Source organism: Treponema sp. UBA3813 (genome assembly GCA_002368605.1).
Classification (GTDB): Bacteria; Spirochaetota; Spirochaetia; order Treponematales; family Treponemataceae; genus Treponema_D.
This window is the reverse complement of the sequence record DFEB01000032.1, coordinates 1-57,671: the sequence shown is the minus strand read 5'-3', so window position 1 is coordinate 57,671 and position 57,671 is coordinate 1. Positions and strand designations below refer to the sequence as shown.

Here is a 57,671-nt window from a genome sequence, read left to right as displayed (position 1 = left end):
ATTCAATTGATATGATTTCTGAAAAGCCGCATCGGATAAGATTTTCAATCATTTTTGAGCGATAGGTTGACCAGCCTTTATTGATGAGTATTGCTGACACATTCATCTTGATGTTAGGAACTACTTCCTTTCCACCGAGAACCGTCATACTGATTTGTCGCTCATTAAAAATTGAAGGTATAGGATTCATCACAGATTCCACAACTAGCAGAATAATTTTTTTCAATATGATTTTCAAGCATGGTCTGAATTTTTAACCAAGCAGGCTCAATCCCCTCAGAAAGAACATTACCCGCCCCTGCCTGAGCAAGAAGCTGGAAACAAGGAGGAATTGTACCGTCAGAAAGAATGGTCATATCCCGGCGCAAGTGCCAGCAAGGAAAGCGGTTTACGGGAGAAAGGTCAGCAGATTTTAAGTCAGGCAAAGCACCGCAAACCGAATTGTATTTCTGAATAATCAGCTGGCCCTGAGACGGAGAATCTTTTTCTTTCCAAAAGCGGTAAAAGCCTTCAAGCTGCTCTTCGTTGGTCTTCATGCGCATGAATTGCGGATAGACCTGACAGGGAAAATCTTTTTCAAGGAGAGGAATCGCGGAAAGAGCCTTTTCAAAGTCAGACTGGTCACAGCCGTGGATTTTTGCATACATGGCCGATTCAATCGCGTCAATATAGACAATCCAGTTGACCAGGGCATTTTTTGAGGCAGCCAGACAAGCGATTTTTGAAGAAAGCTCCTCGGTGACAAGCAAGCCGTCTGTCTCGATTAAAAGAGAGATTTTGTGATTATCATCGTTTTGATTTATAACCTCGCTTGCAATCTCAAGGAAATCCGGGTGCAAAAGAGGCTCGCCGAAAGCCGAGAGGGAAATAACGGCATCCTCAGAAAATTCTTTGATTTGTGAGAGGATTTTCTGGAAATCAGAGAGAGCCATAAAATCTTTAGGCTCAGGATTCTTATTTATAGAAGAAAGTGAATAGCAAGTTTTATGATTGAATTTTGAAGAAATCTGAATGTTGTAAAAAGCTGGCACAGTCTGCATGACAGAGGGGCTTTTTGAGGCTAGATTTGAAAGAGCGTAGGCATCTGAAAGGCTGATATTTTGCTTTTTTGCCTCTTCGTAGAGATTTTTACAGGCAAGGAAGTTGATTTTTGAGCTTGCCTCAAAGCTGAAGCGGAGAAGACGGTAATCCTCATCGGAAATAAGAGTTTCAATCTCGAAGGAATTGATATCCCCCCTCATCACAGAAAAAATTGCCTCGCGGTCAAGGCTCTTTTCACCCTCAGATTTTAAAGTAGTTTTCGCAAGTTCGGAAAGAATTGAAGCCGTTCCCGCCTCGATAAGCTCCGGAGTAAGACCGTAAGGAAAACCGTCGGCAAAAGAATATTCCGCCGCGTATTTTTCATGCATTTCAAGCAAGTCGCGGGTGAGTTTTTCGTTTAAGAAAGGAGTGTCGGCATAAGAGACAAGGGCGCACTCAGCAGAATTTTCTTTAAGAGAAGAAGCAATCTGTGCGATAAAATCAGCCTTTGACCAGGAATCTTTTGAAATCAAGGCGACTTTTGGATAAGAGGCAAGGACAGAGGAAATTTGCGATAAAAGAGGAGAATTATTTTTTGCAAGGAGAATTATTTTTTCGCCAAAAAGGACGGACCAATCAAGGACAGACTCAAAAGCTGACTTTCCGCCGAAAACTTTATCAAAAGCATGGTGAGTCAAATCCCCACCATACAGAATCACCAGTGTCTTCATTATCTATACATAATAGCAGAAAAAATTCACTGTGGCAACTTTTTTAATTTTCCGCTATGATTTTGGCCATGAACAGCGAGCATTACTTTGATTGGGCGGCCACTGCCCCTTGTGACAAAGATATTTTACGGGAATCTTTAGAGATTGCCCTTCAATATGACGGAAACCCTTCCTCAACCCACAAAACAGGAAGCGAGGCGCGAAAGATTTTTGAAAGAGCGCGGGAATCTTGCGCACAAAGCCTCGGCGTAAAGGCCAGCCAGATTTTTTTCACTTCTGGGGGAACTGAAAGCGATCATATTCCCCTGCTCTCTGTCCTCACTTCTCCGGCAAAAAAAGGGCGGATTATCCTCTCTTCCATAGAGCATCCTGCCTTGCGGGAAGAATGTGCCCAGCTCAAAAAACTCGGATTCGATGTGGTGAGCGTAAATCCCGACAAAAACGGCTTTGTCTCAGCCCAGTCAATCCTTGAAAAGCTCACGAGCGACACTCTTTTTGTCACTGTCATGGCGGTAAACAACGAGACTGGCTGCATCCAGCCTGTTTACGAGATTGCAGACGCCCTCACCCAAGCCACAAAGGGAAAACGCCGTCCCCACTTTCATGTTGACTGCGTTCAGGCGGCGGGGAAAATTCCCTTGGATTTCAGCCATGAAGGAATCGATTCGGCGGCTTTTAGCGCCCACAAGATTTCAGGCCCTCGTGGAATCGGCATTCTCTATCTTTCTCGCCCGATAAACTCATTCTTAGTGGGCGGCGGTCAGGAGCAGAATATAAGGAGCGGAACGGAAAATCTCTTTGGAGCGGTGGCTTTCTCAAAATGCCTTGAAAAATATTACATAAACAAAAAAAATCAGGCAGCTCAAAAGCGTTTTAACGAGCAGAAAGAATGGACCCGTGACTTTTTGGAAAAACTGTCTCAGATTGAGCGATGCAGGCTTGTTCCTGAAATGAGGGCGGATTTTGAAAAGAGTGAAGAAAAGTTCAGTCCCTGGGTCGTGCAGGCGGCCTTTGTTGGGATTCCCGGTAATGTGATGGTGCGGGCTTTGGACGCGAAAGGATTTTGTATTTCCACAGGAAGCGCCTGCTCCGCCAAAAAGCAGAGCCGCCCTATTCTGGCCGCCATGGGCGCGAGCCGGGAAATACAAGACAGCGCGGTGCGTTTCAGCTTCGGCAGCTTCACCACAAAAAAAGCGATGGATGAACTCGCCGAAGCGATAAAAGAAATTGTAAAAGAGTTCTAGGCAGCGCACTTCAGGCACAGCCTTCTCCGAGACTCGCTCAAAAGTCGTCTCACGACTTTTGCCGGCTATGCCGTCGCTCCCTATTTTTTTGATTTGATGTGAATCACTTTGCCTGTGCGCTTGATTCCGTCGTCTTTCTTTTCTTCGCCTTTCTTGCGGTAGATTTTCTTTTCTGAAGCTCCGCCCAAAGCGTATTTTGCTTCCTTAGCGGCCTTTTTTTCGGCGCGGAGTTTTGCCCGCTCTTTGCGGTCTTTTTCGATGAATTTGAGGGAGTCGTCGAGGCCTGCGAGGACTTTCTGCATGTCTTCAGCGAAGATTGAAATCTGGTGGCGGTCAAAATCTGCACCGTCGCCTTTTTTGCTCTCTACAATCTGTAAAAATACATCACCAGCCCGATTTTCCTTGACATTGAAAAAATAAGAGCGGTTATCCAACAAAACCTGAGTAGTAAAAAGTTCTCCACGGATGCTCATTTTGACCCTTCCTTAAAAATGTGAATTGAATTATACGCAATTTATAACATATCTTGCGTTTTTACGCAATAGTTTAAAATTTGAATGTCTTTCGCTGAATCGGGCTCATGCCAATCTCCCGGCAGACGGCTATATGGGCGGCGGTGGGATAGCCCTTGTGCTTGGCGTAGCCGTACTGGGGATAGAGTTTGTCGAATTCAAGCATCATTTTGTCCCTCTCCACTTTGGCGATAATGCTTGCCGCCATGACCTGGGGGTATTTTCCGTCGGCCTTTGGCTCACAGCGGCAGGCGCAGGAAATTTCCGGGCAGCTTGTTCCGTCAGTGATGGCAGAAATATGGCTTTCCAGGCTGGAATTTTCAAGGATTTCGATATTCCGGGAAGAAAGCCAGCCAGGAAGCTTTGCCATCATCATTTCATAGGCAATTTTCATGGCATACATGCTGGCACGGAGAATGTTCATTTGGTCGATTGTCTCGTGGTCAACCACACCAAGCCCCCAGCAGGCTTTTTCCATAATCACGGCTTCGGCGGCAATGCGCTTTTTTTCTGAGAGTTTTTTTGAGTCGTTTAGGATTTCTACGGGAAAATCCTCAGGCAAAATAACGCAACCGGCAGTGACAGGGCCTGCAAGAGGTCCCCTTCCCGCCTCGTCCAAACCGCAAATTAAGTCAATCATATTAAAATCCTTCAATTTTATTATTTTTATCTTCAAGAATGAGAGATTTTTCGTCTTTCCAGACAGGCTTGATTTTTTTTCCGTCACTATCAAAATCCCCGCTAAAGGAATTTCCCGTCATTCGCAAATTAACGCCTGTCGCTTCAACAATCCTTCCCAAGTGAGAAATGACCTCACATTCACTGTTCCTGAGGTCAAGGCTTCCACCTTTTAAACTAAAATTAACTGCTGTATCAGAAATTGAGGCAAAACGGCTTTTTTCAATTTGAATTCTGGAATTTACCGCAGAATGATTACAGGCATAGTTTGAGGCTTGCACGCTTAATCCTGAATTCTTAAGGACAATGCTGGAGGCTTCTGATGAAAACACGGTTCCCGAAGAATCAAATGAGCCAGAAATCTCACAATCTTCAAAAGAAGCTGCCGAACGCTCAAAAACAAAAAGCCTTGAATCAGAGGGGTGGGATTTATCCAAATCTTTTTGAACCACGCAATTCTGCATCTCAAGGCTCGCATCCCTCACAAGTATATAACCCGACGGCGGAAGAACAAAACGGGCATCCCGCATACCTGTGAAAGAACAATTTGAAGAAATAAGCGAAAGTTCCTCCGAAAGAAGAATATCTCCGTTTACAAAAAAATGAACGAATTTTCCCTCGTTTATGACGCTCAAGGCCTGCTCAAAGGAATTGAATGGATGTAAACGGCTTCCGTCTGAAGCAAAATCAGGGGCATTTCCGTCCAAAAAATAATTGTACTCATCGATAATGACTTTATAGCTTGAAAGCGCACTTAAATTTCCGCTTTTGTCTTGGGAATAGGCAAAAGCCTTGTAGCAGACAGTCATTTCTGTGCCAGCCCGAAGCTCAATGGGCTGAGATTTATACAAAACATAGTCGCTGGAATTTGGCTTTATATAATCAAATTCTGAATTATTATCAAGATAAGAATTTGCACTGACCGTTAATGGGCCGTAAACAGCAAGATAAACGCTGGTCCCATCCTCAGATTCAACTCTGAGACTGACATCACGGCGGGCATACTCTCCCTCTTCGCTGGCGATAAACTTTGGAGGAAGAGGCGGCTGGCGGTCAATTTCATAAGATGAAGTAAGTTCTCCCTGATATACGCCGTCACAATAAAGGGCAAAAACAGCCGTCTGGCTAATATAATCTCCCTCAAAAGTGTCGAATGTTATAGTTGTATACAAGCCATCGTTTAAAAGCACTTCGCCCGCCGCCCCGCTAGAGACAAGGGAAAGCTTGTAGCGCAAATCTCCGTTGATATTAAAAACGACAGACTTGTTATAAGACTCTTGCAAAAGAGAAGGTTTTGGTGGAAGAACGAAAGACTGAATGGGATTTCCAGATTTATAGGCGACATCCTGCCAATAAACTATATGACTTTTTGATCGGTCAAGGATTACATCGTCAGTGGAAGCCGACCAATAGCCTTCATCTATAGCCCAGATAAGATTTTTCCCAGTAAAACGAAATGTTGACCAATTCTCGATTTCAAAAGGAACTTCTTTTTTTGAGAGAGGAAGCACTTCGCCCGGCGCAAGAAAAATAATAAAACGCCAGTTTTGCTCCCCGCTTGAGACGATGCAGGGAATATAGCGGGAAAGACGGTTATCGGCGGAAACTGAGAGGATTCCCCCCTTCATGGCGGGTTTTTCGCCGTCACCAATGCGGAGAGAAAGAGAGCGTGGAACGGAAATCACATTTTCGCCAGAACAGAGCAAAATATTTTCGCTAACAATGCGGTCGATGAAAAGTTTTTCCGCGGTGCCAACTGCAAAGGGATTACCGCCATCCGTCACGGTGTAGTCAATTTTGTACTCTTCACTTTCTTCCCCGTTTATAACGGCCACACGGAGAGAAATTTTTCCGCTCATGTCGATGAGGACGGGTCCGTCGTAGGCAAAACCTGAAGTGAGAGGGTCTGTGTTGGTGTATGAATAAAAAGCCTCGGCTCCTTTGGGTAAATCCAGGATAAGGGTTTGCTGATTTGCGAAAGTTCCGGGAACGGGAGAGATAACCCTCTGTGAAAAGGCCGGCAGCAGTGAGAAAAACAGGAAAATAGGAAGAAAAAGCCGCACCGCTATGGAGCAGTGGCAAAGCCAATTGCGAAGCGATTGAGCGTGAGCGAGCTGGGGAACAAAGCGAGCACGAGAAAGAAAGTGCCCGGCGGCTGCCAGTAAATTTCTGCGCATAAAAACTTATAAAAACTCTCCCAAAACGGGGCGTAATTCCTCGTCCTGCTTGTAATAATTTTCTTCAAGCTCGTCTTTGGAAAGGCCCACCAGCTCGTGGCTGCAATAGTGAATCCAGCGATCTTCCTCCGGCTTAGTGATGTCGAACTTGCGGCAGTAGTAGTCGGGTTTGATGGGAAGAGTTTCCTTGAAAGTGAAGTTTTTAAAATCGTGGACGACCACCTTGATGTCTGAGCGGGGAACGCCCTTTTCCAAAAGCACCTGAACCAGATAATTGAGGGTTCGGCCTGAGTCGTAAATGTCATCAACCAGAAGAATTTTGTCGCCCTGACGAAGATAATCGGGGGAATATGTCCATCCGTCGATTCTGACCGCGTCGTGAGAGTGGACATCGGTGTAAGAGCGGGCGACCACGGCGGCATAGAGGACAGGCTTTTTTCCTTTGAGAGCCAGCTTGAAATATTCGCTTATGACATTGGCCATGTAGGCTCCGCCCCGAAGGGATGTATAAATGATGTCAGGAACGAAGCCATCGTGATAGATTTTTGAAGCGAGTTTGAGCGCGTCGTTTCGTACAGTTTCGTAAGGGAGAAATTCTTTCATATTATAATACTACAGCAGGATTGGGGAATTTTCAATTATTATATTTATATGCCGGAATAGCAAAATAATTTTATTTCCTTGCCATTTCATTATATTCTCATTAAATTTATCTCATGAATATCGTAAAAATCACCGCTGACAGCCTGACTCTTTCTTCGGGCTTGTCTCAGGATTCATTCGCAAAGACCCACTTAATCGACTTGCTGGCAAAAAAAAGCAGGCTCGTTCACATAGAAAACAAGTCCATAACAGACGAAGATTATGTTTTTTCGGGAACTAAGGCTGGCCAAGACGGAATCACTCTTTTTGAGGGGCCGGCTCTTCAAGGAAAAATTCTTTCCGACATTCTTTCCCTTCCGCAAAATGAGCGGACTGAGGAAGATTTATTCGCCCTCTCAGTTTTCTCACAGGCGACTGATTATCTTTTTCGTCAGGAAGAAGAGCTTGAGGCCGTGGGTGCTGGGGGAATCGTCATAAAGGCGGAGGAAAAAGCAAGCTCAGCGGATATTCTTTTTATAAATCCTGAGCTTTTTGAAATCTGCGCCCAGAATCACAAGGAATCTTACGGTCAATTGCAGGGAAAATATCTCTATAAAGGCTTGGATGCCCCCTCTTCCCTTTTATTTACAAGAGCCGTGGCAGCCTATCGCGCCATTACCGGCCACTTTCCTTTTGAAAACGAAGACACCACGAAACGACAGGAAGACATTTTTGACGGAAATTTTATTCCCCTCTCACTTTGGAAGGATTCAATTGAAGAGAATCTTGCGGAAAGCATTCATTCAGCCCTTTCTCTCAAGGTAAAAAACGAAGTTCTGGCAGGGAAAAGAAGCCTTACCGACGCGGGAGCTGAGCAAAAAAGAGAAAAAACGCTTAAAAAGGCGCAAAACTTTAATTCAGAAGACTTTTTTAAGGAAATTACAAAGTTCACGGAATCAGAAAAGCAAAAATCAGAAGAAGAAAATAAAACTCTCGCTGAGAAAAGGGCGGCTTTTCTTTCAAAAACAAAGAAAAAACTTGCCGTAAAACGATTCTTGAGGCGGAACAAAAACAGGATTTTCGCATCTCTGGCGGCAATTTTCGTAATCAGCTGGTTTGTGTCTGGAATTTTGAGGGAAAACGCCAAACTTATCACCACAAAGGGCCTCACTTCCAGAGAGACAACCCATGCCCTTTACACGATGATTCATAGGACGGATGTCCCTAATTTACAGGAAATCGTCAAGGGCAAGGAGACTAAAGACATTATCGTAAAGGTGAGCGGCTATTTTGTCAGCGCGAAGCAGCGTCTTGAAGTCAGCCCGGATAACGGCATTTTAAGCCCTGCAAAATGGTTCTTCTACAAAAAAGAATCAAAAAGCTGGATGTTCGGTATCACGAATCTTAAGATTGACGGCCAGGACTTTAATATCGAAAGCTCCTACCCTGCCAGAAAAGAAAAGCCCCTTCCCCTTCAGGAAGAAAACGGGAAAAATCTGATCAAAGGAGAAGAAGTCAGCCACGAAGTAAGTTACAATCTCGTCCATCAAGCCGAGGCAAAATTCTATGTGGAGAGAATGACTGACAAGGTAACCCTGCGCTGGACAGGGAAGCAGTGGCGGGTCATAAAAATCGATGGAAAATCAAAAATCGACACGGTAAAAGCAAAGGATTTTATAGAAGAATATTACTCGCTGGCAGAAAATGGCGTAAGAGAAGCAACAGATACATTGCGGGAAAAATACGACTGGCTTCCTGGCGATGCAGATTTAACTGATGCGGCAGAATTTCTGGCAAAAGAGTACGGCAGCGTCGAGGCAGAAAAATATTTAAAATGACAAAATTTCATTTTTTGTCATATTGACATTTTCACGGCAGACAGATACACTTTTCCCACATTCAGATTGGTTTTTATAGGAGAAAATCATGGCTTTTGAATACAATCTTGAAAAGCAGCATGCAAAAGGAAAACTTCATGCAATCGAGCGAATCAATGCGCTCGTAGACAAAGGCTCTTTCATGGAAATTTACGCCGATGCCCGCCATCAGTGCACAGCATTCGGCATGGATAAAAAAGAAATCCCTTATGACGGTGTTATCACCGGCTTCGGAACAATCAACGGAAAAAAAGTCGCAATCTATTCTCAGGACTTCACTGTTCAGGGCGGCTCTCTGGGCAAAGTCCACGGTCAGAAAATCGCCGAAATCATCGCAAAAGCAATCGAATATAAATGCCCTGTTATCGGCGTAAACGATTCGGGCGGCGCTCGTATTCAGGAAGGCGTTGACGCTCTCTGCGGCTACGGCGAAATCTTCAAGCAGAATGTTCGCGCCTCTGGCGTAATTCCTCAGATTTCAGTAATCGTCGGTCCTTGTGCAGGCGGTGCCGTTTATTCTCCAGGACTCACAGACTTCATCTTCACAGTCGATAAAATCTCTGAGATGTACATCACTGGTCCAAAAGTCGTAAAGCAGGTAATGTTCATGGACATTTCTTCTGAGGACTTGGGCGGAGCTGCAATCCACGCTCAGAAATCTGGAGTTGCACACTACCGCGCCCAGAACGAAAAAGAATGCTTCGAAAAAGTAAAGGAATTGCTTGATTACATTCCCCACTACTACGGCGAGAAAATTCAGGCTGACGAGAAATTCAAGTTCTCTTCTAAAAAAACAAAGGAAATTCAGAGCGTTCTCCCAGAGTCAAGCACAAAAGGCTACGACATCAAGAATGTCATCGAAAATGTAATCGATGACGGAACATTCTATGAGATTATGGCTGAATTTGCGGCAAATGCTGTTGTCGGCTTCGGCAAAATCGAAGGAAAAACAGTTGGAATCGTGGGAAACAACCCGGGCTACTTCGGCGGAGTCCTTAACTGCGACGCCTCAGACAAAATCGCCCGCTTCGTGCGCTACTGCGACTGCTACGACATTCCCCTGCTCACCTTCGTTGATGTTCCGGGCTTTATCCCTGGCCCTCAGGAAGAGCAGAAAGGGATTATCCGCCACGGAGCAAAACTCCTCTACGCCTACAGCGAGGCAAGCGTTCCGAAAGTAACGGTTATCACGCGAAAGGCTTACGGCGGAGCTTACATTGCAATGTGCTCAAAGCATTTGGGAGCTGATTTCGTTTACGCCTGGCCAAAGGCAGAAATCGCCGTCATGGGAGCTGAGGGCGCAATCGGAATTCTTTATGCAAAGGAAGCTGACCCAAATGTAAAGGCTCAGAAAGGTCAGGAATACCGGGAAACATTCATGACACCGACAATCGCCGCCCAGCGCGACTATATTTCGGCTGTCATCAATCCGGAAGAAACCCGCGCACGAGTCGTTCAGAGCTTCAAATTCCTTGAAGGAAAGACTTCAAGCGACATCGTGGCAAAGAAACACGGAAACATTCCTCTGTAAACAATGCATAATCCATAATGAAAAATGCATAGTTTCTGCTGTTATGCAAAAAAATCCCTGTGACTGGAGGCTTTTGAATGGAAGTTCTCCGCACAGGGATTTTTTTTTCAGAATTGTGAATTATGGACTGTGAATTGATTAATCGTCTTCGTAGCCACGCATACTTCTCAGATATGCAAGGTAATAACCGCCACCGACTAAAAGAGAACCGCCTACTAAATTACCCAGTGTGACTGGAAGTAGATTCCAAAGGAAACCGAAAATCGTAATGTTATATCCTGTAAAACCATAGACATACTGTGCCAGCATTCCGCATGGAATAAAATACATATTTGCGACAGAGTGTTCAAATCCACAAACAATAAAGAGAAAAATCGGCAAGAACAAAGCAATAATTCTACCACTCAATTCTTCCGCCGCCTGACTAGCCCAAACGGCGATACAAACCAAAATATTACACAAAATACCTTTTACAAAGGCATCAATAAAAGGAATGTTTGCTTTGAGCGTGGCAGTTGCTACAACAGAACGAGCAAGATCATTGCTGTAAAGCGAAAGAATATGGCCGTAATTTGCAAGAACAGCAATAAAGATGCTACCGACAAGGTTTCCCACATACACAATAGCAAGATTCTTTACAAAATCCATAAGTGAAATCTGCTTGTCAAGAACAGGGATGAAAAGCAGACAGTTTCCAGTAAAAAGCTCCCCGCCGGCAATGACAACCATAGCCAATCCAATCGGGAAGATGATACCGCTTAAAGCCCTACCAAAGGCAACTGGAACAACGCCACAGGATATAATTTGGCTTCCAAGTGCACCAAGCGCAATAAATGCACCAGCAAAGATTGCAAGAATGAATGACTTGAAAACAGGCTGATAGACTTTCGTTGAGCCCATCAAGGAGTACATTTTAATAATTTCTGATGGCAGATGCATAGATTAGACCTCAAAATTTCAATGTTGTTTTATGATAACAAATCTACCACTTTGAAGATATTTTGTCCATTTAATTATTTATTTCTTAAACTCAAAAAGCCCATAATACTTGAAAAAATCAGAATTTTCTTGATTAAACTGACCGTCTTTATCGAAGCCGTAAAATTCAATGGAATTTGCAAGAGAGACTTTCATACAGATTCCCTGTAACTTGCGATAATATATCTCAACGAGAGCGAAATTATAATCTTTTGAAAAGTCTGATGTATTATTTGTGGACAAATATACTCCAGCATACTCTGCATTACTTTTTTCATTTTCATTGCATACAAACCAGTTCTCTAGGAGACGCTTGTGCTCTCCCAACATGTTCATACAAATTAATTTTACCCACATTTGAACATCATTCTTAAATTTAGGTGAATATCGGTTTTCAGCAAAGAGAATAAAATGCATCTCCCCTTCATGACCATTAAATGTGACTTTGTAAGACTTATCAGGGGAAACGATATCCATTTTTTCTTCGGAAACAGTAAACTCCTCAAAAAAATCCGGGATTTTGTAGTCAATGTTTATTTTATCGCCATTTTCTGCCGGACGGAAATTTAATGTTATTCCATAAGAAAAGGCAAAAAAAGAAACAATAAAAAGAAAGGCAAAAATAATTCGTTTTTTCATAAATCACTCCTATATTTTTATTTTAATTGGATTTAGAAATAGTATCAATTCGATTGATTGCTGTCACCGGGGCATAGACTTTTCCATCTTTTTCAATCCAACCAACTGACTGTCTGTTATTGCCAAGTCTTGCGGCAGAGTCATATAATGAAGTTGCATAAACCTCAACCATTTTCGCTCCATTGATATTCACGATTTCAGTACCGATTCCTGTAAAATGATACTGAAATGTCTGATATTCAATTTGTGCCATGACAAATGATCTGGTCGGAGAATTTTGAATTTTAGTAAGTGTTTGTTCAACTCTTATTTCTTGGATATTCTTCGAAGTCATATAAGAATCAGCAATTTTTTCATAGTCAGCGTACGGCGTCAGGGCAGAATTTTTGATTCCATTCTGTGAGGTATTTTTTTCTGCAACAGCATATTCATTAGGGGTTGAAAAGAAAACAGCATTGTATAATTCTTCAGCATCCCTTATCAGATTTGTTGGCACTTCTGCAGTGAAAAGCACTTCATGCTTAAGAGAAAACTCATTGAGAACTCCATTCCAATCAATATTTCCTCTTTCATCATAGCCAGTCTTTTCATTATAGTAAGTTCCAAAACAAGAGGAATTATTGTTTATGTAAGAATTATCAATACAAATTCCGGTGATTGAAGAAAAAGACATTGCTACACATGTAACTACACAACCTTCTTTATCCGCATATTCATTTGGAGAGTTTCCTAGCAGAGTATGTTCCATATCTTGCATGTATTGAATTTCGGGTTTTTCTCCATAAAGGCCGTTCCTGTCAAAATACTCCGCAGGATTTGAAGAGCAATATGAATACCAATTCAGGCCATCGTGAATCGGGTCGGAAGATGTGAATCTGAATTTTGAAGGCTCATAGTCCCTAAAACCAAAATCATACATATAAGACTGTAAGTCATATTGTTTTCCAATAAATGAGAATTTCGGACAGGAAGAGTCTGGCGTGCCAAAAATGTCATAAGAATAATCTTCTACAAGTCCCGATGAGTTTCGTTCTGCCATAACAGTTCCCTGAGAATTAGTAAATAAGAGGCAAGGCTCCTCAATGTAATAGTTCTGAGCCGAAAATGAGGAAAGAAGACAGCCCGCATCATCATACAATGGATAAACATTTTTACTTTCGGAATAAAGGCCTCTTTTTGTATTAGGAAGTCCGGTCTGCTCATTTCCGTCAGCGATAAAAAGATATCTTTCACTATGAGAGCCTGTATTGCCAGAAGTACGATTGCTTTCAGAAATATTAGACAAGGAATAATCTGAATCAAAAACCTTTGTAACAGAAAAAATAAAAAGTCCCTCACCAAGATAAGAATTTTTTTCGCCTCCACTCTCGCTTTTCCAAGTCTGAAGTCTACGAGACAGGGCATCGTATGAAAACTTTCTGGAAAAACTTTCATTCTCAAGGAAATTTTTCCCCTTTATACCCGTCATTCTATCCTCAAAATTAAAATCACAAGACATCTCAGAATAGGCGTCTTTTTTAAAAGTCATATTGCCATTTTTGTCATAAGAAGCACTGCATCCATTTCCCCAGGAGATAAGACGGTTTTCACTGTCATAAAAATATTTTATTGAGCCGTAAGGATTTGTTTTTTTAATTACATTTCCGTTTAAATCATAATCAAAGTCCTCAACAAGAGCACTCTGGTTCACAGGAATCTGCTTGCTTCCAAGTCCTACCAGTGAACAAAGTTTTTGCAGGGAATTGTAGTCAGATTCTGAAAAAGAAAGCTGGGGAAAAACAGGATTCTCTGAATGATAAAAAAGCCCTGCACTTCCTATCTCTTTTTTCATTTTCCTGTTCCGTCTTTCTGAATAAGGATAAGAAACAGACGAAACCCTTCCAAAGTCATCATAAGAATATTTAGTGACCGTAAAATCAGAATCAAGAGAATAAACAAGTTCTCCTTTTTTAGAATAAATCTTCCCATCAACAAAAAAAGGTTCGAGAAATTTTGAAAATGCAGCCTTCAAGATAACTCGCCCTCGCTTATCATAGACAGTTTTCATGCTTGCCCCGGAATCATATATTCTCAAAATTTCCCTTCCACAGGAATCATAAACAAAAGTCACAACAGATTTCTGAAACGAAGAGCCCAGCGTAAGAGTGTCCGTAATCTCAAGAACCTCACCGCTTTTGCCCCGAAGATAGGAAATTGTCCGTTCATTTGAAGAAACTTTTGAAAGATTTCCATTCAGATCATAGGCATAGGAAATTTCATTTAACTTCTTTCCTTCGTTCTGAGAAAGTATCCGACCTGAAGTATCGTAAGAGAATTGAATCAAAGAGTTTTTATTTTCAGCCAGAATCAACCGGCCAAGACTGTCATACTCATAAGAAAAAGTTTCTCCGTCAGGATTTGTTGCATAAAAATGAGAATCCGAGTAAGCAAAATGTTTTCTGTTTGAGTTAAAATCCCTTTGCTCATTTATGCTTCCATCCTCGTTATAAAAAAAACTGCTGGTATCAGAGAGAGAGTTTTCCCAAGAAACAAGGCGAGAGAATCCGTCATAAGTAAAGAAATTTTTATTTCCTTTCGCATCGATTCTTGTCACTTTCTTGCCGTCCTCAGAAAATTCATTTCTGAACAAAAAGACTTCGTTAGCCCTTATAGCAGAAAGATTGCCATAATCATCATAGTAATATTCACTCTCAAATCTAAAAGGCGCTTCACCGTATTTTTTTATGCGACCAGAAGAATCGTATACCGCTTTCCAGACAGTCTCACCATTTATTGACATTGACACGCAATTTGAAAATTCATCGTATTCATAAGTTGCAAAAGAAGCATCAGGATAATCAATACGAACAATCTGATTTCTCGCATTATAAGATATTTTTTTTACATATCCGTAAGGATTCTTAACAAACACAAGTCTTCCCAAAAGATCTCTCTCATAAAAAGTCTTGTTGCCATAAGCATCTATTTCAGCAATGATTTCAGAAAATGCGTTAGTTATATAAGTCCTTTTGTATTTTCCTCCTGAAAGGCAGAGGATTTTTCGACCGTCATAAGAAAAGGAAGTCTCGAATACAATGTTAGATTTCGTATCCCTCAGAATAAAGCTTGTCATTCTTCCCAACGCATCATAGTCAATTTCGCTGGCTTTGCCGTCAGAGAGGATTTTTATAAGTTTTTTGGTTGAATCGTAAAAATACTGGCTTTTTTTTCCATTTCTGTCATAAGAGACTTTTATCATGGTATCAGGATAGAATTCGGATTTTGAAAAAGAAGACAAAGTCCCTCCATTTTCTCTCATTCCCTCATAAATGCCAGTCTCCGAATTATATTTATACTCTATAAAGCCAGAGTTAAAATCCTTGGATCTGAGCATCCGCCCCGCCCGGCTGTATTCAAGGTCTGACAACTTCACCCCATTTTCTGAAACAGAGCATAATCTTCCGTCAAAATCTGATTGAGATGAAATGATTTTTCCGTCAAATTTTTGCACCATATTAACATAGCCAAACTGATTTTTCACATAAGAATAAACAGATTTTTTAGGCGCATTGAGAAAACCAGCCCTTCTATCGGACTTATCGGAAAATCCACTTTCAGACGAAAATAGTTTTCCGGCGGAGTCATAAGAAAAATTCGTCAAAAAGTCGTGACTTTCCCCATAAAATGGCTCAATTTCAAGCAAGCTGGCAAGTTTTCCAGCGTCAGTATATGAATAAGAAGTGACTTTTCTTTCTGATATCCTATGCCCCGCAGAATCAATTCCAGAAACAGAAAGACCTGTACACAGCTTTTCTTTGTTGTATGAATATGAGTAAACTCTTTCTTCTCCAGTGACTGTATCACGCATAATCCGACGCAAAAGCAATTTTCGCCCAGAGTATTCTTCCCTTACCTCCAATCCATTCGGACAAGAAAATGTCACGCTGTGGTCATCATAAGAAATTTTCGTCTTGCGATTTAGTCCGTCCGTATAGGCACTGATCCGCCCGAAATCATCATACTGCCAGCCTTCTGTTTTCTCTCTCTTTCCCTCCGCTGAATAGAAAATTCTTTCTGACAGATTTTTATTTTTGTCATATCTATATAAGACTTTATTCCCGCGGCAATCAACAGACTGAGACAAACAGCCTTCATCATCATAGTCCAAATGACCACACGACTGATTTCCAAGATACACATCTGTCAGCTTTGAATTTTCATTATAGAAATATGTACGAGTAATTCCATCCCTATCTGTAAAAGAAATCAGATTATTATTATCATCGAAGGCCCACTTATCCAAAGATGAGTCAGGATACAGTTTTTTAATAAGATTGTTTTTATCATCGTAAAAAAATCGTGTTAGAAATCCATTTAAATTTACAGAAGATACTAAGCCATTTTCACCATAAGTAATATTTTTTTCACTTCCGTCAGCATATTTTTCACGGACAGTTCTGCCAAGTTCATCATAAACGAAAAAACTCTTAACTCCGTCATGATCCGTATATACGACGCTTCTGTTTTTAAAATCATAAGAAAAATGCTCACTTTTACCCTCTTCGTTTGTCGTCTTTACAGCGCGGAATTTTCCATCAATCATCTCATAGTCAAATGAAACAACACTTCCATCTGAACGAACTTGTTCCGCAAGAATGCCACCTCTGTTATAAACAAACCTTTTTTTGTCATTCGAAGAATCTGACACGCAGGCAAGATTATTCGACTCAAACTCGTAAAAAAAAGATTTCGGTGATTTCTCATCTCGCAATTCATAAAGTCTTCCGTCTTTCCAAGAAAAGACGGCGGCATTGTTTTCATCAATGACAATCTTAATAATGCGACTGTTTTCATCATAAATGAATTCAATTTTACCGCCGTCTGAGAATGAGAAAAGGAGCGGTAAGCCGTATTCAGAATAAATTCGTTTTTCTCCTGTTTTAGGGAATTCTATGAAAAACTTTCCATCTTCCTCACGCAACATAATTGAAGGAAAAGCAAAAGGACTGGCATTTTCATAAAGTCCTTCGCCAATTTTTTTAAATGGAATAAAACCGCCGTTGTCCTGAACGAAAAAGACCGTATCATTTCCGACTTTTCTAGCGAATTCAGAGGCTACTCCATAATCCACAAAGCGATTTTTCTCTCGGTTAAATTCACTGATGCGAGCCGCTTCCGTAAAAGCGGCGATATTCATCTGAGCATTCATAATTATCGCCTGAATTTCATTATGCATTCCCGCACATTCACTGTCCTCTGCCGCATAACCAGCAATTTCTGACTCATAAGAATAAAGCTCTTCAAGATAACTCTCCCAAGCGGGAATTTCTTTCTCATAGTCAGCAGACCAACCACGAATGATTCGAGTCTCAATATTTGATGTCCAGCCTTTTCCGAAAATTCCACTGTTAATCTCATTCTGAGCCATCAGAGAAGAGTAATGCCTTGTCAAACAAAAAGATGATTTTTTACCGCGTAATGAAAAAATCAACATCGTCAATTATAAAATCTCCCGTAGCAAGAATAACAGGATCTCCTGCGTGTGTTACAGTCTTTCCACCAGCGTCATAGATTGCACCAAATGTTGAGTCTGCGTTAATCGAATAGGTGTAGCCATGCTCACTACAATAGTTTTCCAAATCTTCCTTACATTGCTCAAGCTTATCCTCAAGTTCATGTATTGTATTCAAATCCAAACCGGCAGCGATGGCGGCGTCAAGAGCCCTTTGGGCATCCATGACTCTGGAAAGATAAGAGCTTCCTCTCGAAATTCCACCTCCGAAAAAATCGTTAATATAATCGTCCATTTCGGCTTTATCTCCTGAGCCTGTATAATCATAAATATAATTTCCATCGTCATCATAAACATCATCATAGGTAATAGTCTCGCTTCCGTCAGCGGTGTCCACTTCAAGAGAAGGCTCACTGCTTATAGTGACTCCTTCCCCCTCATCATCATCGTCAGCATAAAGCGGGGAAAAGCAAACGACCATTGATAAAAAAACGAGTCCGATTAAATAAAATAATTTTCTTTTCATACATCCTCCTTATTATTCATCAAATTCACTGTAAAACAGCTTGTCCAAAAGGCTGTAGTTTTTTCTTCCCGAAGGCACATAGCCGCTACAGTCACGGACAAAGCGCCCGGTCTCCGTACTTTTCGAATCTGCATAGTATCCAGCAGGATGACTCGGACTTTCCACACCAGGATTTGAATAAACTGTAAAAAAAAGCCCCATTGAGACAGGCTCCTCAAAGCTAGACCATGAATCGTAAACAGCATCTTCAATAAGAGATGAAAGATCTGAAAAATCATAAAAATCACTTAATTGCCCGATAAGATGCCTCAAATCCACATAAAAATCCGTCGGATAACTTGTCGCATAGTAGGAAAGGGTTTTTTCGCGAAATATCGTAAAAATTTGATCCCGTTTCTCCTGACAATCTATGGAATCAGCAAAATCTTTGGCACAAAAAGAAAGCCCTTCGACAAGTTTTCGGATTCTCGACAAATCCAGACAAGAAAATACAGCATGCGGATAAGACGCATATTCTTCCCTGAATTGCGATAGAACTGTTTCAAGAAACGACTTCTGAGAGAAGTCGCTCTTTGAAAAACGAGCAAAAACATTTGAATAGTTCCATCCGCCTGATGCAACTAAGCCAGGACTTCCAATCATAAAGTCTGCGCTGTCACAAAGTTCATAGGCAGTCTCAAGACAAATTCCGAAACAGGTGTCAAATCCTATAACAGATAATTTTTCATCACCCATGCCAGCCTCTATTCCGCGACGAAGGGCAGAAATCGTCATATATGATGAATTATCTATTGCAAAGGCCTTTGAAGAAAAAACATTATTTTCGGAAATGCTCTCACTTTCTGAATTCCGCCATCCTGTTCCGTGTCCCCATAAAATCAAGGCAAAATTCTCTGCAGGAAATTTACGGCGCGCATAGGACAAAAAGCCACTCAGAGTCGCAGGATTCGACATATCAAGTTCTGAACTCTCCGAGGCAGAAAGACCGAGTTCAGGACAGTCCAGCCTTTCGCTTGCGATGAGAGTCTTGTTAACCTGATTGTCCTGAATGATTTTATAAAGTCTAGTATCAGTCCAATCGCCATTTGTGGCATCAAAACCTTGCGCACGATCAACAAGAGCCAGCACAGTAACATTCGCGTCTAAAGCAGAGACTTCCATCTCATTTAAATCTGTAATTGCCTCACTCTCAAGATTATTGTCAGCGGCCATGTACACTAGAACCGTCCATTTTCTGTTTTTATCTAACAGACCGGCTGAAAGCACCGGACTGACATTTTCACGCTCAAGAAAATCCGTCCCACAAGAGAAAAACAAAAAGACAGATGAAAAAAGCAAAAAAAATTTCTTTTTCATTCATGACTCTCCCGCACGCAATACATACCATAGGGATCCTTCCATGAAGTCCCGTCACTATACCTGATTTCCCGAATATATATAAAGTCCGTTATATACGGCTCTTCAGGCACCAAAGAAATAAAAGAATCAAGAGAAATAATAAAATTCTCCATTCTTTGCGGAAAAAGCTGACAATCACAGCGTGAAACAATACAATTTGAGCCAATGAACGGATTGTTTCCGTCAGAATCATAAAGCAAAAAAGAAATTGTAAAACTGTCGATAGTTTTATCACTGTCGTTAAAAAGCGAAAAATACATTCCGGCAAAATAATGCATGTTCTCATTCTCACCAAGCTCCACATGAGGCTTTGCGAGCACATAAGGACAGGAAAGGCTTTCTGTTGTCTCACACGAAATTAAACTTATCAGAAAAAAAGCAAGAAATAACAAGGTAATTTTCTTTTTCATTTTCATTTTCAGACCTCACTTATAATTTTTTAAGCTTTGAAAAAAAGCATCTCGTTGACTCTGCGAAGGAGACTCCCAATAAGAAATAAGATTTTGATAACAGAGAAAAAGAGGATTTGTCTTGTTGTAGGCTTCGTTTTCTGTCAGAATTCTTTTCGCAGACTGTATGTCTCCTGCGTTCAAAAAAGAATCTATATCTTCAAACATTCCCTCAAGACTTTTTACCTGAATGCAGACAATCGATTTTCTGTCATTGAAGTCAATGCTTTTTTTGACAGTGCACCATCCCCAACCGCCACCAAGTATCTGATATGAAGCAGAGGCGACATCCCGAAAAACAAACATTCCAGCTGAATCACTGACAGCCTCTCGCCCATTCTCCAAAAACAGGTGATATTTTTCTACAGCTTTTCCATTCTCATCTGAAACGCGCCCCACGAGAGCGGCCTTCCCCTCAAATTTTGTTGATGCACAAGATAAAAGAAAAATTGAGCAAAAAGCAAAAAACATACAGAAGCGAATTTTCCTATTCATTTACAAGCTCCTTTTTTTCAAATGTTATTTTCCCGTTGATATCTCTGTAACAGACAAGGCTCTCACCGTTAGATTGTTTCACTTCTCCGATTTTTTCTTTGACAATGATTTTTTGACTTGTATTTTTTGACGAGGCGACAATCGGAAAAACTTTCGCGACTTTCGGCTGAATTTTCAGTTCTGAAGCAAAAAGATATGCATAGCGGGAACAAAGCAAGAGAAGTTCTCCGCAGTTCCCGTCTTCTGGCAGTGACTCGCATTTTTCAAAGGAAAGCTCTACCCTACATTTTCCGGCCTTTTCTGAAAGTGAAAGATTTTTTTCACGCCAAAGAATTTTCTCAGCATTTTCCCCGCAAATTTTCAAGCAGGAATAAAGATGGGATTCATCCACACTGAAAGCAAATTCAGCGGATTTTTCGCCGTTATGTTCGCTTTCGATGACGGCTCCGAGAGAGCGAAGTTCTTTTCGTACAGAAGCAAGAGCGATAAGCTCGTCTTCATAAGAGAAAATCACACCATCAGAAACTTTTTCACCCACGGTTTTTCCATATCCAAAGGGAAGCTCCAACTGGAAATGAGGTTCATTGTTCTTGAAAGAAACCCTGCAATAGCGGGCATTCGCCACATCCTCACTGTTGCAGCCATAAATTGAAAAGGAGCATTTTCCGCCGTCAGAAGAAAAAAGCCGGCCGCCTTCATTCCGTCTATACGAAAATGAAGAAATTTTCCCACCTCGATGACTTACAGATGCGAATATTTCTTTTACCAGCTCTTCACCACCTGGAAGGGAAGGTGTCTCAGACAAAGGAACTTCCACATCCTCAGAAGGAAGAGAGCCTGAACTTTCTTTTTGAAGCGATTTTGCAATTCTGAATGAAAGAAGGCCCGCCATGACAAGAAGAATCAGCGTACAGCCATGAAAAAAGCGCGCCTTGCCTGAAAAAACGCTCCTTTTCTGCTCCGTCTCAAGGTAAAGGGCTCCCCCGGAACGCTTGTAGCGGGCAAGATTTGCCTTGTCCATTACGACAACTTCGGCCATGAGATTTTTCCTTTCAAGCAGATATTTCGCATCATAACAGCAGTTTCCCGAAAAACGGGGATGCCTTTTCTCAAGCTCACTGAGAATCAGCGCATTCACGCCCGAAAAAAGGCTCTTCCATGGAAGCAGGATTTTGTACAATTCATAATCCGCGACATGCACAATTGTTTTCTTCATAATTTCTCCTTTTATTTTGATTTTTACCTTTCTGTCACCGAAAGGCACGAATGAGAAAGACCGTCTAATTTCCATGCACATTTCACAAGGGCTTTTTTGTCCTTTACGCCCAATGTCTCAACTGAAATAGAATCCAGGGAAAAGAGGGCGGAAAAATCCGAGCAAAAGGAATCAAAGTCTGAGTCACTAGCATTTTTCTCACACATACGCACAAAGGTCTGGGAAATCATCATATTCTTTGAAAGTTCCGCTGATTTTTGAACGCATTTTTCCTGCCGCACGCTAAATTCCTTCGCTGCGGAATAAAAAATTCCAGCAAACAAGGGAAAAAGCAGACAGAAAACAGATATTTCAATTATTCTCATGCTCATTCCTCCACTCAGATAAAAGCGCCTCATTTTTTTCATTTAAATCTGCATAAAATCTTTTTTCCTTTGCCAGGGCAGAGACTTCTCTAGTTCTTGAAAAAGTCAGCGCAGAAAGACAAAGAAGAGAAATAGCAGAAAGCAAGGCGACCGGCAAAAAAAGCGCATAGCCTGCCGAAAGTGATTTTTTCATCATTTTTCACTCCCATGACCGAATATCGCTGTCATTCCCCTCACCGCCTTCCGCTCTGTCAGCACCCAGAGAAATAATTCCAAAGGGAAGACCTTTCGGGAGTTCCACCCCATTCACTGAATCTTTGCACACATATCTGAATGGACTTCCCCAAGGATCAGTTTGAATCTTGCGATCTGTGTAGGGGCCAGCCCAATGCTCTGCAAGCGGGAAAAGTTCAGGTTCTTCCCACAAAGCTGAAAGCCCCTGCTCTTCCGTCGGGAAAGTTCCGCAATCAGCAAAATAGTTTTGAAGGGAAAGTTTCAGCTGCTCAATCTGACTTTTGGCAGCGGAAACCCGCGCTTTTTGAATCATCTTGTGAGCGGCAATGCCAATCTGTGAAGTAAGAATTGCCGTCACCGCAAGGACAGCAAGCGTTTCAACGAAAGTGAAAGCTGCATCCTTTCTTTTTTTTAGTTTCCCAAGATTTTTCCGTGTGATTATTTTCATAAAATTCCTCCTAACGAAGTGAGATATGGCAGAAAGGCTATTTTTAAAATTACGGTTATGTATACAGAGGCAAGCAAAAGCAAAGCCGGTTGAATTGATGAAAGCAAGATTCTTTCCCTGCGGGCTTGTTTTTCCTCAAGGACACGAGCACTTCGCGCAAATCCATTATTATTTCCAGTCTGCTCGCAAATATATAAAAACTCAGACAAAAGTCTCCCCTCAGCCTTAAAGCCAGCCTTCTCAAGGCAGAAGCCGAAAGCGTCTGCGATAGACTCTCCATCAAGAAGACGGTTTCGAAGGGATAAAAGGGCAAAGGCAATTTTTTTCTCCCGCCCGACAAAGGCAAAGGCACAGGAAACAGCCTGAAGGGTCGGAATATCATGCTCGCTGAAAAAAGCCATAGTCTTTATCACATTCAGAACAGGTGACGGTGAAAAGACCTTGCTTACGAAAAAAACAAGAGCCGCAAAAACAGTCAAGAGCCCGACATCAGCGAAAAGCATTGTTTCAAAAGCCTTCTTTTGCGCTTCTGAAAAATCTCCGCCTAAAAAAGATGAGAGCGAAGGAAGAAGATAAAAGACTGAAAAAAATCCTGCAGCAGCCGTCAGCAAAGTCACAAAGCAAGGGTATGAGAGCATAGCAAAGATTTTTTCACGGAGCATTTTTTCATGGAAAAGCAGGCTTCTCAGATGAGAAAGGATCGGCGAAATCCGCTCACATTCTTCGGCAACTGCAATATAAGAGGCATACCAGTCAGGAAGGGCTAAAGCTGGAGCCGAGCAAAAAGCAACGGAAAGCGTCATACCGCTAGAAAGTGCTGTATGCAGATGACAGGCACAAAATCCCAAAGGTGACTTACGCTCCGAGAGAAGAGAAAGGGAAGACTGGAGAGAAAGTCCTGAGGAAAGCAATTCCGAAAGAGCATCAGTGAGCATAAAAAGAACTTTTCGTCTGGAAAAAAGTAAATTCTTCATGCAATTCTCCTTCCTGTAACAGGACTTTCATCCCTTGTTACGATATTTGCCTCAAGTCTGATTGAATCTTCTGAAGTTACCGTAAGTTTTTGGAAAACACAGGCATGCAAAACCGAAGCGAACTCCGAAAAATCCACGCCCAGTTCTTTCATGCGAATTGCCGTTTCCTGCATTCCCGCCGTGTGCACAGTCGCAAAAACAAGATGTCCGGTGAGAGAGGCCTGCAAGACAGTTCTTGCCGTAAGCGCGTCTCTGATTTCCCCAACAAAAATGACATCCGGATCCTGGCGGAAAATAAAGCGGAGAGAATCAGAAAAAGACATTCCGTTTGCCTCGTCCACATGAATCTGAGTAATTCCGTCGAGTACATATTCTGGAGGATCTTCGATCGTAATGATTTTCTTTTTGCAGTCTGAACGCTCATTCAATTCCATTAGAAGAGAGGCCGCCGTCGTCGATTTTCCGCTTCCCGTGGCTCCGCAAATCAAAATCAGCCCCTGCTCTTTTTGGCACACATTTCGCAGAAGACTGCACTGACTGTCAGAAAACCCCAGTTCCTCAAGGGCAAGGGGAACTCGCTTAACATCAAGAAGACGAAGAACAATGCTCTCACAACTACCTTCGCCGCCGGCTGAAACAGAGGGCAAGCAAGAGACCCGGACAAAAATATCATTTTCTCCGTGAAAAACGAATTTTCCGTCCTGACCGCGCCGACTCTCAAGCACATTAAGGTTTGCGAGAATCTTTATTCTGCGCACAAGCTCGCGACTTTTCTCAGCAGAAAGCTCACATATTTCCCGCAGACGACCAGAAATCCTAAAACGGACACGCTTTTCTTCTATATGGATATCGCTCGCCCCGCTTTTTCCGGCTTCAGAAAGCAGGGTATCCAAAAGCATTGCGGCTTCACTCCCCTCATTTTTGCGCTCATTTTTCCGAGAGCTTTCTCCGTAACGAAGGGAAATTTCCTGCTTTAAGCGCTGGGAATCTATGGGAACGAAAAGACAGCGCTCTCTGTCAGAAAAAAATTTTCCTCTCATTCCGAAATAAGCCCGCACAGAATTTGACAGCTTCTGCTTGATTTTCTCATCGTCCATATTCGTCAAGCCGATTTTTACAAAATCTTCTGCGCTTTCAAGCACAACCGCTCCATTGTATTGACTGAAAGACACCGATAAATCAAATTTTCCCTTCATTTTTCACCTCCCTTTTTTTCACTTCGCATTTCTATACTTTGTGCCAGTTCAAGAAGCCGCGCTTTTACCTTATCGCCAGTCTCATTTCTGTCTTCCGTTCCAAAAATCTCCGCACTGGGAAGCAGATAAATCACCAATTCTGTCTTTTCAAGGCTCTTCTCCTCTGCCTTAAAAAATCTTCCCAAAACAGGAATTTTCGAAAAGAAAGGCAGGCGGCTTACATTTTCTGTCTCTTCTTCCTGAACCAAACCGCTTAAAACAACAGGTTCTCCAGATTTTGCCCTTACCTCAGTCGTAATGATTTTTTCACTTGTAGGCGGCGGATTTCCTGTTGTCGTTGATAAATCGCTTCCCTGACGAGAAACACTTGCCGTAATTCTGCTGGTAATCATTCCGTCTCCGGTCACAGTTCCCGTAACTTCAAGGCGTAATCCCGAAATGATTTCTTTAGTGACACCAGAATAAATAGGCTCTCCTGTCTCCGGGTCAAGATTATTATCCCGGTATCGATAAGTATTCGTATTTTGAAAATTGATGGGCTTCCCGCTCACACCGTTCAATGTAGTGTCTGCAAAGACTTTCGCCCGTGATTCGGTGATTGCGGCCTGTAACTCCCCTGCAAAATGAAGTCCGAATGCCCCGACCACATCAAGATTCAGATTCAAAACACTCCCCAGTTGAACTGCGGCATCATTCATATCGCCCAGATGAACTCGTCCTGCCTTAAATTTCGGACTCCATTCACTCCCCTCAGTTGACTGATACTGCATAATCAGAAGGTCATAGCGAACCCTAGAAACTGGCTTATCCAAAAGAGGAAGCTCTGCCATAAGCCGTTTGTATGCCGTTTCCGAACCTGTAAAAAAGAAAGAATCTCCCTGTCCTGTATCCGAAATCTGTGTTTTTTCCACAAAAGGCGGCAGATGTGAAAGAAAATCATCGGTACGGATATATTTAAGATTCACGAGCCTGCTTTCACTCTTTTTGTCAATTTCTGAAATGAATTTCTTTATGTCAGCGGATTTTTCTTCTTCTGAAAGAAAAAGGATTTTCTGAGTCTCTTCCAGCTGAATGTAATCAATATCAGGAAAACGTTTGCTTAAAAGAGTAAAAGCCTGAGATGCTTTTATAAAATGAAGTTGACAAGACTGCCAGATTTTTCCTGTCTGAGCCATTTGATTTTTATTTTTTGAAGAAAGCAAGAAATAAATATCATCTTGAATTTTGAATTCCGCTCCAGACTGCATACACAAAAGAGAAAGCGCCTCATCAAAGGAATTTGCAGAAAAAGATGCTCGCGAAATTTTCTGTTCAGCAGAAAGAGCGAAACAAAACTGCTTTTCCGCCAGCGTGAAGAATTTTTCCGCCGCAAGCGAAAGACTTGAATTCTGCACATCAACAAACCAACGACCGTCCTGCTCTATAAAAAGAGCTTTTCCTATTTCGCCAAGATTAATTTTCTGACCAGACCGAGCTACATGAAAAGAATTCAGCGATTCCTTTTCAAGGGAAAAGCCCATGCACAAATCAGAAATTCTCTTTAAAATCTCCTCTGCCTTACAAAATCCTGTATGAAGGTTTACTTTTACAGACGGAAGGGAATCATAAGTCACGCAAAATCCCGTCACAATTGCCGTTTTTTCAAAAAGCTGCATTGGCGTAACATCAAAGGCATCAAGGGCATACAAGTCATTGTTCTTTTGAATTCGAATTCGACTGACAGTCCAGCGTTTCTCCCCCTTTTCGACATAAAGCCGAGTCTGAAGTAAAAAAGCATCAAAAGAATCAGAAAAATCTTCGCCAGTAAAACGAAAATCCGCCTTTCCAGAAACAGTATCGTCTGCAGAAATCGAGACGCCTGTATAGAGAGAAAGGGCATAGAGAATCTCATGAATGTCACGGTCAAGAAATTCGTAGGCTTCCCCGGCAGACAGCTTAACCGGCATTAACAAGAAAAAAAATCCGAGCAAAATAGTCAGGATAATTCGTCCTGATTTTTTTCTGAACACAAAACACCCCCAGAGCGAAAGTAAATTTATTCTTCTCCCCGCTCTGCATATTTATTAGAAAAATTTTTTCATTTTCGGTAATGCAGATTGAAAAAAATCCTGATTTTTTTTGTTTTTTTGTTTCTTTTTTTGTATAATTCGATTTATGACTGAGCTTTTTCCAAAAGACACCGTTTTTACCGTCACGAACCTCACTTCCTTAATCCGGGATTTGCTTGAGGGCACCTTCTCAAATATCACCTTGGAGGGAGAGATTTCCAACTACCGCCCCAACGCCTCAGGCCACCTCTACTTCACCCTGAAGGACGAGGGCGCGCAGATTTCAGCGGTTATGTTCCGAGGCCGGGCCATGAGCCTTGATTTTGTGCCGAAAGACGGCATGAAGGTAAAATGCACGGGCTCAGTCTCAGTCTATGCCCCCAGGGGAAACTATCAGATTATCATAAGCAAAATGGAAATCGCCGGGGCGGGAAACATTCTCCAGATTCTTGAAGAGCGAAAGCGGAAACTGGCTCAGGAAGGACTTTTTGACTCAGAGCGGAAAAAGCCAATTCCCCGCTTCTCAAAGAGAATAGGCGTGGTCACAAGCCCCACAGGAGCGGCCTTGCGGGACATTTTGCAGATTACAAAGCGACGAAATCCCGGAGTGGATGTGGTGATTCTTCCCGCACTGGTTCAGGGAGAGGGAGCGGCAATCACAATCGCAAACATGATTAAGACTGCCAATGATTTTGACATGTGCGATGTCCTTATCGTGGGCCGGGGCGGCGGCTCCCTTGAAGACTTGCTTCCATTCAGCGAAGAAGTTGTCGTCCGTGCCATAGCCGCTTCCCATATTCCAGTGGTCAGCGCAGTGGGTCATGAGATTGACTGGGCACTTTCTGACTATGCCGCCGACATGCGTGCTCCCACCCCCTCCGCCGCCGCAGAGCTGGTGGTTCCAAAGCAGAGCGACATTCTTGAAGGACTTGAAGCCTATAAGCAGGAGTTTTATCATCAGATTTCAACGAAAGTCGAGCGCCTGAAGCTCATGGTTAAGTCATTTGATGTTTCAAACATGGAAGTGCGTTTCCGCTCAATCGAGCAGCCCCTTTTAAACCGCCTTGAAAATGCCCGCACGGCCTTAATCGAGGGAATAAATCAAAAAGTCAGGGACACGAAATCCGTGGTCGAGCAGAGCGTCCGCATTTTGGAACAGGCCAGCCCCCAGACGATTTTAAACCGGGGATACTCAATGGTGCGCACTCAGGATGGAAAAGTCGTGAGAAGCGGAACCGATGTTCTTTCAGGCGAGAAGATTGAAATCACCCCCGCCAGCGGAAAGATTTTCGCCACGGTAGACTAATTTTCTGAAAATCAGCTCAAATTCCTCAGAATCAACACAATTTCGCCACATTTTTGCCTTATTTTCTTTTTAAAATCTCCTTATCAAACACAAAGCGGCCGCTAAAGCCGCTCACAGGAGATTTATTTATGAAAAAGCCATCTGCTTTAACCGTCAAACTTATTCTTATCGGAATCATCGTCATTCTGCTTCTTATCGGAAACACGATGATTAAGTCAAAGCTGGAAGACAGGGAATATGCCTACAACACAGCCCTTCGCTCAATTTCCGAATCGGCCGGGGGAAAATTCAAATCTGGAGGACCTGTCATAGTCCTTCCTTACGAGCAAACAGTCTACACAAAACTTCCCAACGGCGAAGAAAAAAAGGAAGTAAACAGGCTTCACAAATTCATAAGTCCTGAAAGTCTTTCCTACAAGGCGAACCTTGAGACCGAAAAACGCACTGTGGGAATCTACTCTGCCCCGGTTTTTTCAGGAGATTTAAGCGTCAAGGCAGAATTTGAAATCGAAGACTTTTCTTCACAAAAATACAAACTGGACGAGGCATTTTTACTTTTTACCATCTCAGACCGTTCGCTTCAAAACAAGCCGGTTTTCAAAATCAACGGAAAATCTCACGAAGTCTATCTCACCAGCGTGACTGGATTTTCAGGAATCGCAAGCGACATCAAGCTGGAAAAAGGAAAAATCTCTTTTGAAAGCGACATAAAAATCCGGGGAGCCTTGTCATTTTCCACAGGCGTTGACGCTACCGACACAAGTCTTTCTGTCACTTCCGACTGGGTTTCTCCCGGATTCACAGGCTACGACATGCTTCCCGACAGGCACGAAATCACGGAAAAAGGCTTTCACGCAGAGTGGAGCATTCCTTTCGCAGACAAAAATGCCGGACACTCCATTGGCTTCGACTTCGTTGACCCGGTGAATGTATACAAAAAACTCGACCGTGCCGTCACTTACGGATTCTTGTTCATCATCGTGCCTTTTATCGTACTCTTTTTGTTCGAGGCCTTCGCCCACATCAATCTTCATCCCCTGCAGTATCTTTTGAGCGGAGCGGCCTGCGTTCTTTTCTTCCTGCTTTTGCTGGCAATGTCGGAGCACATTTCATTCGGTCTGTCTTACATCCTCGCTTCCCTTGCGGCAGGATTAAGCACATCTTCTTACATCGCATCAATTTCCAAAAAGAAAAGATTCGGATTTGTCATGAGCGGAGTTTTTATCGTCCTTTACGCTTATCTCTATCTTTCCCTCAAATCGGAAGATTACGCCCTTTTAATCGGCTCGCTTTTTGCCTTTATCGTCGTCACGCTCTTAATGTTCTTCACGAGAAACGGTATACTCTTTCATCATGGAGAAGATGGAATTTCAGAAGAAGTACAGCCAGTGCAAAGCGACCATAGCGATTGTTGATGACGAAAAAAATGTGCGTCTACCAGTCAGGAAATTTCTTGAAACAGAAGGCTTTTCCGTCACGGAATTTTCTGACGGTCAGGCAGCCCTGCTTGATTTAAAAAGCGGGAATGTGCCGGATCTTTACATCCTCGACATAATGATGCCTGTGATGGACGGAATCATGTTTTTGCGGGAATACAAGGCGAATTTTCCAGATATTCCGGCGATTTTCCTTACCAGCCGGGACGAGGAATTTGACAAAGTGCTGGGGCTTGAGCTGGGAGCAGACGATTACCTGACCAAGCCCTTTTCCATGAAGGAACTTGCGGCCAGAGTCAAAGTGCTTCTCCGCCGCTACAAAAAAATTTCACCTCTTCAAGTTCAAGATTCCGTCATCAAAGACTCCGACGGAAAAGACAAGGAAGATGAAAACATTGTCAGAAAAGGATGTCTCTTTTTGGACACAAGGACTTTTTCTGCATGGAGCGAAGAAAACGGCTCAAAAAGCGAAATTGCCCTCACAGTCACAGAATTCCGCCTTCTTGAGCATTTTATGAAAAACGAAGGCAGTGTTTTTACGAGGGAACAGCTAATCCAAATCGCCTACCCCGAAGATATTTACCTCAACGACCGGGCCATTGACTGCCATATAAAGCGCCTTCGCAAAAAAATCGGCGGGGAAAAAATTGAGACAGTCTACGGAATGGGCTACAAATTCATTGCAGAAAAGGCATAATATATGGAAATAAAACCAAGATTTTTTGTCAGCATTTCGATTCAGATTTCAGTTTTTCTGATTCTCATTGCCTTCATTCCTGTTGCCATAACTATGGCACTCAAAACCTACGAAAAACAGCTTCTGGAGCTTACAGAAAGGTCAAATGTACAGCAGGGGCGGATTCTGTCGGCTTCCCTTTCCCAAAGCGACCTTGACTCCAAAAAGGCAGGGGAGCTTCTTCTTGCCATGGAGGGAAATTTTGATGCCAGAATCAGAATCATAGGCATAGACAAAAAATTACTTGCAGACTCAGCGACCATCAGTTTTCATAATGAAAATGCCACAGATGAAAAAAAAGCAACTTCTTCCAGCTACGAAGTGGCTTCTCATTCGGCAGATGAAGTTAAAAAATCAGCCGAAAAAAGGCTTCTTTACCGTCTTTTTTCTATTCCAATCAGGGTGTACCGAAAGTTCTTCCGCCCGCCCTCACAAAATCCCTTTGCCACGGATTATTACACCTCAAAATCATCCTACGACGGAAAGGAAATCAGTGCCGCCCTTCAAGGATTTTACGGCTCTACCACGCGATTTTCCGCAGACGGAGCGACAGTCACACTCTATTCAGCCCTTCCGATTTTTGACGGAAAAACAGATTCAGTACAGGGTGTCGTCCTTGTAAGTTCCTCCACCTATAAAATCCTGCGAAATCTCTATGAACTCCGCCTTGATTTGGGAAAAGTCTTTTTAGGCTCCCTGATTTTCGTCCTTCTGGTTTCCATATTTTTTGCCTTCCGAATCACCCTTCCCCTAAAACATCTGGCGGCCGAAAGCGAAAAAAGCGCAGACTCACGAGGCAGGCTTCTTTCAAGCTCCTTCACCGGGAAAAAACGCCATGACGAAATAGGTGTACTTTCCCGCTCATTCTCTGCCCTGCTGGAAAAACTCAGCGCAAGAATCAGATTCATCGAAAGTTTTTCAAGCGATGTATCCCACGAATTCAAAAATCCTCTGGCCGCAATCCGCTCATGCACCGAAGTCCTTGAAAACGAAAACCTCTCAGGCGAAGAAAGAAAAGAATTCACGAAAGCCATCACCGAAGAAGTCACCCACCTGCAAAATCTCCTCACAGGGGTCAGGAATATCAGCAAAATCGACGCAGGGCTGAGTGAAAGCGAAAAATCGGATCTTTTGATTTCAGACTCCTGCAAAAATATTATTTCCAGACTCAAAAAATCCTTTTCTTCCATTAAATTTCTTTTTTCAACAGAAGATGAATCCATAAGATTGAAGATGCCGGCCGACTATTTTGACAGGATTGCCGAAAATCTCATTGAAAACGCCGCAGGCTTCGCAAAATCAAAGGTAAGCGTAAAAATCACGGGCGGGAAAAACAGTGTCTCTCTCATAGTAGAAGACGACGGAAAGGGAATTTCCGAAAACAGCCGCGAAAAAATCTTCAACCGCTTTTACAGCAAACGAAATGAAAGCGACAGGCAGAATCACACAGGCTTAGGTCTTGCCACCGTAAAAGCAATCGCTGATGCAACCGGAGCCATTATCACAGTGGAAAAAAGCCAGAGTCTGGGCGGAGCAAAATTTGAGATAAGATTTCAGCTTTCATCAAAAAATTAAAAATCTGCCTTAATCTGAATAATCTGTGGTTTCTTTTCAGTTTTTTTGCTATACTCAATTTCATGAAATCATTTGAAGAAAATCTTTCCCGTCTGGAAGAACTCACAGCCAATATCAGAAAAAGCGACATTTCCCTGGAAGATGCCCTCTCAACTTTTGAAGAAGGAATCAAGCTGGCAAAAACTCTGGAAAAAGACATCGAAAAAATCGAAGGAAAGATTCAGATTCTCATGAACCAGCCGGTTAAGGCAGACCCCAGCGCGCCCACACCCCAAATCAACATTGAGCCACAGCTTGACTTATTCGCAGGAGCTGATGCCAGCACAGGCAGTGCAGGTGCTCCAAGCGAAGGACTCCGCCAGTAATGAGTGAACGCCGCCCAGTAAAACAACTTTCCGTAGATGTAGCTCGAAAAATCGCCGCCGGTGAAGTAATTGACCGCCCGGCCGCCATTGTCCGCGAGCTTTTAGACAATGCCGTGGATTCTGGAGCGACATCAATCAATGTTGAGATAGAAGGTGGCGGAATCGAAAAAATCAGAATCTCTGACAACGGGGCAGGAATGACTGGCGACGATTTAAAGAATTGCGCCCGCCCCCACTGCACAAGCAAAATCTCAGAATCAGAAGACCTTCTCAACCTCACGACCCTTGGTTTCCGGGGTGAGGCCTTGGCTTCAATCGCCGCCGTGGCCCGCCTCACGATTTCAAGCGGCACAAAACGCATGAAGGCCAGCATCACAGAAGACCATTTAATCGAAACAATTCCCCCGGTTCAGGACGGAAAAGGCACAATCGTCATGAGCGAGGGACTTTTTGAGAATTTTCCTGCCCGCCGCAATTTCTTAAAGCGGCCTTCTTCCGAATCGATGATGTGCCGCGAAGTTTTCACCGAAAAAAGTCTTCCCCGCCCGGACATTTCCTTCCGACTCACCGTTGACGGCACTATCCGAGCCGATTTGCCATCTGGAGTCACATTAGCCGAACGATTTGCCCGCGCCCTAGAGCTTAAAGAAAGCGCCAGTCTCTTCGCCGAAATCAAATCCTCTGGCACAGAAAGTGACGGAGTCTCAAAATGGAGCTTTTCTCTCGTAATCGGTGAGCCAAGCGTTTACCGCAACGACCGAAAGCATATCTACATCTTCGTAAATGGCCGCCGCGTTCAGGAATTTTCCCTCATGCAGGCAATCGAATACGGCTGTCAGGGCTTTTTCCCAAATGGAACTCACCCGGTAGCCGCCCTCTTCCTTCAAGTCGAGCCAAAATTAGTTGATTTCAACATCCACCCGGCAAAACGCGAAGTCCGATTTAAAGACATTTCATCCGTTCATCACGGAGTCAGTTCCGCCGTCAAAAATTATTTCAAAAGCTACGGAATCAAGTCAGCCTTTGAGAGGGAACAAGAGATTCAGGAAGAAATCGCCAGAAACGAAAAAAACAGCCTATTTCAGGCAATCATCGACAATGAGCAAAAGCGGGAGGATTCTCGTGTGGCCGGAGCTTCCCTTCCGGCATCGCATTTTTATTCTGAGTGGAATACGGATGTAAAATTCAATATCGACCACACCAGGTCTTATTCTTCACGACTTGCGGAATTTGCGCTTGAAAAAGAGACGCGGATAGACGCAGATGGACGCGGATATGATGCAAGCAGGGGCGCTGAGACGAAAAACATCCGCTTCAAGACTTCTGCCTCGGCTGCACAAATGCGCTTTTCTGTTCCGGGAAGCCCGGCTTTTGCCAAAAAGGACGAGGATTTTATTTACTACGGAACGATTTTCGGAACTTTCCTTATGGCACAAAAAGGAGGAGTTTTCTATTTGATTGACCAGCACGCGGCCCACGAGCGCATTCTTTTCAACCAGCTAATGAGCGGAGGAAGCGAAAAACAGGAATTGCTTATTCCCTACGAAATCAAAACAAATTCCAAAGAAGAAGACGATTACCTTTCTTCAATTCAATCTACACTCTCAACGGCGGGCTTTACCTGCGAAAACAAGGGAAATGGAAAATGGATATTCACCTCAATCCCGGCTCGCTGGAGCGGAAGCCAGAAAGACTTACAGGAAGCAATCTTTGAAAAGCAGGTCTCGCCCCAAGAAATAATATATCAGATTGCCGCAATGACCGCCTGCAAGGCCGCCGTAAAAGACGGCACGATTCTAGGACCTGAAGCCGCCGAACAGCTTGCCAGGGACGCACTGAATCTTAAAGACCCTCACTGTCCCCACGGACGCCCGGTCTGGACAACGCTTACAAAAGAAGAGCTTTTCGCCAGAGTACGCCGCACAAGATAATTTTTACCGAGCATTTTCCTGAAGTCGGCTTCGCTCAGCCTCAAGAGCTTTTCTCTCTTCTTCAAGTCTGGCTTTTTCTGCATCCAAGGCTTTTTTTGCCGCTTCAACCTCAAGCAAAGCTTTTTCAAGTTCAAGAGATTTTTTTGCATTTTCGGCAAGTCTCTCTCTTTCAACTTCAAGGGCTTTTTTATATTCTTCCTCAAGACGAGTTTTTTCAACCTCAAGAATAAGACGCATATCATCATTTCGCCGCCGCTCAACTTCTTCAGCGGCAAGACGAGCACTTTCTTCAGCGGCAAGACGGGCCGACTCTGACTCAGCTTTTTTCTCCGCTTCTTCAGCAATCCGTACCTTTTCCGCTTCAAGGGCAAGTTTTTGTTCTTCCTCAAAGCGAGCCTGTTCCTCTGAGTCATAAACCAATTCTGACTTCAAAGGATTTTTTTCATCTTTAACATGAATTGGCGGAACAGGCTCCTGACTTGCAGCCATGAGTTCTGGCGTATCAATTTTTTCAGCAGGAGTTTTTTCGACTTCGGCTACACTTTTTTCTTCGGATTCAAGAGAATCAAGGCTATTATCCGTGATTTTTTCGACTTCATCTTTTTTGGCTGGAGTTACGGGGAGCAGCGGTGCTTTCGCCTCATCTTTTACAAGTTCAGAATGAGTTTCCTGTATTTTTTCCTCTTCGTCCGGTAGTTCCAAAGCGACCTTTTCAAGGCTTTCTGGAATTTCCATTTTTTCATTCTCGACAATTGCATCCGGATTTATCAGTTCCGGTTTTTCATTAGCTCGTCTTTCAATTTCTTCATCAAGAAGACTGATAATTGACTCAATTCTTTCTTTTTGCGGTGTCTCACTTTCTAATTCAAGATATCGTATATAATTATCACGAGCATCAGCAAGATGGTCGAGTTTTAGCTGGGCATTAGCCCGATTCAAAATTGCCGGAGCGTAAGAATCATCCTCTCTTAGAGCCAGAGCATAACTCGCATCAGCACGCATATAATTTCCCATGGCGTAACAGGCATTTCCCGCATTATAGGCAAGGACTTTTTTATCAGTCCCCTCCTTTGCCATGCCCTGCACACAAACCGTCAGAGATTTGTCATACTGCTCAATCTGATAATAACACACTCCAAGATAGACATATACATTCGGATTGACATCACCCACAGAAAGGGCTTTTTCAAAATAAGAAATAGCTTCTTCCGGTTTATTCAGCTGGAACAACTCCTCGCCTTTTTCAAAATCCTCGTTATAGACAATCACGATTTCTTTTTTGGGATTAGGATTTTTTTTAAGTTCATCAACGGCATTCTTGGCTTCAAGGGATTTCGTTGTCGTTGGCGATTTTCCTGCACCAGAAGTATTTTTTTTCTGAGAAAAAACAGGAATAAAAAGAGAAAAAATCACACAAACCGAAATAAGTCGCTTCAACATAGGCATCCTCAACAAGAAAATACTTTAACTCTTTATTATCGGAAAGAAACCCATGCGTCAACACTGGAAACTCCTCGTTAATTATAAATGGCAGAATTATTGAAACACACTGTAATTTGCGATATACTAAGAAGAGTTATTAAAAGAATCAAATTGGAGTTTCTGAATTTATGATAGTTATCGCTGTCATCCTTATACTTGTCGTTCTCATCGGATTTTTGGGTGTATTTGTAATAAAATCACTCGCTGCACCAAAAAAAATTGATTCAATCAACAAGCTCATAAAGCAACAGAAATATTCTGCCGCACAAAAAATAGCGAAGTCACTTATCGCAAAAGACCCCAGGGATTATCACGCCCACTACTATCTCGGAAAGGCATATCTCGCCGACCGAAAAAACGAACTCGCCCTCATGGAATTCAAAACTGTAGCAAACAATGCACTTTTTGACGCACAGCTACCAGAAACAGAATTCCGCAAGCAACTCTCTCAGCTTTATCTAAAATTCAACCAACTTGATGACGCCCTCAAGGAATTCCTTCTCCTTACAAAACTTGAGCCGACAAACGCCGAGAATTTCTACAATTGCGGCAAGATTTATGAACAGCAGAACAATGCAGAGAATGCACTTGGATTCTACCAAAAAGCAATCAAATTCAACAAAAAGCATATCAAAGCATGGTCTGGAATGGGCATGATTCTCTTCCGCGCCAAGCAATTCGGCGAAGCAAAAAAAGCAATCGACTACGCACTCAAGCTCAGTCCTGAGACTTTCTCGACATACTACTTTCTCGGAAAGATTCTCAAAGAAAGCAAAGATTATCCTGGAGCAGTCAAAGCATTTGAAAAAGCCTGCCGTGACCCAGAATACAAACAAAGAGCCATGCTGGAGCGGGGTTCATGCTATATGATGGCTGGTGCTGTAGACAATGCCCAGCTGGAATTTGAAAAAGCAATCAAAGCTTCAAAAGACGAAAAATCACAAGAAACCCTCTATGCCCGGTACTTTCTCGCCTCTTGCTTTGAGAAAAACCGCAAAATTGACAAGGCAATCGAACAATGGCAGCTTATCACAAAAGTCAATCACAGTTTCCGCGATGTTCCCACAAAGCTTTCTGAATACAAAGATTTGCAGTCAAATGACAGTCTCAAAGAATTCCTCACGAGTTCAAACAGTGATTTTGTCGAAATCTGTAAAAAAGCAGCTCTTGCGGGTTTCAATATGAACGCTCAGACAGCCGAAGAAACCAAATGGGGTTGCCAGATTATCGCAACAGAAGCAAAAAAAGACGACTGGATGAACATGCGAAAGCAACTTTTCCTGCTCAACTTCTATCGGGTCACAGATCCGATAGAAGACGCAGAAGTCCGACGCACGCTTGACTTCGCAAAGTCCAAGAACTGCGCAAAAGCTTTTGCCTGTACTTCTTCAGAATTCACAACATCAGCCATTCGCTTTGCTGAAAACCGTCCGATTGAGCTTGTCTCAAAAGAAAAACTTGAGTCAATTCTTGCAAAAGCCGGAATTTAACCTCTTTTTATGAAGATTCTCTGCGTCTCAGACCAAATTGACCCGCTCGTTTACAGTACTCAAGCAAAAGAGCGCTTTTCCGACATTGACCTCGTTCTCTGCGCCGGCGACTTACCTTCCGATTACATCGATTTTATTGTCTCCACACTGAACAAGCCTACCTATTTTATCTTCGGAAATCACAATCTCACAGAATTCAGCTATTACCATAAGCAGAAAAAACACACGGGGCCTCATCCAACCTGGGAGGAAGAACATGGCGTACTAGATATGGGAGGAAGTTTTGGGGCCATTTACGCAGGGTTCAAAGTCCTTTCAGACAAAAAGCTTCGCATTCAACTCAAAAACGGTAAATCTCGTCCCCTTCTTTTAGCGGGAGCTTCAGGCTCAATCCGTTATAACAAAGGGCTTAACCAATACACCGACAGGCAAATGTCCCTCAAGTTGATGAGGCTTATTCCCCGACTGCTTTTTAACCGAATCCGTTACGGCACCTACCTCGATGTTTTTTTAACCCATGCATCGCCCAGGCACATTCATGACAAAGAAGATCCTTGTCACAAAGGTTTTGACTGCTTCAACACTTTCATAAAACGATTCCATCCGACTTTTTTAGTGCACGGTCACATACACTTGTACGACATGAATTCCCCCAGAGTCACAAAAGTCGGGAAAACAACTGTGGTAAATGCATACAGCCACACGATTCTAGAACTGAAGGACGAATAAAATGAGCGATTTAATGCTTACAAGCGAGACAGATGAAGATTTCTCAAGAGCAAGACACAGAGCGCTTTTCAATGAGGTACAGCATTTTTTGAACCCTGACGAAGCAACGCTTATCTCTCTGTCGGACATCAAAAAACTCCTCAAACCCGAAAACGAAGTTTACAAGGGGATGCAGACGATTCCAGTAAAACTTATTGTCGGAAGCGAGGGGCGTTACAACGACTTTGACAACAAATTCTTCCCGAAGAGCATGCACCTAAAAACCAGATGGGAACATATTGATATGGCTCACATCAACGACATTGCCCTTCCCCCCATTTCACTTTATGAGCTGGGCGGTGTTTATTTTGTCCGAGACGGAAACCACAGAGTTTCTGTCGCAAAAGCCAAAGGAATTGAATTTATCGACGCAGAAGTCGTAAGTCTTCAAAGCGAAATCAAACTGAAACCTGGTGACAGTCTCAAAAAAATGACAAAACAAGTTATAAACTACGAAAAACGCGTATTTTATACAGAAACAGGCTTCGGGGATGTGACAGATTTTTGGTCTTTGGATTTTTCAGTCCCTGGTCAATACGATGTAATTTACAACCACATATTAACTCATAAATATTACATCAATATGAATAAAACAAAGGAAATCGGCATGGATCTGGCCATGCAATCCTGGTTTTATCATGTTTATCTTCCTGTAATAAAAGTCATAGATAAATACAAAATCATGAAATACTTCCGTCACCGCAGCAAAAGCGACCTTTATGTATGGATGATAAAATACTGGGATGAGCTAAAAAGCAAGTTCGGAGAAAACATGACCTTAGACGACATAGCCACCCCCTTTCTCAAAACATTCGGCGAAAGTCCTCTAAGACATTTAAAAAACAAAATAAAAGGACTGATTTTTAAGAAAAAAAATAAGAAGCTAAAATTAAATTAAAACTTGACGGTAATATATTCCGATGTTACAATTATAAAATATGTAGAAGTAGTACGCCTCATTCAATCCGTACTCTTCTCAATTAAAAAAAGGGAGTCTTCATGTCAGACGCAATTTCCTACATTCCTTTGTTTGGTACGGCGGTGGTTGCACTTGCAATCGCTGTTCTCCTTACAGTAATAAAAATACGAAAAACCGCAAAGGTAAGTTTTATCTCATACTTTGCGATTGCGGTTCTTATTTTTGCTTGTATATATACAGCGTCACATCCGGGCATGTTAATCTTTGCCCTTCTCTTGTTGTTCACTTCTATTCTATTCATTCCATACTGTATCATGCTTGCTTTTGGCAAACCTCAGGAATTTGTCAAAGCCGAAGAACTTGAGGAAGAAGTTGTAGAAGAAAAACCAGAAGTCATTGTCGAAGAGATTCAGGCCGAAAAAATTGACTTAATTCAAAAAGGAAAGGCCTTTGTCGCACTTGCAGCCGACTCTTTTTCTAACAAAGACGGTATGCAAACCCTTCTAGACGCAATCAATGCCACTTGTATCGAAGTCACAAAGGCAAATGGTGGCGCGATTCTCATGGTCGATGAATTCGAAGACTTAATCACAGTAAAATCATTTAATGGGGATTTTCCGCCGCCATACAAACTTCCGGAGGACTTGCCTCACAAGCCCCTTCGAGTCTCAACAAGTTTTAAATACGCACAATTTCCTCTTCGCGACAACATTTTCGGTGAAGTTGCGACGGCAGGAAAGGCTGAGCTTATCCCAGTTCCAAAAATGGATGAGCGAATCTTTGAGAATGAACCAGAAGACTTCCTTAAACTCGGAAGCTATATTTTCTTGCCCTTGCGTATGCCAGACCGAGATGTTGTTGTCGGCGTACTTGCTCTCTCACGCAATCCTGGAGTTGATCCGTTCACCGAACAGGAATTTGATTGGGCTCAAACACTTGCAGGTTTTGCAGAATCAGCTCTCAAAACAGCCCTTAATTTCAAACAATACACAGAAAAGCAGGAGCTTACAAAAGAAGCAGACATCGCTTCAAACCTCCAGCTCACATTGCTTCCAAAAAAACTCCCGCCATTGGCAGGACTTAACATCGGTACATACACCGAGCATACCTCCGGTGTTTGTTCAGACATTTACGATGTCATCCCTGCAAGACAGGATCGCATAGCATTCATTATGATGGATGTCGCAGGCAAAGGAATGAATTCATTGATTGTAATGGCAATGATTCGTGCGATGTTCCGTCTTATCGTAAACACAACACAAACAGCAGGAACCATCTTGAGTTGGGCAAACCGAGGAATCTGTAGTGAGCCAAATGCCGACCACTTCGCATCAATCGCGCTCATCAACTATGACCCAACAAAAAAGAAGGTTCAGCTCGCAACAGGTGGAAGCGTACCTGTCTATCGTTATAATGTAGCTAAGGGAGCTGTAGAAAAGGTATCCGTTACTTGTGAGCCAGTTGGTATTGAAAAAACAACAACTTACAAGGATATAGAGTTTACAGCAAACCAAGGAGACATTATAATATGTTATACTGATGGTTTGGTAGAAGCTCTCAATGCACAGGGGCAGCAATATTCCCTTGCGAGCTTGTCCAATATCATAAAAGCGAATGCTAAACTGCCAGGTAAAGATATTGCGAACTTGGTAAAAACAGATATCAAGAAGTTTATTGGAAACGAAACGCTGCGCGATGACCAGACACTTCTTGTAATTAAAATTCAGTAACTAAAGGAGTTAAAATTTATGGAACTGAAAATTAGAAAAAATGGAGAAGTTTACATCATAGATGTAAACGGCGAAATGGATCTTTACAACTCCTATAAATTAAAGGAACTCGTCATGAAAATGCTTGAGAAGAATGTAAAGAGCTTCATTATCAACCTTGAGCAGGTTGACTACATCGACTCGTCTGGAATCGGTGCACTCATCTATATCTGCTCTACTATCAAAAAAATGAATCTCAAACTCGCAATTTCAAACATTCATGGCTCTGTAAAGAAAGTCATTGAACTTACAAAACTCATGGGCTACTTCCCCATCGCAAACAGCGTTGAAGAAGCACTTCTCATGGTTAATGAGTAAGTCCAGAGTTTCAAAAAAATCATAGGAGACGAAAACATTATGGAACAGATTAAAGAACTTCGTTCAGACGACAACGATCCATTGTTCGACACAACAAATATGCTCTACAAGGAATTTCCTTCAGATTTCCGTCAGATTCGCTATTTTACGCTTCTCATTGTTCAGTCAGCGCCTCTTGAAATCAAAGAAATCAACCTTCTTGAGCAGCAGATTTCCGAAGTTATCAAAAATGCCGTTAAACACGGTAACAACTGCGATATCAACAAAAAGGTCAAGGTTTGGTATTCATTCAGCCCTTCTCATGCTCACATTATCGTACAGGACGAAGGTGAAGGTTTCAAAGACCTTGAAAAATGGAATGAATTCAACCGCAAGCGATTGCAGGCCCTCCACGACTCAAACTTTGAGGAATTGGCAAACTATGTCTCATTCCGCACCAAAAAGTCAGACGATCAGGACGGCGGTAACGCCCTCTTTGCAGCTCTCGAATATTGGGACGGCGGCTATGTCTACAACGGAAAAAGAAACGGCGTTGCAATGCTCAAGAAGTTCCAGAAAAAACATCTTGGCGTAGCGGTCGAAGACTAATTCGAACAGAAAATTACATCCTGTAATTTTCTGATTCGTACGAGAATTTTCTTACGAAAATTCTCTCTGTCATTAGCCCTGCATCCAAACAAGCACAAAAACGAAAGTGCTTGATGCAGGGCAATTTATTTTTAAAACGCGTTTTTTTATTTTACTACGCTTTTCAGAACTTCAAGGGTTTCTTGAGCAGTGTTTTCCCAGTTGAATTTTTTGGCCCAATCAATCCCCTCTTTTATCATCTTTTTTCGTGAAGTGTTGTCCGTGGCGATTTTTTCGATTGCGGCAGCCATTTCATCAATATTTGTGCTGTCAAAGAGAATAGCTTTTTCTCCAGCAATTTCCTGCAAAGCACCAGCCTTGGAACAAGCTACAGGAATTCCAGTTGCCATAGCCTCAAGAATCGGAAGACCTACTCCCTCAATCTCCGATGGAAAAAGGCATCCCTCGCATCCAGCATAGAGGGCTGGAAAACTCTCATGGGGGAAATATCCTGTAATAAAAATATCCGAAGCATAAGGTGAAATTAAAGCAGTCTTTTTAACCAAGTCCGCACACTCCCCCTCACTTCCTGCAAGAACAAGGCGGTGAGGCAAGCCAGTCTTTTTTTTGAAAATCTCAAATGCTTTTATAAGTTCAACATGCCGCTTTGATGATGATGACATTTTTGATGCATAAAGAAAATATGGGCGACGAATAGCAAAAGGTTTAATCATTTCGGATTCAGAAGTGATAAATTCACGCTGATAGAAGAGCGAATGGTTGATTCCGTTGTGTACGACTGTAATTTTTTCTTGATTTACACCAAGTCTCTTTAAGTCTTTTTTTATGAAGTTACTCGGCGCAATAATTTTATTTACCCGCTTGAGACTATGCTTGATTCTCATGCGTTCTGCAAAAGTTTTTGTGGCAAAAAGTTCTGAAACAATGTCGTTGACGACAGCAACGGAAGGAGTTGAAAACATAAGAGGTAAAGCATAGGAAGATGCAGGAAACAAAAGGGCATCATATTTCTGCTTTTTTGCAAACTGATTGCACAAAAACATGTGCCATGCCTTTTCAGCCCGAATCGTGTCGGGAAGGATTATGCTCTCGAATGAAATATTGCTGTCACGGCCGTAAGTGTAACGGTCAATTTCCGCACCAAACAATTCAAATTGTGTTGTTTCTGTATTTTGAAAATGCTGGGAAAGAGAACTTAAATAAGAGCCGATTCCAGAGCGACCATGCTCACAACCAAAAGTGTCAATGCCGATTTTCATGATTTCAACTCGCTTTTATTATAGCAAAACATTCCCTTCTCTGCTATAGTAGTAAAATGGATTTTACATCTCTCAATATCGAAAGCAAATACACAAATAAACTTAACGAGCATCAGATTACAGAAGCAACAGCCGTGCAGGCTCAGGCAATTCCAGAAATAATGACAGGAAGTTCACTGCTTTTTCAGAGCGAGACAGGAACAGGCAAAACACTCGCCTACCTGCTCCCCTTGCTTCAAAATATCGAAAAACTGGAAAATCCCAAAAAAGAAGTGAGAATCGTAATTGTAGCCCCGACAATTGAATTGGCCTCTCAAATAAAAACTCAGGTTCAGATGGTAACAGACAGCAAGGCAGCCCTGCTCGTCGGCGGAGCTCCAATAAAACGACAGGTTGAGCTTTTAAAAGAAAAACCTCTAATTGTCATTGGCGGTCCTGCTCGTCTTCTAGAACTTTTCCATCTTAAAAAACTCAAGCTCGATGGTGCCCTTGCCCTTGTACTTGATGAGGTTGATCGGCTTACAGCAAAAGAAATGATAGAAGACACTCTTGCCCTTATTACCGCAATGAAAAAGGATATCCAGCTCATTGCAGCCAGCGCAACAATCACAAAATCAACGCAAAAAATCTTACAGGATACCAGGGTAAAACTTAACGGCAAGACCGAAAGCGACTTAAAGACTCTTTTCTTACCGCCAGAAGATGTTCTCCGAAAAAGAATCACCCATTATGCCCTCTTTGCAGAGACCAGGGACAAAATCGAGACTTTACGAAAATTACTCACTGCAGAAAAGCCAGAAAAGGCACTCATTTTCACATCAAAAGTAGATCAAGTGGCTAACATAACGGCAAAATTGAAGTATCACAATATCGAATGTTCCGCTCTAACCGCAAAAACTGAAAAAACAGAGCGTAAGGCAACGATCGACCGCTTCCGAAGCGGAAAGATTAAGATTCTCGTTACCAGCGATTTGGTTGCTCGTGGCATGGATATTCCAAATATCAGTCATGTAATCCAAATGGACATGCCCTCAGATGATGACTTTTTCATCCACCGGGCAGGAAGAACAGCCCGCATGGGAAAGACAGGCGTAAATATCGTAATCGGTGATGCCTTTGAAATGCGAAAATACGCTGCAATCGAGAAAAAGCTTAAAATCATCGTATATCCGAGAATTCTTTATAAGGGAAAACTGGTCGATCCAAACGAAGTGATGGAAAAATCAGAGGCGGATTAACATTGAATTAGACAGCCCTTCCGTGCTATAATAACAGTTGCTATTTCAAAAAATGAGGTTTCCTTGTGTTTCTAAAAAGTCTGGATATATTTGGATTTAAATCTTTTGCCGACAAAACTCATGTAGAATTTGCCGACGGCATCACTGCCCTTTTAGGCCCAAATGGTTGTGGAAAGAGTAATGTCGTTGATGCTGTAAAATGGGTTCTTGCAGAGAACAAGGCAAAAAATCTCCGGGCAGACACCATGGAATCCGTCATTTTCAACGGAACTGAAACCCGCCCGCCGCTCAATATCGCGGAAGTCACCCTCACCCTTGCAAACGAAAACGGACTTCTTAAATTCGATGACGCTCAGGTCGCACCTTCAGAAGTCACGCTTAAACGCCGTCTCTATCGGTCTGGCGAAAACGAATATTACATCAACAACAAGCAGGTCGGAGCCACAGCCGTTCGCCGTCTCTTTATGGACACAGGTGTTGGTAAGGCAGCTTACTCTGTCATGGAACAGGGCAAAATCGACCAGATTCTTTCAAGCAAACCAGAAGACCGCCGTTATCTTTTTGAGGAAGCAGCTGGAATTTCAAGAAGCAAGGCAGAAGTCGCCGAGGCAGAGCGTGAGCTTGAGCGCACAAGGCAGAATCTTGCCCAAATCGAAGTCGCCCTTGCAGAAAACAAGAGAAGCTACGAGACCCTCAAAGTTCAGAGCGAAAAGACAATCAAATACAGGGCACTCAAAGAGGACATCTTCAACTTCGAGCTTGACATTCAGCTCCTCAAATTAAAGGATTTTGTTCAAAATCAGGCCCGCCAGACTCAGGCAAAAGAAGAAATCGCCGAAAAACGAAATGCGGTTCAGGCCGAAATCGACGAAATTCTAAACACCCTCACAGAAAACAGCGACAAAATCAAGGAATTGCAGGCCAAGATGGGCGAATTGCAGATGGAACTCGTCCGTATTCAGACCGAAAAGACCAACAAACTCGACCAGCAGAAACTTTTGAACGAGCAGGAGCGCACAATCCGCGAAAAAATCGGCACTCTCCAACTCAAAGCCCGCTCAATTCAGGAGCGAATCGACGAACTCAACGAAGAAATTTCCGATCAGGACGCTGATTTGCACTCAAAAACCAAGCAAATCGAAGAAGTCAAAGAGAACATCGAATCTTTCGTCAAAAATATTGAAAATTCACAAAATCAGATTAACGAAAACGAGGAAAAAGTCAGCGAAAGCGAGGAAGAAATCAAAAATCTTCTCAGCGAGCGGGAATCATTCCAAAAAGAACTTGAGGCCATCACCGAAGACATTGTTACGGAACTTGACGCAAAACTCAAGGATTCAGGCTTTTCAAGCGCGGCAAGCAAAAAGGCAAAGGAAGACTTGGACTCTCTCGTGGGTAAACTCAAAGTCTATGCGGAAGGCCGCCGCAATATTTTCACCGACTTTGCTTCCCTCAAAGGTCACTCAAACGAAGAAAACGAGAATTTCGCAAAGGACGCAATCAAGGCCTTGGATGAAGTGGCAAATCTTGTCGTCCAGATTGAAGGTGCCCTTCAAGTCTACTCTCAGACCATGCCGGCCTTTATCGATGAATTCCTCTCTCCTGAAGGAATCATCACAAAAAAACGCACGATTGACCAGAATATTCAGGAAAATGTGCAAAAAGTCGCTACAATCCGGGAGCGAATCGACGGTTTCAAGGCCGAAAATATTCTCTTAATCGGAAAAATCGGCGAATACAAGGACACTTTAAGCCAGCTCCGCATTTCAGAAGCCCAGATGCAGCAGCAGATTTTCAACGCCAAGCAGACGGCTGACCTGCTCAAACGAAATCTCGTAAGCGAGCAGAATGCCCTCCGACAGAACGAGCAGGACTTGTACCTGGAGCAGAAAAATCAGGAGGACATGGAGGAGCGTCTTTCTGACATCACAGAGGCATTGGGTGAAATCGAAAAGCGTGGCCGGGAATGTGCCGAAACCATGGGCAACCTGGACGAAGAAATCAAACGATGCAACACCAGCGTAAGCGGCAAAAAGAACGCCCTCGACAAAAAACGCGAGGAACAGCAGAAATATCAGTCTCAGTATGAAGATTTGACCTTAAAACTCGTCACCAGCGAGAACGATATCAGGAACATCAAGCAGAACTTTATCGAAACCCATTCCCGTGACCTCATGGAATTTGAAGAGCGCATGTACAAAATCAACACGCCTTCTGCTGTTTTGCGGGAAAAGCTCTCTGATTCCAGAAAAGCACTGGCAGATTTGGGCTCAGTCAACCTTATGGCGCCGGAAGAATTTGGCGAGCAAAAGGAAAGATACGAAAAATTGCAGGCCTCTTTCGACGACACCAATAAATCTCTCGAAAATCTCCTGCGAGTCTCAGAAGAAATCAAGTCGAAATCCACAGAAATGTTCATTTCGACCTACAATAAAATCAAAAAGAATTTCCACAACATGTTCCGCCGTCTCTTTAACGGTGGCCGGGGCGAGTTGCGCCTGACAGACCCTCAGAATGTACTGGCCTCTGGTATCGACATTTACGCCGAGCCGCCTGGAAAGAAATTGCAGAATATCGCCCTTCTCTCTGGTGGTGAAAAAACCATGACGGCTGTTGCCCTTCTTTTCGCCACATATCAGGTACGGCCTTCCCCCTTCTGTCTTCTCGACGAGATTGACGCGGCTTTGGACGACCCCAATGTAAACAGTCTGGTAAATGCCCTGCGCTCATTTGCCAAAGTTTCTCAGTATATCGTCATCACTCACAACAAAAAGACTGTTGCCTGCGCAAGCACCCTTCTCGGCGTTACCATGCAGGAGTCAGGCGTAAGTAAAGTCGTTACAATGAGCCTTGACAAGCCAATTACCAGCGATGATTCTTTCGATAACACGGATAAATTCATTGAGGAGGATGTTCCCGAAGAAGAGGGAATCGTTCTCCCTCCGCGACCAGAGCCGCGAATTCACAATCCTGACGGCACTATTACTGATCCTGTAATCGAAAAATATAACGAAGAACAGAAAGAAGCCGCAAAAAAGGCCAAGGCTGAGGCAAAAGCGGCGAAAGAGGCAGCGGAAGAAGCTGATTCTTCAGATTCAGAAAGAAAGGAATAAGTGAATGATTTTCGATGATATAAAATATGAAATTTCAGATTTTGCTCACGAAAAACCGCTTCTTCTCACGATTATCTGTATTGTCGTATTTCTTTTTATCGCTGGCATTATTATCCTGATGATTCAGACAAGCCCCCAAGAAAAGACCGTCCTGCCAAGTCAAGAACCATTCACTCAGGATGCTCCAATTCTTATTCCAGACAGTCCAGATATCGAAAAGGATTACTATCCTAATCGTATCACAGAAAACAAATGGCCACAGGATGAAGCAAACAAATGGTTCACATATCCTGAAGACGAAACGATGAAAGAACTCGAAAAAGCAAATGATTCTATCATTAATGATATAACAGGAGCGGCTCCGTGATGAAAAAAGCATTCCTTACGCTTTTTATTCCAGTTTTTTTTATATTATCCTCATGTGGTTCAACGGCAAAGGATAGCATTGCTCAAAGTCCAGAAAATGCAGAGCAAGCTCTCCAGCAGACAGAAGAGACAGTTGCAAATTCCATTGCAGAGGAGTTAAATTCCGTAACAGCGGAAGAAAGAGAGCAAGGACAAGACGAGTCAAAAAATAAAGAAGAAGTTTCTGAAAGCGAAAAAGTCAGTGAAGAAGACTCTATTTTAAATCGGGAAAGAGACTCTGCTCCGACAACAGACGAAAAAGAAAAGATTTCAGAGTATCAGATTTTTGAAGAACCTGTTCTAGTTGTTTTTGATAATCCAGCTGAAGAGAAACCTATAGAAGAAAAGGCAACTGAAGAGAAACCCATAGAAGAAAAAACAACTGAAGAAAAACTTTCAGAGTCAGAAAAAGAAATATCAAACACACCTCTACCAAAGATTCAAAGAGGTCCTGACACCCAGACACAGGCGGCTCCTCGGAAAACAATCGCTCACACCGTTAATACGGTTGAAAAAAATCCAGAGTCTCAAGCAGAGCAAAAATCTGCACTTCCAGAAGAAAAGCCTGTAGAAGCAGCTCAGAAAACAGAAGAAAAGCCAAAAGAAACAAGGCAGGAAACAGAGAAAGAGGCTGAGCCTGAAACAGAACCTATAGTTCCGTCCCGCTCAACAAAAGTCAAAATAAACCAATATCTTGATGTCACTTATCCTGGAACTGGCTGGGTTTACATCGGCGAAACAGAAAAATCCCCTCTATTCAATTATTCAGGGCGAAAAATCGGCACAGCAAATACCACATTCTCATTAAGGGCAAAAAAATCTGGCACAACTATGTTGCATTTTTACAAAAACGATGCTCTTACAGGCGAATACATCGATGACTATCTTGAAGTCACGGTAGAAAACAAAAAGGCGATGGGAAGAGTCAAGGCTCCTTCATACGCGGCCATAGTTCCTGCAAAACCTCAGCGCAGAATTGATCGGGCAACTGGTATTCTTTTACAAGAACAAGCCCAAAGTCGCACAGATGCAACAAGCTCACAAGAAGAGAGCAAAGCAACAAATAATGAAAAGCAGACTGAAAAACAAGAATCAAACGATAAAAAAACAGTGGATGCAGAAAACAACACAAGCACTACGAAAACAGAAACAAACCAGCCTGCTAAAGCAGAAAGCGATATAAAAACCGTTATTCAGACAACAGATGAAAAAAAACCAGACCAAACTGGTAATTTACAAAAAGAAAATGAAAGCACAGATTACACGCCGACTTCTTCAGCTAGCCTTCATACAAATGACAGCGAAGAGATTCAAGGGGAGCCGATCGTTATAAACGAAGAACAAGTTCAGAATGTGGACGAATCTCTTCTTGAAAAAGCACTCAAAGATTTCGCAGATAAACAATATGAACTGGCATTAAGCGAAGCCGAGCTTTACTACAACAATGCTTCAACCCGTTTGGACGAAGCTCTTTATCTGTTGGGGCAGATTTGGGAAAGCGACAGCACTGTTAGAAATGTGCGCTCAAGCGTAGACTCATACGATACACTTACAAAACAATTCCCCACAAGTAAACTCTGGCAAAATGCAAAGAACCGCTCAATTTACTTAAAGCGATTTTATATAGACATCAGGTAAGTCATGATGCCAAATGTATAATTCATAATTAAAAGAGGTTTTTATATGAAAAAGATTCTTTCACCACTCCCGATTCTGCTTATTGCGGGAGTTTTTTTCTTATCTTCTTGCTCAATTCAGCAGGATTCTTATTCAAAGCGCACGGTCAGCGTTTCTGGAACAGGAAGCGTCACACTTGAGGCGGACAACGCAACCATTATCCTTTCTGTGGTAACGCGGGGAAAGGATGTAGCCGAAACTTCCCAGGAAAACGCCAAGAAAATGACCGCCGTGCAGGAAGCAATCGTCAACGCGGGAATCAACAAGGACTGTATTTCGACACAGAATTATTCAGTCTATCAGGAAAGCCACTACGACAACAAAAGTGGCCGGCAAATTCCAGATGATTACCGGGTAACGAATCAGATTAAGATTCTCGTCAAAAAAATCTCTATGGCAAGCGATGTCATTGATTTAGCCCTCAAAAGCGGAGCCAACCAGCTTTCTTCCCTCAATTATGGAGTTTCAGACACTGAAATCGCAAAAAAACAGGCCCGAAGCCTTGCGATTCAGCAGGCTCAGGAAGCGGCAAAGCTTCTGGCAGGGGCAAGCGGAGCAAAATTGGGCAAAGTGCTTTCGATTTCTGAACATTCAAGTCAGGCTTTCCCCAGGGCAATGCTGATGAAAAATGCGTACATGGGAACAGCCGACATGATTGCAGAAGAAGCGGTCTCAACTCCGGTTTCTGGCGGCTCATCAACGATTACGATTTCCGTGGATGCGGTTTATCAGTTGAGATAAAAAGAGAAAAATAATAGAATATAAAGGAAAATCAGCCGCGACACGCGCGGATACAAAAAAAGGAAACATAAATGCTTGATTATCGATTCATTAAAGAACATCTTGACGAAGTAAAAAAGAATATCTCTGACCGAAATATGGTCGCTGATGCAGATTTGGTTGTGAAACTCTTTGACGAGCGCACTGCCCTTACCACAAAATTACAGGGCTTGCAGCAGAAGCGAAACGAAAACGCTGCCTCAATGAAGCAGAAGCTGGACGCAGAGACGCGGGCAAAATATATCGAGGAAGGAAAGAAAATCAAAGACGATGTTGCCGCTGCCGAAAAAGAGCTTGCCGAAGTTGAGGCAAAACTTGATGAGGCTGGTCGCCAGATTCCGAACATGCACCACCCTGACACACCAATCGGAAAGCTGGACACAGAAAATCTTGAGGTCAAAAAGGTCGGAACTCCGCGAAAATTCGACTTCCAGCCAAAAGACCATGTTCAGCTGGGCGAAGATTTGGACATCATCGACTTTGAGCGGGGAACAAAAGTTTCTGGTCCGAAATTCTACTATCTTAAAAACGAGGCCGTCTTCCTTGAGCAGGCTTTGATTATGTATGCCCTCAACATTCTTCGAAAACACGGATTCACACACTTTATCACACCGGATGTGGCAAAGCAAGAAATCTTGCAGGGCATCGGCTTTAATCCCCGCGGAAACGAATCTAACGTTTACTGTATCGAAGAAGAAGGAACCTGTCTGGTCGCAACTGCAGAAATCACCCTCGGTGGCTTCCATTCAGGAGAAATCCTTGACAAATCAGCCCTTCCACTCTTCTACTGCGGTCTTTCTCACTGTTTCCGACGGGAGGCAGGTGGAGCCGGTCAGTTCTCAAAGGGACTTTACCGCGTCCATCAGTTCGACAAGGTTGAGATGTTCGTTTACTCTCTGCCTGAAGACAGCGACAAAATCCATGAAAAACTCAGGCTTATTGAGGAAGAAATCTTCACAGGGCTTGGTCTTCCCTTCCATGTTGTTGACACCTGTACTGGCGACTTGGGCGCTCCCGCTTACCGCAAATGGGACTTGGAAGCATGGATGCCGGGCCGGGCAAACGAGGCTCACCCAGAAGGCGACTACGGCGAAGTCACATCAACTTCAAACTGTACCGATTATCAGGCACGCCGCCTGAATGTCAAATATCACGATGATGACGGAAAGAACAAGTATGTTCACATGCTGAACGGAACTGCAATCGCCGTGGGCCGGGCAATGCTCGCAATCCTTGAAAACTATCAGAACGCTGACGGCTCGGTCTCAATTCCAGAAGTTTTGGTTCCTTACTGCGGATTTGACAAAATCCTTCCCAAAGAGCAGAAAAAAGACCCGGTTTATCACCCGGCAAAGAAATAAGGAATGGAAAACAACAGGTTTCTTAGAGGAATTTTCTATTTTCTCATCTTTATAAGCGTTATCCTAGCGGGGACGATGCTCAAGGTGCTGGAATCTTTCTTTAAGCCTGTTGTGCTTGCCATTCTGCTCGCTTCGGTATTCTACCCTTTCGTCAAAAGGGTCAATAAAAAATTTAAGATTCCCTGGCTTTTGGGAATTGTTATTGTTTATGTTGTCTTTCTTATAATCTTCTCTGGAATCTTTAATATCCTCAGTTCAAGCATCATTTCAATTGTTGAGTCTTACCCGAAATACGAAGAGAGATTTCAGACTATTTATCGCACTCTTCAAGAGAGTTTTTCTGCGAATTCTGATTCAAATCTTTTAAACTTCTTCTTTGATTTTAATAAAGATCAGTCTTTGCTTGAAAATTTAAGCCAACAACTCAATGTACTCCCAATTCTCAGGAATTTTGCAGTAAACTTTACAACATTTCTCGTCTCGTTCTTAAAAAGCACTTTTTTGATTCTCTTGCTGTCTATTTTTCTTTTAATTGAAATGAAATTCATAAAGAAAAAAATTTCCACAGCCTTTTCCAACGAGAACAGCACGAAAATTCATGACATCATGAATAGAATCGCCACCGATACAACTCATTATATATCAATTAAATTTTTCATTTCACTGGCAACAGGTTTGTTTGTTTTCTTGTCATGCCTTATCGCAGGCCTTGACTTCCCACTTGTATGGGGATTTCTTGCTTTTGTATTGAATTTCGTCCCGACATTTGGTTCTATAATTTCATGGGCTGCCACCACTGTTTTTGCATTTTTGCAATGCTACCCTTCACCATTCCCTGTGATTTTCATTGCAATTTCTGTTCTAGTCATAAATCTTTTACTTGGAAATGTAATTGAGCCGAGAATTGAGGGCGAAAATTTAGGAATCTCGCCTTTTGTAATTCTCGTGAGCCTGTCTCTTTGGGGCTGGCTTTGGGGATTTTTAGGACTTATCCTAGCAGTTCCGCTCATGGTCATCATCAAGATTTTCTGTGAAAACATCTCTTATTTGCGCCCGATTGGAATCCTGCTAGGAAGTGGAAAATCAATTTAAATTTTCGGTGTTTTGGCAAGTGAAGCGGCAATCTCATCGTCGGTGGGAATATAGTCGCTCATAGTTCCGTCGTTGAAAGCCTTGTAAGCGTACATGTCAAAGTAGCCGGTTCCCGTAAGGCCGAAGAGAATTGTCTTTTCCTCGCCTGTCTCCTTGCATTTGAGAGCCTCGTCTATGGCAACTTTGATTGCGTGGCTTGATTCAGGTGCCGGTAAAATTCCCTCAACGCGGGCAAACTCCTGTGCAGCCTTAAATACACTGGTCTGTTCCACAGAGCGGGCTTCCAGAAGACCGTCATCATAAAGCTGAGAGAGAACTGAGCTCATTCCGTGATAGCGCAAGCCGCCTGCGTGGTTTGGAGACGGCATGAACTCAGAGCCAAGAGTGTACATTTTTGCAAGCGGACAGACATGGCCCGTATCGCAGAAATCGTAGACATATTTACCGCGAGTGAGCGACGGACAGCTTGCAGGCTCTACTGCGATAAAGTGATAATCAGCCTCGCCACGGAGTTTTCGCCCCATGAAAGGAGAAATGAGGCCGCCCAAGTTTGAGCCGCCGCCAGCACAGCCGATGATTACATCAGGTTTGATTCCGTACTTGTCCATTGCGGTCATTGTCTCAAGGCCGATAACAGTCTGATGAAGCAAAACCTGATTGAGGACGCTGCCGAGAACATAACGGTAGCCTTCCTGTTTTGTGGCAGCCTCAACCGCCTCTGAAATAGCACAGCCCAAGCTGCCGCCGGTTCCGGGGAATTCCGCAAGGATTTTGCGGCCTACTTCGGTGGTGTCGCTTGGCGAAGGAGTGATTTTTGCTCCGTAAGTGCGGATTACTTCCCGGCGGAAAGGCTTTTGCTCATAAGAGACTTTTACCATGTAAACCTGACAGTCCAGGTCGAAGTAAGAGCAGGCCATTGAAAGAGCTGTTCCCCACTGACCGGCGCCTGTCTCAGTTGTTACGCCTTTAAGCCCCTGCTCTTTTGCATAATAAGCCTGGGCGATTGCGGAATTGAGCTTGTGGCTTCCGCTGGTGTTGTTGCCTTCAAATTTATAATAGATTTTTGCCGGAGTGCCGAGTTTTTTTTCAAGACAGTAAGCCCGGACAAGAGGAGCCGGACGATACATTTTGTAGAATTCACGGATTGCGTTTGGAATTGGAATATAGGCGTTGGTGTCGTCCAGTTCCTGTTTTACAAGCTCGTCGCAGAAGACATGGGAAAGCTCCTCGGCAGTACAAGGCTTTTTCGTCGCCGGATTTAAAAGGGGAGCTGGTTTATTTTTCATATCGGCACGGACATTGTACCATTCTTTGGGAAGTTCTGATTCAGAGAGATAAATTTTGTACGGGATTTTTTCAGACATTTCCTACTCCTACAGTGATGTTTTTATAAATAGTAACACCTATTATACAAAGGAAAAAAAATGTCCGCAAGTTCTTTCTAGTCGACAGAATCAAGTAGTGAAAGTTTTCTGCTGATTTTACTTATAATAATTATCTACTTTGACATACAAGCCAAACGAACCTTTATGGATACTTTCTTTACCGCTAGTGTTGAAATGTGAATAAGATGCAAAAAGACCTGCACCTCCACCAGCATGCTTATGGGGATTTCCGTGTATGGCCGCAGTTATTCCATAGCCATAGGCAGCTCTGCTGTTTACAAATCCGCCCTCAACAAAAGTCTGAAACGTCATTGCAGGAAGATAGCTTTCAAAAGAAGGTGTTAGCGGGAAATAAGCCCCTGCGCGAATTGTTGCAGTTCCATAAGTTTTTCCTGACTCAGATTTCTCCTTATTATTTTTAGAGCTTTCGGCATTACTTGTTATTCCGCTTAGGACCTCTAATAAAAACCGCACGACAGAAGAGTCATCAGCAGAAAAGCCAATCGTTCCACCTAGAAAAACATAAGGACGAAAATGAAGGTCTAATGTTAAGTCAAAACCACTGCTATGAAATTCTCCGTTCTCAGCAGAGATTGTATACGGCAGCATGACATCCATGCCACGAAAAAAAGTTTTTTCCTTAGGCAAGGAGATTCCAGATGAATTTATTACGGTTTTTTCATCATTCCATGAAAAGAAAGTCGCAGGGATATAGTGATATGACACCAACCTTCCTTTTATCTCTTTTTGATAGATGATTTTTCCATCTTCATTGAGCAATTTTATTGCGCCTGGGGTAAGATAATATACGGATTCTTTTTCTTTATCGGCCGTTATTGAATATATAAATTCCGCCCGATCGCACATTTTCCCTTGTACCGAAGGAACAGAACCTTTTCCACTGTATACAATTTTTTCGCCAAGAAAAAAAGCAAAAGTAAATGAATCTCCAGATTCAGAAAGAGAAAAATCAAAATCAGGGTCATTTGAGTCTGCGATGAAAGAATCTGATTCAAGTTCTGTCAGGGAAAGACGTATTTTATCTTTGAGCGAATTTTTTTCAGCAAAAGAAGAATTTAACTCAGCCTGCAAAAGAAGCAATTCCTGCTTGCAGTTTTCAATGCTTTGTATTTTTGAAAAGGCATCTTTTTGAGGCAAGTTTTTTTTATCGGACGAAAAAAGCCTCAAAAAAGAACACAAGACGCAAAACAGAAGGCAAACTCTCCTCAAAACAATCCTCCTTGTGATAATTAAATATTAACACCATCCAAATAATATGTAAATGATGTGAAAAAACTATTGCAAAAATAATTAGTTTATGCTAACTTCTATTGCATAAAACTATCATGCGTAAGTCAATTTTATCTCTTTTATTAATCTTTGCTTTTATTTTTTCGGCTGTGTCGGCGGATAAATCATGGAAAGCTGTCGCCACAGAAATGCAGGTAATCATTGATGATGCCTACGGTCTTTATGCAAGCGGAAACGCTGACGGCGGCTATGAGCGGATAAACGATGCTTATTTCGGCCACTATGAAGTTGACGGATTTGAGCGGAACACCCAGAGCCGCATCGGTGGAAGCAGGGCTGGCAATGTAGAGGTTCAGTTTAGCCGCGTTAAGGGTGCAATGCGTTCAGGGAAGCCCAATGAAGAGGTCAGAAAAGAAGCAGACACCCTTATCGCCATGCTTTTTGAAGACGCAGAAAAACTCGACCCACCGGATATGGCATGGACAGACTTAGCAGAAATCCTTCAAAAAGAATTCTCTGAAGCCGCAGAAATGTATGCAGAGGGGCATGTTGTCAGGGCAGAGCCAAAATTCAGAAAGGCATACGCCCGCTACTACGGAAAATCCAGCTTTCAGGACAATGTGGCAAAATCTTTGGGAAACGCAAGAGATTCAGAAATCGTTGATTTGTACACAAAAACAAAGACGATGATTCTGAACAAGGAGTCAAAGCCCGCTGTAGTCGCTTCAATCAATGAACTCTCGGATTTGCTTTCAAAAACGGCGGTAGATTTAACGAAAAGGCAGGGGCGTGCCCAGTGGTGGGCTACGGTCGTCGCTTCCCTTTTGATTCTTCTCCGAGAGGGATTTGAGGCAATTCTCATTGTGGGTGCAATCATCGCCTACTTGCGAAAAAGCGGCAACGAGAACAATCTTGGCGCGGTCTACAAAGGCTCTTTCATCGGTATCCTCGCCTCAATCGTCATGGCGCTGATTCTGATTTGCCTTACCCGCTTCGGTTTTGAGAGCGGTCAGGGGCAGGAAGTCGTTGAGGGCGTAACGATGTTTATCGCAGTAGCCGTTCTCTTTTACACTTCAAACTGGATGCTGTCAAAGGCTTCGTCAAAAGCATGGTCAGATTACCTCAAGGGAAAGATTCAGACTTCAGTGGACAGGCGCAGCATGTTCTCTCTGGCCTTTACCTGCTTTCTGGCAGTTTTCCGTGAGGGAGCGGAAGTAATCCTCTTTTATCAGGCAATGTTCTCAGGCTCAGATGCAAGCGGCACAGTTTCGGCAGTCATTCTCGGCATGGTCATTGCGGTTCTTCTACTGGTCTTTGTTTACAAGGCAATCATTCTGACAGGAAAGAAACTTCCTCTCAAGCCTTTCTTCATGGCGACTTCGATTTTGATGTTCGTCATGGTCGTAGCCTTTGTTGGCGGCGGAATCAGTGAATTCGTGGATGCGGCATGGATTCAACCACATTTGGTTGAAGGCGTTCCGACAATTTCACTTTTGGGAATCTACCCCTACGCCCAGTCCCTCATTGCGCAAGGAATCGCAATTCTCGTTATTGTATCAAGCCTCGTGCTCGGTCATGTTTTATCAATAAGGAAGAACGAAGAGAAATCTTCTTCAAAATAAAAATGTGGTTTTTTAATAAACCGTAAGGAGTTCAAAATGAAAAAGACATTGTCTTTTATTATGGTCGCTGCACTCGCAGTAACAACAGTTTTCGCTTGGCCTTGGTCAAAGAAAGATGACAAAAAGGCTTCATCAGCAGCTAATGAAGTTGCAGAAGAAGATGCAGGCGGATTCGTCGAGCATGACATCGGCGATGAGCAGCAGGCTGGCTTTCTCGCTGTAAACGGCGTTTACTTCCAGGCTGTCGATATGAAGTCAGGCGAAGGAAACATCCAGAAAGGCTCGGATTTCACAATGCACATCGAGGCTGACATCGCCGCTATGGAAAACGACTTGGGCTTCGTCGTTGACCAGTTCGTTCCTGGTTTGACAGTTGAATATGAAATCGTTGACCAGAAATCAAAAGCTGTCGTCACAAAAGGCACTTTCATGCAGATGAACGCTTCTGACGGCCCTCACTATGGTGCTAACATCAACTTGAATCAGGCCGGAACTTACACAGCCCGCTTCATCATCCACAGCCCTGCTGAAAACAACTACTTCATCCACACAGACGATGACACAAAGCCGGGCTCAACATTGCAGAAATACTGGAAGAATGACAAACCGCTCACAGTTGAATTCAAAGACTGGGTATTCGACGGAAAGAAAGTTCAGCCAGAATACAACTAAGAGAAAACAGAATTCTGCTCTGTGAAATAATGGGAATGACTGATAAGTTTTGTCATAATGACACAAAAAATTCTTATTAGGTCAAATGTCGAGTTTTGCAAATTATTGGATAATCACAAAAACAAGCTCTCGGCGGGAACATGGCACTGGAATCCACGGTTGTGCGAAATTGGAAATTAGACTCGCTTCGCTCGCTCGCACAAAGTGGATTCGTGCCATAACCCCGCCTACGCTTGTTTTTGCACTGTTCAGCAAATGCGAAACTCGGCATTTTTCCATTCTATGTCTAAAAAGCCGTCGAATGGCGAGTTTTGAACTTGTCGA

At 42.8% G+C, this 57,671-nt stretch carries 49 protein-coding genes (1 of these 49 running past the window's edge); 24 read left to right on the top strand and 25 right to left on the bottom strand.

Annotated elements, in window-relative coordinates; all coding sequences use genetic code 11:
* On the bottom strand, positions 1–148 hold the start of the coding sequence (locus B2089_RS05510) for a hypothetical protein (protein WP_296323296.1). Its footprint begins 776 nt before the window's first position; only the first 148 of its 924 coding nucleotides appear in the window; it begins with the start codon at positions 146–148; the stop codon falls past the left edge of the window.
* 16 nt (positions 149–164) lie between these two features.
* Positions 165–1,751 (bottom strand): spiro-SPASM protein, encoded by a 1,587-nt coding sequence (locus tag B2089_RS05505; protein ID WP_296323293.1) that lies wholly within the window; start codon positions 1,749–1,751, stop codon positions 165–167.
* A 56-nt stretch (positions 1,752–1,807) separates the two neighbouring features.
* On the opposite strand from B2089_RS05505, the gene B2089_RS05500 reads away from it, so the two are divergent.
* A complete protein-coding gene (locus B2089_RS05500) occupies positions 1,808–2,995 on the top strand; it encodes a cysteine desulfurase family protein (protein ID WP_296686312.1) in 1,188 nt (395 codons plus the stop codon).
* An 80-nt stretch (positions 2,996–3,075) separates the two neighbouring features.
* Here B2089_RS05500 and B2089_RS05495 read toward each other — a convergent pair whose 3' ends face one another.
* The 4 genes from B2089_RS05495 to B2089_RS05480 form a co-directional block, all read right to left on the bottom strand.
* Positions 3,076–3,468, bottom strand: a complete 393-nt coding sequence (locus B2089_RS05495) for a DUF3276 family protein (protein ID WP_296323287.1) — start codon at positions 3,466–3,468, stop codon at positions 3,076–3,078.
* A 73-nt stretch (positions 3,469–3,541) separates the two neighbouring features.
* A complete protein-coding gene (locus B2089_RS05490; RefSeq protein ID WP_296323284.1) occupies positions 3,542–4,147 on the bottom strand; it encodes a ribonuclease HII in 606 nt (201 codons plus the stop codon).
* A gap of 1 nt (position 4,148) precedes the next feature.
* Complete coding sequence (locus B2089_RS05485) at positions 4,149–6,362, bottom strand: hypothetical protein (RefSeq protein ID WP_296323282.1); 2,214 nt, start codon at positions 6,360–6,362, stop codon at positions 4,149–4,151.
* A gap of 6 nt (positions 6,363–6,368) precedes the next feature.
* A complete protein-coding gene (locus B2089_RS05480) occupies positions 6,369–6,965 on the bottom strand; it encodes a phosphoribosyltransferase (protein ID WP_296323279.1) in 597 nt (198 codons plus the stop codon).
* Positions 6,966–7,078: 113 nt separating this feature from the next.
* Here B2089_RS05480 and B2089_RS05475 point away from each other — a divergent pair, with 113 nt between their 5' ends.
* Both B2089_RS05475 and B2089_RS05470 read left to right on the top strand, forming a co-directional pair.
* Entirely contained in the window at positions 7,079–8,782 is a 1,704-nt protein-coding gene (locus B2089_RS05475) for a hypothetical protein (protein WP_296323277.1), read from the top strand.
* 88 nt (positions 8,783–8,870) lie between these two features.
* Positions 8,871–10,352 carry an acyl-CoA carboxylase subunit beta gene (locus B2089_RS05470; RefSeq protein ID WP_296323274.1) on the top strand — a complete coding sequence of 494 codons (1,482 nt, stop codon included), beginning with the start codon at positions 8,871–8,873 and terminating at the stop codon, positions 10,350–10,352.
* Positions 10,353–10,490: 138 nt separating this feature from the next.
* Here the strand turns inward: B2089_RS05470 and B2089_RS05465 are convergent, their stop codons facing one another.
* The 14 genes from B2089_RS05465 to B2089_RS05400 form a co-directional block, all read right to left on the bottom strand.
* Positions 10,491–11,264, bottom strand: coding sequence for a formate/nitrite transporter family protein (locus tag B2089_RS05465; protein WP_296323271.1), 774 nt, complete (start codon positions 11,262–11,264; stop codon positions 10,491–10,493).
* Positions 11,265–11,369: 105 nt separating this feature from the next.
* On the bottom strand, positions 11,370–11,969 hold the full coding sequence (locus tag B2089_RS05460) for a hypothetical protein (protein ID WP_296323269.1): 600 nt from the start codon (positions 11,967–11,969) through the stop codon (positions 11,370–11,372).
* A gap of 22 nt (positions 11,970–11,991) precedes the next feature.
* A complete protein-coding gene (locus B2089_RS05455; protein WP_296323266.1) occupies positions 11,992–17,376 on the bottom strand; it encodes an RHS repeat-associated core domain-containing protein in 5,385 nt (1,794 codons plus the stop codon).
* Between the two features lie 40 nt (positions 17,377–17,416).
* Entirely contained in the window at positions 17,417–17,986 is a 570-nt protein-coding gene (locus B2089_RS05450) for a hypothetical protein (RefSeq protein WP_296323260.1), read from the bottom strand.
* A gap of 12 nt (positions 17,987–17,998) precedes the next feature.
* Positions 17,999–19,342 carry a clostripain-related cysteine peptidase gene (locus B2089_RS05445; RefSeq protein WP_296323258.1) on the bottom strand — a complete coding sequence of 448 codons (1,344 nt, stop codon included), beginning with the start codon at positions 19,340–19,342 and terminating at the stop codon, positions 17,999–18,001.
* Positions 19,339–19,794, bottom strand: a complete 456-nt coding sequence (locus B2089_RS05440; protein ID WP_296686308.1) for a hypothetical protein — start codon at positions 19,792–19,794, stop codon at positions 19,339–19,341. Before B2089_RS05440 ends, B2089_RS05445 begins: the two co-directional genes overlap by 4 nt.
* 15 nt (positions 19,795–19,809) lie before the next feature.
* Positions 19,810–20,328 (bottom strand): carboxypeptidase-like regulatory domain-containing protein, encoded by a 519-nt coding sequence (locus B2089_RS05435; RefSeq protein WP_296323253.1) that lies wholly within the window; start codon positions 20,326–20,328, stop codon positions 19,810–19,812.
* Positions 20,321–21,544 carry a hypothetical protein gene (locus tag B2089_RS05430; RefSeq protein ID WP_296323250.1) on the bottom strand — a complete coding sequence of 408 codons (1,224 nt, stop codon included), beginning with the start codon at positions 21,542–21,544 and terminating at the stop codon, positions 20,321–20,323. The genes B2089_RS05435 and B2089_RS05430 overlap by 8 nt, the downstream gene beginning before the upstream one ends.
* Positions 21,545–21,567: 23 nt before the next feature.
* Positions 21,568–21,909, bottom strand: coding sequence for a hypothetical protein (locus B2089_RS05425; RefSeq protein WP_296323248.1), 342 nt, complete (start codon positions 21,907–21,909; stop codon positions 21,568–21,570).
* Complete coding sequence (locus B2089_RS05420; RefSeq protein ID WP_296323244.1) at positions 21,896–22,105, bottom strand: hypothetical protein; 210 nt, start codon at positions 22,103–22,105, stop codon at positions 21,896–21,898. Before B2089_RS05420 ends, B2089_RS05425 begins: the two co-directional genes overlap by 14 nt.
* A gap of 3 nt (positions 22,106–22,108) precedes the next feature.
* Positions 22,109–22,591 carry a type II secretion system major pseudopilin GspG gene (gspG, locus tag B2089_RS05415; RefSeq protein ID WP_296323242.1) on the bottom strand — a complete coding sequence of 161 codons (483 nt, stop codon included), beginning with the start codon at positions 22,589–22,591 and terminating at the stop codon, positions 22,109–22,111.
* Positions 22,588–23,565, bottom strand: a complete 978-nt coding sequence (locus B2089_RS05410; protein WP_296323239.1) for a type II secretion system F family protein — start codon at positions 23,563–23,565, stop codon at positions 22,588–22,590. Before B2089_RS05410 ends, gspG begins: the two co-directional genes overlap by 4 nt.
* Positions 23,562–24,761, bottom strand: coding sequence for a GspE/PulE family protein (locus B2089_RS05405; protein ID WP_296323237.1), 1,200 nt, complete (start codon positions 24,759–24,761; stop codon positions 23,562–23,564). Before B2089_RS05405 ends, B2089_RS05410 begins: the two co-directional genes overlap by 4 nt.
* A complete protein-coding gene (locus tag B2089_RS05400; protein WP_296323234.1) occupies positions 24,758–26,770 on the bottom strand; it encodes a type II secretion system protein GspD in 2,013 nt (670 codons plus the stop codon). The genes B2089_RS05405 and B2089_RS05400 overlap by 4 nt, the downstream gene beginning before the upstream one ends.
* Positions 26,771–26,915: 145 nt before the next feature.
* Between B2089_RS05400 and xseA the strand changes: the two genes are divergently transcribed.
* From xseA to mutL, 6 genes are all read left to right on the top strand, one after another.
* A complete protein-coding gene (gene xseA, locus B2089_RS05395; protein WP_296323231.1) occupies positions 26,916–28,115 on the top strand; it encodes an exodeoxyribonuclease VII large subunit in 1,200 nt (399 codons plus the stop codon).
* Positions 28,116–28,243: 128 nt separating this feature from the next.
* A complete protein-coding gene (gene creD / locus B2089_RS05390; protein WP_296323226.1) occupies positions 28,244–29,530 on the top strand; it encodes a cell envelope integrity protein CreD in 1,287 nt (428 codons plus the stop codon).
* Positions 29,469–30,248 carry a response regulator transcription factor gene (locus B2089_RS05385; protein WP_296323224.1) on the top strand — a complete coding sequence of 260 codons (780 nt, stop codon included), beginning with the start codon at positions 29,469–29,471 and terminating at the stop codon, positions 30,246–30,248. Before creD ends, B2089_RS05385 begins: the two co-directional genes overlap by 62 nt.
* Before the next feature lie 3 nt (positions 30,249–30,251).
* Entirely contained in the window at positions 30,252–31,862 is a 1,611-nt protein-coding gene (locus B2089_RS05380; protein WP_296323221.1) for a HAMP domain-containing sensor histidine kinase, read from the top strand.
* A gap of 62 nt (positions 31,863–31,924) precedes the next feature.
* Positions 31,925–32,227 (top strand): exodeoxyribonuclease VII small subunit, encoded by a 303-nt coding sequence (gene xseB, locus B2089_RS05375; RefSeq protein WP_296323218.1) that lies wholly within the window; start codon positions 31,925–31,927, stop codon positions 32,225–32,227.
* Entirely contained in the window at positions 32,227–34,158 is a 1,932-nt protein-coding gene (gene mutL / locus B2089_RS05370) for a DNA mismatch repair endonuclease MutL (RefSeq protein ID WP_296686304.1), read from the top strand. The genes xseB and mutL overlap by 1 nt, the downstream gene beginning before the upstream one ends.
* 3 nt (positions 34,159–34,161) lie before the next feature.
* Here mutL and B2089_RS05365 read toward each other — a convergent pair whose 3' ends face one another.
* The gene (locus tag B2089_RS05365; RefSeq protein ID WP_296323212.1) at positions 34,162–35,598 is read right to left on the bottom strand and encodes a tetratricopeptide repeat protein; all 1,437 of its coding nucleotides are present in this window, start codon (positions 35,596–35,598) and stop codon (positions 34,162–34,164) included.
* Positions 35,599–35,768: 170 nt separating this feature from the next.
* Between B2089_RS05365 and B2089_RS05360 the strand changes: the two genes are divergently transcribed.
* The 6 genes from B2089_RS05360 (at position 35,769) to B2089_RS05335 (ending at position 41,492) form a co-directional block, all read left to right on the top strand.
* On the top strand, positions 35,769–37,130 hold the full coding sequence (locus B2089_RS05360; protein WP_296323209.1) for a tetratricopeptide repeat protein: 1,362 nt from the start codon (positions 35,769–35,771) through the stop codon (positions 37,128–37,130).
* A gap of 9 nt (positions 37,131–37,139) precedes the next feature.
* Entirely contained in the window at positions 37,140–37,859 is a 720-nt protein-coding gene (locus B2089_RS05355; protein ID WP_296323206.1) for a metallophosphoesterase, read from the top strand.
* Position 37,860: 1 nt separating this feature from the next.
* A complete protein-coding gene (locus tag B2089_RS05350; protein WP_296323203.1) occupies positions 37,861–38,796 on the top strand; it encodes a transcriptional regulator in 936 nt (311 codons plus the stop codon).
* A gap of 101 nt (positions 38,797–38,897) precedes the next feature.
* Entirely contained in the window at positions 38,898–40,547 is a 1,650-nt protein-coding gene (locus B2089_RS05345; protein ID WP_296686300.1) for a GAF domain-containing SpoIIE family protein phosphatase, read from the top strand.
* 18 nt (positions 40,548–40,565) lie between these two features.
* Positions 40,566–40,904, top strand: coding sequence for an anti-sigma factor antagonist (locus B2089_RS05340; RefSeq protein ID WP_184658136.1), 339 nt, complete (start codon positions 40,566–40,568; stop codon positions 40,902–40,904).
* Positions 40,905–40,943: 39 nt separating this feature from the next.
* Positions 40,944–41,492, top strand: a complete 549-nt coding sequence (locus B2089_RS05335; RefSeq protein ID WP_296686298.1) for an ATP-binding protein — start codon at positions 40,944–40,946, stop codon at positions 41,490–41,492.
* Between the two features lie 146 nt (positions 41,493–41,638).
* Here the strand turns inward: B2089_RS05335 and B2089_RS05330 are convergent, their stop codons facing one another.
* Positions 41,639–42,751 (bottom strand): glycosyltransferase family 4 protein, encoded by a 1,113-nt coding sequence (locus B2089_RS05330; protein ID WP_296686295.1) that lies wholly within the window; start codon positions 42,749–42,751, stop codon positions 41,639–41,641.
* Between the two features lie 56 nt (positions 42,752–42,807).
* On the opposite strand from B2089_RS05330, the gene B2089_RS05325 reads away from it, so the two are divergent.
* From B2089_RS05325 to B2089_RS05295, 7 genes are all read left to right on the top strand, one after another.
* A complete protein-coding gene (locus tag B2089_RS05325; RefSeq protein WP_296686293.1) occupies positions 42,808–43,989 on the top strand; it encodes a DEAD/DEAH box helicase in 1,182 nt (393 codons plus the stop codon).
* Between the two features lie 65 nt (positions 43,990–44,054).
* Positions 44,055–47,102: a chromosome segregation SMC family protein gene (locus B2089_RS05320; protein WP_296686291.1), complete on the top strand. Its 3,048-nt coding sequence runs from the start codon at positions 44,055–44,057 to the stop codon at positions 47,100–47,102.
* A 4-nt stretch (positions 47,103–47,106) separates the two neighbouring features.
* On the top strand, positions 47,107–47,469 hold the full coding sequence (locus B2089_RS05315) for a hypothetical protein (protein ID WP_296686290.1): 363 nt from the start codon (positions 47,107–47,109) through the stop codon (positions 47,467–47,469).
* Positions 47,469–49,145 (top strand): hypothetical protein, encoded by a 1,677-nt coding sequence (locus B2089_RS05310; protein WP_296686286.1) that lies wholly within the window; start codon positions 47,469–47,471, stop codon positions 49,143–49,145. The genes B2089_RS05315 and B2089_RS05310 overlap by 1 nt, the downstream gene beginning before the upstream one ends.
* Positions 49,146–49,190: 45 nt before the next feature.
* Entirely contained in the window at positions 49,191–49,925 is a 735-nt protein-coding gene (locus B2089_RS05305; RefSeq protein WP_296686283.1) for an SIMPL domain-containing protein, read from the top strand.
* A 71-nt stretch (positions 49,926–49,996) separates the two neighbouring features.
* Complete coding sequence (gene serS, locus B2089_RS05300) at positions 49,997–51,325, top strand: serine--tRNA ligase (protein WP_296686281.1); 1,329 nt, start codon at positions 49,997–49,999, stop codon at positions 51,323–51,325.
* A 3-nt stretch (positions 51,326–51,328) separates the two neighbouring features.
* Positions 51,329–52,417 carry an AI-2E family transporter gene (locus tag B2089_RS05295; protein ID WP_296686278.1) on the top strand — a complete coding sequence of 363 codons (1,089 nt, stop codon included), beginning with the start codon at positions 51,329–51,331 and terminating at the stop codon, positions 52,415–52,417.
* Here the strand turns inward: B2089_RS05295 and B2089_RS05290 are convergent.
* Positions 52,414–53,781 (bottom strand): TrpB-like pyridoxal phosphate-dependent enzyme, encoded by a 1,368-nt coding sequence (locus B2089_RS05290; RefSeq protein ID WP_296686276.1) that lies wholly within the window; start codon positions 53,779–53,781, stop codon positions 52,414–52,416. The genes B2089_RS05295 and B2089_RS05290 overlap by 4 nt on opposite strands.
* 117 nt (positions 53,782–53,898) lie before the next feature.
* Complete coding sequence (locus B2089_RS05285; protein ID WP_296686274.1) at positions 53,899–54,960, bottom strand: hypothetical protein; 1,062 nt, start codon at positions 54,958–54,960, stop codon at positions 53,899–53,901.
* Positions 54,961–55,202: 242 nt separating this feature from the next.
* On the opposite strand from B2089_RS05285, the gene B2089_RS05280 reads away from it, so the two are divergent.
* Together B2089_RS05280 and B2089_RS05275 are read left to right on the top strand one after the other, a co-directional pair.
* Complete coding sequence (locus B2089_RS05280; protein ID WP_296686273.1) at positions 55,203–56,675, top strand: FTR1 family iron permease; 1,473 nt, start codon at positions 55,203–55,205, stop codon at positions 56,673–56,675.
* Between the two features lie 36 nt (positions 56,676–56,711).
* Positions 56,712–57,347: an iron transporter gene (locus B2089_RS05275; RefSeq protein WP_296686269.1), complete on the top strand. Its 636-nt coding sequence runs from the start codon at positions 56,712–56,714 to the stop codon at positions 57,345–57,347.
* A 102-nt stretch (positions 57,348–57,449) separates the two neighbouring features.
* Here the strand turns inward: B2089_RS05275 and B2089_RS05270 are convergent.
* On the bottom strand, positions 57,450–57,671 hold a 222-nt coding region (locus B2089_RS05270), incomplete at its 5' end, for a hypothetical protein (protein WP_296686264.1).

Coding starts and splice junctions, on each gene's coding strand:
- B2089_RS05505 (WP_296323293.1), bottom strand. CDS start 1,751: ATGAAGACACTGGTGATTCTGTATGGTGGGGATTTGACTCACCATGCT.
- B2089_RS05500 (WP_296686312.1), top strand. CDS start 1,808: ATGATTTTGGCCATGAACAGCGAGCATTACTTTGATTGGGCGGCCACT.
- B2089_RS05495 (WP_296323287.1), bottom strand. CDS start 3,468: ATGAGCATCCGTGGAGAACTTTTTACTACTCAGGTTTTGTTGGATAAC.
- B2089_RS05490 (WP_296323284.1), bottom strand. CDS start 4,147: ATGATTGACTTAATTTGCGGTTTGGACGAGGCGGGAAGGGGACCTCTT.
- B2089_RS05485 (WP_296323282.1), bottom strand. CDS start 6,362: ATGCGCAGAAATTTACTGGCAGCCGCCGGGCACTTTCTTTCTCGTGCT.
- B2089_RS05480 (WP_296323279.1), bottom strand. CDS start 6,965: ATGAAAGAATTTCTCCCTTACGAAACTGTACGAAACGACGCGCTCAAA.
- B2089_RS05475 (WP_296323277.1), top strand. CDS start 7,079: ATGAATATCGTAAAAATCACCGCTGACAGCCTGACTCTTTCTTCGGGC.
- B2089_RS05470 (WP_296323274.1), top strand. CDS start 8,871: ATGGCTTTTGAATACAATCTTGAAAAGCAGCATGCAAAAGGAAAACTT.
- B2089_RS05465 (WP_296323271.1), bottom strand. CDS start 11,264: ATGTACTCCTTGATGGGCTCAACGAAAGTCTATCAGCCTGTTTTCAAG.
- B2089_RS05460 (WP_296323269.1), bottom strand. CDS start 11,969: ATGAAAAAACGAATTATTTTTGCCTTTCTTTTTATTGTTTCTTTTTTT.
- B2089_RS05455 (WP_296323266.1), bottom strand. CDS start 17,376: ATGGCTCAGAATGAGATTAACAGTGGAATTTTCGGAAAAGGCTGGACA.
- B2089_RS05450 (WP_296323260.1), bottom strand. CDS start 17,986: ATGAAAAGAAAATTATTTTATTTAATCGGACTCGTTTTTTTATCAATG.
- B2089_RS05445 (WP_296323258.1), bottom strand. CDS start 19,342: ATGAAAAAGAAATTTTTTTTGCTTTTTTCATCTGTCTTTTTGTTTTTC.
- B2089_RS05440 (WP_296686308.1), bottom strand. CDS start 19,794: ATGAAAAAGAAAATTACCTTGTTATTTCTTGCTTTTTTTCTGATAAGT.
- B2089_RS05435 (WP_296323253.1), bottom strand. CDS start 20,328: ATGAATAGGAAAATTCGCTTCTGTATGTTTTTTGCTTTTTGCTCAATT.
- B2089_RS05430 (WP_296323250.1), bottom strand. CDS start 21,544: ATGAAGAAAACAATTGTGCATGTCGCGGATTATGAATTGTACAAAATC.
- B2089_RS05425 (WP_296323248.1), bottom strand. CDS start 21,909: ATGAGAATAATTGAAATATCTGTTTTCTGTCTGCTTTTTCCCTTGTTT.
- B2089_RS05420 (WP_296323244.1), bottom strand. CDS start 22,105: ATGATGAAAAAATCACTTTCGGCAGGCTATGCGCTTTTTTTGCCGGTC.
- gspG (WP_296323242.1), bottom strand. CDS start 22,591: ATGAAAATAATCACACGGAAAAATCTTGGGAAACTAAAAAAAAGAAAG.
- B2089_RS05410 (WP_296323239.1), bottom strand. CDS start 23,565: ATGAAGAATTTACTTTTTTCCAGACGAAAAGTTCTTTTTATGCTCACT.
- B2089_RS05405 (WP_296323237.1), bottom strand. CDS start 24,761: ATGAAGGGAAAATTTGATTTATCGGTGTCTTTCAGTCAATACAATGGA.
- xseA (WP_296323231.1), top strand. CDS start 26,916: ATGACTGAGCTTTTTCCAAAAGACACCGTTTTTACCGTCACGAACCTC.
- creD (WP_296323226.1), top strand. CDS start 28,244: ATGAAAAAGCCATCTGCTTTAACCGTCAAACTTATTCTTATCGGAATC.
- B2089_RS05385 (WP_296323224.1), top strand. CDS start 29,469: ATGGAGAAGATGGAATTTCAGAAGAAGTACAGCCAGTGCAAAGCGACC.
- B2089_RS05380 (WP_296323221.1), top strand. CDS start 30,252: ATGGAAATAAAACCAAGATTTTTTGTCAGCATTTCGATTCAGATTTCA.
- xseB (WP_296323218.1), top strand. CDS start 31,925: ATGAAATCATTTGAAGAAAATCTTTCCCGTCTGGAAGAACTCACAGCC.
- mutL (WP_296686304.1), top strand. CDS start 32,227: ATGAGTGAACGCCGCCCAGTAAAACAACTTTCCGTAGATGTAGCTCGA.
- B2089_RS05365 (WP_296323212.1), bottom strand. CDS start 35,598: ATGTTGAAGCGACTTATTTCGGTTTGTGTGATTTTTTCTCTTTTTATT.
- B2089_RS05360 (WP_296323209.1), top strand. CDS start 35,769: ATGATAGTTATCGCTGTCATCCTTATACTTGTCGTTCTCATCGGATTT.
- B2089_RS05355 (WP_296323206.1), top strand. CDS start 37,140: ATGAAGATTCTCTGCGTCTCAGACCAAATTGACCCGCTCGTTTACAGT.
- B2089_RS05350 (WP_296323203.1), top strand. CDS start 37,861: ATGAGCGATTTAATGCTTACAAGCGAGACAGATGAAGATTTCTCAAGA.
- B2089_RS05345 (WP_296686300.1), top strand. CDS start 38,898: ATGTCAGACGCAATTTCCTACATTCCTTTGTTTGGTACGGCGGTGGTT.
- B2089_RS05340 (WP_184658136.1), top strand. CDS start 40,566: ATGGAACTGAAAATTAGAAAAAATGGAGAAGTTTACATCATAGATGTA.
- B2089_RS05335 (WP_296686298.1), top strand. CDS start 40,944: ATGGAACAGATTAAAGAACTTCGTTCAGACGACAACGATCCATTGTTC.
- B2089_RS05330 (WP_296686295.1), bottom strand. CDS start 42,751: ATGAAAATCGGCATTGACACTTTTGGTTGTGAGCATGGTCGCTCTGGA.
- B2089_RS05325 (WP_296686293.1), top strand. CDS start 42,808: ATGGATTTTACATCTCTCAATATCGAAAGCAAATACACAAATAAACTT.
- B2089_RS05315 (WP_296686290.1), top strand. CDS start 47,107: ATGATTTTCGATGATATAAAATATGAAATTTCAGATTTTGCTCACGAA.
- B2089_RS05310 (WP_296686286.1), top strand. CDS start 47,469: ATGAAAAAAGCATTCCTTACGCTTTTTATTCCAGTTTTTTTTATATTA.
- B2089_RS05305 (WP_296686283.1), top strand. CDS start 49,191: ATGAAAAAGATTCTTTCACCACTCCCGATTCTGCTTATTGCGGGAGTT.
- serS (WP_296686281.1), top strand. CDS start 49,997: ATGCTTGATTATCGATTCATTAAAGAACATCTTGACGAAGTAAAAAAG.
- B2089_RS05295 (WP_296686278.1), top strand. CDS start 51,329: ATGGAAAACAACAGGTTTCTTAGAGGAATTTTCTATTTTCTCATCTTT.
- B2089_RS05290 (WP_296686276.1), bottom strand. CDS start 53,781: ATGTCTGAAAAAATCCCGTACAAAATTTATCTCTCTGAATCAGAACTT.
- B2089_RS05275 (WP_296686269.1), top strand. CDS start 56,712: ATGAAAAAGACATTGTCTTTTATTATGGTCGCTGCACTCGCAGTAACA.